The organism is Alteraurantiacibacter palmitatis, assembly GCF_037154115.1.
GTDB lineage: Bacteria > Pseudomonadota > Alphaproteobacteria > Sphingomonadales > Sphingomonadaceae > Alteraurantiacibacter > Alteraurantiacibacter palmitatis.
Window position 1 is genome coordinate 1 of sequence record NZ_JBANRO010000011.1, and the last position, 55903, is coordinate 55903.

A 55903-nucleotide genomic window follows, 5' to 3' on the forward strand; every position below is an offset into this window, starting at 1 on the left:
CCATCACGCCCAGCGATGGGCATCATAACGGCTCAAGGCTCTACTCGTAGCTGGTAGAAACTTCGGGCTCAGACCAAGTTACATGAACTTCCACGATGAGTTGTGTTCCGTTTTCCGTGACGAGGACGACGTCCGGAACTATGCTGCCTAGTCGCTTTTCTAACTTAGCGTGTGCGAACGTGTACACTTTAGCAGGGCTGACAATCTCAGTCTGTCCATGGTGTTCTGCGATGATCGGCGGAATTGTCAGTCGCCTTTCCCGCTCGAGAACTTCTTTCGCCCAAAAATGCGCATTGGTCTCTACAGCGTAGCTGCAAGAGACGGTTTTACTATAGTGCGCGAAATGGTGGAGCTGTTTCGATCCCTTTTTGGCGACGAGAGGACGATCACATGCAGGGCAACGGCAATCACAACGTAGCCCACTCGGTACATCGGACACGTGAACTGTCCGCCCGTCTTGCGCCAGGCCGTAGACGAGTTCGTCCGAGAAACCCGTAAAGGGCCGGTGATCCTTAAATCCAAAAGGATTGCCGTCTTGCATTTGGAATGGCCGCTTCCCTTCTCGTGCAATTCATGCGCGCATTCATATCAGACTGCCGAACCGCTATAAATCTCCACCTGCGGTTATCTTAGCTGATCCGATCTCACTGTGAATCCAACATTGCTAGAGCGCAGATAGAGTAAGAGCCAAGCCTGGAACGGGCGGATCGCCCGGGCTTGAGAGAGAGCGCCTGGGCGCTGTCCGCCCTTCCTGCTCTCCTGAAAGACATCATCAATGGCGAACCATCTTGCCGACGCCGCGCATCGCGCCGCGCCATTTGCACAGCACTGCCCATTCGACGCCCACGCAAAAGCTGTTCTCAGTGTCGCTCACTCGATCCTCCCGCTGATCGAAACCGGAAAGACAGTCGATATCCCCGCTTTGCGGGAGGCGATGGTCTCCGCTTTCGGGAGGTCTGACGCCGAAGGGGCCTGGGACTGGAAGGCCGCCTATGAAGCGTGCGAAGCCGCACAAATCCTGTTCTTGCGTCGCTACGGGACTGCGCTCACGACCCGCGCAGGCTCATCTGCTCACATGCTGGCAATGATCGAACGCGTCGCATCGCTCCTCCCGACCCACACCAGGCGCTCGGAAACGAGCCAGGCTCTCCAGCAATATTCGACCCCCGCTGGCCTTGCCTATGTTGCGGCGGTCGCCGCTTCCTCGGAAGCGCATGACACCGTTCTCGAACCGTCGGCAGGTACGGGAATGCTTGCAGTCCACGCAGAGCTTGCCGGGGCCAGTCTTGTTCTCAACGAATTCGCCGAAGGAAGGATTGCGCTGCTCAGGAGGCTGTTCCCCGGTCCTTTGGTGGGGAACCACGATGCTGCATCGATCGACGATCGTTTGCCTGTTTCAGTGCGCCCCACCGTCATTCTGATGAACCCGCCGTTTTCGGCAGTCGCCCATGTCAACCGAACAATGCGCGATGCGGCGCTAAGGCACATTGCATCTTCACTTGCCCGGCTTGCGCCGGGTGGCCGGTTAGTCGCGATCACAGGAGCCGGCTGTGCGCCAGATGCTCCTGCCTGGCGGGAAGCTTTTGTTCGTCTGCAGACGAGCGGCACAATAGTTTTCTCAGCCGCAATCGATGGCGCGGTCTACCGCAAGCATGGCACGAGCATCGATACCCGCCTGACCGTGATCGACAAGCTGCCCGCGCCAGACCCCAAGATTATCGCGCCTTGCGCCGGAACGGCAGCTGATACCGCGACACTGTTGGAATGGGTTGAAACGCACGTGCCGCTCCGCGGTCCGGTTGCGCCAACGCCGCCACCGCTTGCGCTCAATTCGATCGGCATCAAGCCTTCGGGCTCAGGGCAGGAGGTTCGGCCAACTCACGCACCAAGTCTGGTTGATCCCGATGCCAGCGAAGTTGCGTACGAAACCGTCGACTGGGCGCCGCCTGAGGGCCAGCTGAGTGAAAGCATCTACGAGCCCTATGCACTGCAATCCATCACCATTCGCGGCGCGCTTCCGCATCCGACGCCGCTGGTGCAGTCGGCAGCGATGGCTTCAGCAGCTCCGCCCCGGCCGCACTACCGCCCCCATCTGCCAGAGCGATTGGTATCGGACGGCATCCTGTCGGACGCGCAGATCGAATCCATCATCTATGCTGGCGAAGCCCACTCAGGCCATCTGGCTGGGGCATGGACCGTCGATGATACATGGGACCTCGTCTCGGCGGCAAATGCGGATAACTCACACGCCGTCCACTTCCGTCGTGGCTGGTTTCTGGGAGACGGCACCGGCGCAGGCAAGGGCCGTCAGGTCGCGGGGATTATTCTCGACAACTGGCTCAAGGGACGCCGACGCGCGCTGTGGCTTTCCGTCTCGGATCGCTTGCTTGAAGACGCCCAGCGCGACTGGTCAGCTTTGGGGCAGGAACGGCTGCTAGTGACGCCCTTGTCCCGTTACCGGCAGGGCACACCGATCAAATTGTCGGAAGGCATCTTGTTCACCACCTATGCGACGCTGCGTTCCCAGGAGCGCGGCGGCAAGGTCAGCCGAGTACAGCAGATCGTCGATTGGCTCGGTCGCGATTTCGATGGCGTCATCATCTTTGACGAAGCGCACGCCATGGCCAATGCGGCAGGCGGCAAGGGCGCACGCGGCGAAGTCGCCGCTTCTCAGCAGGGGCGAGCCGGATTGCGCCTGCAGCATGCGCTGCCCGATGCCCGCATCGTCTATGTTTCGGCAACGGGGGCCACCACCGTCCGGAACCTTGCCTATGCCCAGCGCCTCGGGCTGTGGGGCGGCGAAGATTTTCCTTTCGCATCGCGCGCCGATTTCGTCGCAGCGATTGAGGACGGCGGTGTCGCGGCGATGGAAGTGCTGGCCCGTGACCTCAAGGCGCTCGGCCTTTATGCTGCCAGATCGCTATCGTTTGATGGTGTCGAGTATGAGATGCTCGAGCATCATCTCACGCCCGAGCAGGCCCGCATTTATGACGCCTATGCCGGAGCGTTTCAGGTCATTCACGCCCATCTTGATGCGGCACTCGAGGCTTCCGGTGTCACCAGCGCCGCGCACGGGACTTTGAATGCGCAGGCGCGCTCGGCTGCACGATCGGCCTTCGAAAGCGCGAAACAGCGCTTTTTCAATCACCTCATCACTGCGATGCAGACCCCCAGCACGATCCGCTCAATCGAGCATGATCTTGAGGCCGGACATTCCTGCGTTGTCCAAATCGTTTCAACCGGTGAAGCCCTGCAGGAGCGGCGGCTTGCCGAGATCCCCACTGATGAGTGGGATGACGTTTCGGTCGACATCACGCCGCGCGAGTATGTCTTGGATTATCTAGCACATAGCTTCCCGGTGCAGCTCTACGAACCGTTCACCGACAGCGAGGGCAACCTCGCGTCGCGTCCCGCATTTGACGAAAACGGTAACCCCATCCTCAATCGTGAAGCTTGCCGCGCCCGCGACGCGATGCTTGAACGCCTTGCTGCTCTGCCGCCTGTTCCTGGCGCGCTCGACCAGATCGTCCAGCATTTCGGCAGCGAGATGGTAGCCGAGGTCACGGGACGCTCCCGGCGGATCGTGCCCAAAGCGGTACCCGATGGATCAGTCCGCTTTGCTGTCGAGAACCGTCCGGCATCTGCCAACATCGCCGAAACGCATGCGTTCATGGACGATGTGAAGCGCATCCTCGTGTTTTCAGAAGCAGGCGGCACTGGCCGATCCTATCATGCCGACCTTGGCGTTAAGAACCAGCGTCGCCGCGTCCACTACCTTCTCGAAGCAGGCTGGAAGGCGGACACCGCAATCCAGGGATTTGGCCGCACCAATCGGACCAATCAAAGGCAGCCTCCGCTGTTCCGCCCGGTTTCGACCAATGTGAAAGCGCAGAAGCGCTTCATCTCGACGATTGCCCGGAGGCTCGACAGCCTCGGCGCAATCACGCGCGGCCAGCGGCAGACCGGCGGCCAGAACATGTTCAGCGCCAGCGATAATCTGGAGTCGTTTTACGCACGCGATGCGCTACGGCAGCTCTATCAGCTGCTGGTGCGCGGCAAGGTTGAAGGCTGCTCCCTCGTCCAGTTCGAGACCGCGACCGGCCTTTCACTGCTCGACAGCGACGGCGGTTTGAAGGACGAACTTCCGGGTATCACGACATTCCTGAACCGGATGCTGGCGCTCACCATTGCCATGCAGAACATCCTTTTCGAAGCATTCGAAGACCTGCTTACCGCGCGTATCGAAGGCGCGATTGCCAGTGGCACCTATGAAATGGGCCTCGAAACGCTGCGTGCCGAGAGTTTCTCCGTGTCTGGCCGACAGACCATCTACACCCATCCCGGCACGGGGGCCGTGACGCACTTGCTGACGGTCGAACGCAAGGATCGGATAGAACCCGTATCCTTGCCCAGAGCCCTCGCCATCGCCGAAGATGTGCAAGCCGAACTTCTCATCAACAATCGATCCGGACGCGCTGCGGTCAAGTTGCGCACGCGCAGCCTGATTGACGATGAAGGGGTAGTACATCCGCGGGTCCGGCTCGTGCGACCTTTGGAGGCGACCAACATGCTCGCTGAGGTCTTTTCGGCCAGCCACTGGGATCCAGCCGATCACGACCGCTTTGCCGAGGCTTGGGCAACCGAGCTCGCAGAACTGCCAGAGTTCGAAACGTCGACCCTGCACATGGTCTCCGGCCTCCTGCTGCCGATTTGGCGACGCCTTCCGGATGAATCGACCCGCGTGTATCGGCTTCAGACCGATGCTGGCGAACGGATCATTGGTCGCAAAGTCTCGGCAGCTTGGGTCGCAAGCGTGATTGAGCAGGACCATGCACCGATGGAACCTAGCGATGTGTGGTCGATGTTGTGTTCTGGTGATGCCAAGCTGCACTTGGCCGAAGAGCAGACCTTGGCCCGCGTGCGGGCGATGAACGACTGGCGGATCGAACTGACCGGCTTCAACGATCTTGGGGTGGAGCGGCTCAAATCGATGGGCTTGATCTCCGAGATCGTCTCGTGGAAACTGCGCCTCTACATTCCGACAGGGGCTGTCGGCGTGGATGTGCTCGCCAAGCTGCTGGAGCGATTCCCGATCCAGCAGGTCACGGCGCGCAATGCCGCCTGAAGGAGCCCCGCATGGACAGTCCCGCTACCGAAATCGCCCGCCGTCTCGCTGCCTCAGCAGAGGCAGTCTGCCGCCGCTACTTGTCCAATGGCCGCCGCGAAGGCCGCTATTGGTTGGTTGGCGATGTCCGAAATACGCCGGGGCGCAGCCTTTATGTCCGACTGAGCGCAGGCGCTGACAACCGCGGAGACGCAGGCAAATGGACCGACGCGCAAAGCGGCGACCATGGCGACCTGCTCGACATTATTGCTGCGACCTGTGGCCACACCAGATTGCGTGACACGCTCAATGAAGCCCGCCAGTTTCTAAGCCTTCCCCGGCCCACTGTGATCGACGAGCGCCGGAGGCGGCCAAGCAAAGCTCCGACTGGAACGCCGGAAGCCGCGCAGCGTCTTTGGGCGGCCTCAAGGCCAATCGGCCAGAGCATCGTTATCCGCTACCTCGCCAAGCGCGCGATCAACGATCTGCCGGACACAGGGTCGCTGCGCTTTCATCCGCGCTGCTATTACCGTGCTTCCAAGGACGACGCCCCCGATGTGCGCAGCGCCTGGCCCGCCATAATCGCGGCGGTCACAGATGCAAGCCGCACGATCACAGGCGTGCATCGCACTTGGCTTGACCCAGCCACAGCCAGCAAAGCCGATGTCGCCTATCCCCGCCGAGCGATGGGCCATCTGCTAGGATCAGGTGTCTGGTTTGGTGATCCTGGTCCGGTCATGACGGCAGGTGAAGGCATCGAGACCATCTTGTCTCTACGCCAAGTGATGCCAGCCATGCCGATGGTTGCCGGGCTATCAGCAGCGCATCTTGCTGCGCTCAATCTGCCGACGGATGTACGATGCCTCTACGTCGCCTGCGACCAGGATCCCGCCGGTGAGGGGGCTTTGGCAACGCTGACCGATCGCTATGCTCCTCAAGGCGTCCTCGTGTTGCCTCTCCGGCCTCGCCTGGACGATTTCAACAGTGACCTCATTGTCCACGGCGGCTCGCAGTTGGCTGCATATGTGCGGGTGCAGCTCCGTGCAACCGATGCCGTGCGTTTCATGCTTCGGTGACTGGTTGAGGGCCGGGAAGGGAAGTGTCTGGCGGCAGTCTAATGTAAGACCACCTAGGCTCGGCCCAGTGTCACCGCGCTACCGGCCTTCGGGAGGGGGCGACTGCGGCATCCGGCATAGGCGCCGCAATGGCTGCACTCCACTATTTTCCGCCGGGGCATGTTGCCCCTTTGCATCGCGAAGCAAAATAGCCTCGGCTTCGCCATCCTCCGCTGTGCTCCGGCCGCGCGAGGGCGCGCGGTGCAGGCCCATGCCCGCTGCCGCCGGTCGTCGCCACGAAGGCCGCGAGAAGCGCGGCTCAGGGCACGGAGACCATCATGGACAACGCAACCGATCTTCCCTTTGAAGACACCAACCCCCAACCCGGCTCGACCGCTTATCTCCTTCAGGAAATGCAGCTATACGGCCACCGGCCCTTCGAGGATGAACCCGATCCCAGGCCGCTCCCAGATGCGAGGCTGGCCAGTGGCGCCGTCGCTGACATGTTCGACGGGCTGGTCTCGGCGTTGACTGACACCCGCATCGAACCCGATCTTGAGGACCTGCTTTGGAACCTCGTCAACATCTTCCACCGCGCCGGCGAACGCGTCGAACGGGAGCTTGACGACAATGAGCAAGCGCAAAAGCGACTGCAGCGCGAGCAGGATGGCAGTGAAGTGCGCTCGGTCGAACTTGAGCGCCAGATTGCCGAAGGAATCTCACTCATCGAACGCCGCGACACGATGGAATTCTTCCGCGAAGCAGCCGCCGATCAATTCCGCATCCACGCCCGCAAGGCCTGGTCTCCGCGCTCCGGATCCCGCGTCAACCGCAAGGCCATAACCTCAGCCATCATCGACAGCCGTGACTTCCTCGACAAGCGTGCGCGGGAGAATGCTCGTGTGCTATTGCCTGAAGGCACGCGGATCGCGTTTACCGGTGGTCCCGACTGCAACGATCACGCGGCTATCTGGGATGCGCTCGACCGGGTTCATGCCCGACATGCCGATATGGTCCTGCTGCATGGTGCGACACCGACTGGTGCGGAGCGAGCCGCCGCTTGCTGGGCGGACACGCGCCGTGTCCCGCAGGTGGCCTTTCGCCCCGACTGGAATCGCCATAAGAAGGCGGCACCATTCAAGCGCAACGATCGTATGCTCGAAGCCATACCAGTAGGTCTGGTCGTATTTCCGGGTACCGGCATCCAGGACAATCTGGCAGACAAGGCCCGCAAAATGGGCATTCCGCTTTGGGATTTTCGCCACCGTCAGTGATCGCATCCGCTTTGTCCGTCTGGTGATGTGTGGACGCGACCACGGGGTGTGAGCAACGCCGTTGTGAATAGCAGAAATTGAGCCTGTTTTTTCCAGACCGCTTTCGAGTAAACACGGTTGCCAAGCCGATATTGATCGAGCCAGCCAAATTTTGTTCTAATGATATGTGAACATTGCCCATGCTACACAGCATCTCGCCGCTAGGCTTTGATAAGGCGCTACTTGCTTGCCCCGATCATTCAGCTTCGAGGCGTTGCCTAACTTCGGTGACGAAGCGCGATGGGATGGCCTGACCATACATGAGGTGGATCTCGTGGCGCGCGCGCGTGAATCCAACATAGAAAAGTCGTCGTGCTTCCTTCACCTCGGAAGTCGATGCGCCGTTCCTGGGCAATCTGCCTTCCTCAGCGCCGCAGAGAATGACAACGTCAAACTCGCGTCCTTTAGCGCTATGCAGTGAGGACAGGTTGATCCGGTCAAGACCGCTACCGATGCCGGCAAACTCACTAAGTGGAAAATCGTCAATGTCGCCAGTCGAACCTAGACGTTCGATGAAAGAGTCGAGCGTTTCGACCTCGTCTGCCAGCGAGCGCGCCATCCCGATGCGCGGTCGGATCAGTTCAGCACGCAGGGCAACCAACCAGTCATGCAGCCCAAGCGTTCCTTCTCGACGATCCCACAGCGCGGCAATGACAGCTCGCTGGAATTCAAGGTGATCATCATCGCTCCTAATGACCTCATGGAACAGCCGCGCGCCCTCGCTAATAACGCGACTGACGCGCGGATGCCCCGAACGCCAGCCACCGCAACACCACATTGCGCATTGTTCTAGCCAACGCATTAGGCGGCTTCCGCGAGGATATAGGGCGTTTCCATCGGTACGGATGACGGCGTAGCCGTGCTCGGCCGCAGCCGCTGCGACATCGTCGCCGATAAACTTCGCCTGATAAAGAATAGCGATCTCGCCAAGGTGGAGGTCGGGCCGGCGCGCTTGTATTTCGGGGATTAATTCCTTCACCAAATAGCGCGCTTGACCGGAATACCCCCCGGTACAGGGATGGAAGTAAATCGTCCCTTCGTGCGCACCTTCTGGTGCTTGGTACCCACGCTCTTCGCCGAGCGCATATTCGGACGCTGTGACGATCTGTGACCCGCATCGATAGTTCAGGCCAAGACGCACCGTCTCAACGTCTTCGCGCTCGGACAACTTTCGGAGAAGCTCGGGATTTGCGCCCGTAAAGCCATAGATAGATTGGTCGACGTCTCCGACCGCAAACAGTCGTATGCCGGATTTGAAGCACAGACCCATAACCATGGCATGCAGGGCGCGGCCGAGATCCTGATACTCGTCTACGGCAAGAATGGGATATTTTGCGGCGATCGCCTTTCGTAGCCAATTGTTCTCACGAAGCGCCTTGAGTGCGAGGATCGGCATATCGTCGAAATCGATAACCCCCTTGGCGCGCAAATTTGCTTCGTACGCTTCGACGAGTTGGGTTAACTGCGGGTCTGCGTCTTGCCATTCTGGAACTGATCGATTCAGGAAACGGCGGCGGTGTCGTCCAAGCCGGAGGTCCCAATTTTGAGGATTCTCTGACCCGCCGATGACTTTCGAATGTGCAATTTCAAGTGCAGCGCGCGTCTGGCGCGTCGTAGCGACTGTGAAGTCGTCGGGCAGATCAAGACCCGCAACTTTGGCGTAAGGCAGCAATATCTGCGTCAGCGAGAAAGAATGAACTGTGCCAATGAACACGCGTCTGCTTTGCGCGATGCCAAGCGCATCGAGACGGGTTTCCAGCTCGCGAGCGCATTCGTTATTGTAGGTGATGCAGGCGATCCCACGCGGCTCCTCAACGTCTTCGCTCAGCATGCGGGCAAGCTTGACCGTCAGCGTCTTGGTTTTTCCGCTGCCAGGCCCAGCGAGAAGCACACAGTGGCCAGCAGACTCATAGGCCTGCCATTGCCGCTCGTTGGGCCGCAAATCTTCCGCAGCGCGCACGTAGAGCGTGCGATTAGACAAGGTCGATCACGTGTTCGATTGCATCAGAGACGTAGGATGGAACCTCGAGCCCTGATACGCGCGTAGCAAGACGCTGGGCGAAACGTCCTTTGCCCATCTGCTCCGCCATCTTGATCAGTCGCTTGCGGTCGTAGGTGCTGGGGTCCTCTTCCCAGGCATCGAGCATCGCTTTCCGCTCCGAGCTGAAGTTATGCTCGCGCAGTGTGTCAATCATCGCTTGCGCGTAATCCCCTTCGAACAGCTCAGTCTCAAGGGTGTCCTTGTTCACGAAGATCCCGAAAGCCTCACATTCGTCGAACGACTCTCTCCAGGTCGTCAGCTCGTCGATCTTGGCAACCAATGTATCTGTATCGTCGCCACCACGTGCATCGTTGATGGTCCTCACGAGCTTAAGCGCTCTGTTATAGGCGCGTGGTTTCTCATCGACCTCGTCGTAGTCCGTGATGACCGAAAATGGGATGCCGAGCGCGCACAACAATTTCACATAGGGTTGAAAATTTGTGCCAGCGACTGAGCACACGGTGACACCATGTTCGTCGAGCGAGATTTCAAGTTCCGCAGCGAATGCTGGAATGAGGAACCGCTCAGCATCCCCTTCAACGAGGATCACGCCGCGCGCGAACACGAGCTCGGCGCGGGTCACGTCTAGATAACGAGATAAATCCTCTGCCTCACCCTCTGTGAAATCTATCGCAGCGGTCGAATAGCCCTTGGTTCCCGCGCCAGCCTCGGGGCGGAGCAGGACAAGAGAGTTGAGTGGTGCAACGCTGGCGATATGCGGGGAGTGTGTCGTGAGGATCACCGAAAGGGGGGCAGCATCACCCTCTTCATCGGGTTCATCACTCTCAGAATCTTCATGATCCTTATCGGCATCAACGATCGTCTCGAAAAGGTGCTTGTATACCAGCCGCTGGAGATGGGGATGGAGATGCGCCTCGGGTTCCTCGATGCCTAGCAGCGAGTGATCACGCCGGTTATTCTCAATCAACCTTTGGAGATCGAGCAGCTTTAAGGTGAGAAATATAAGGTTGGCTGACCCGAGACTTGCGTCGGCTACGCCGCGACGCCCTTCATCGATCAAGAGCCGGATTTGACGATTGATTCGGGTGGCATCAGTCGCTGAAAAGCCGAGTGAAGGTTTTACGTCCTGCTTTGGCCCCGCCATCGCGAGGAACAGTCCAGCGATGCGACCCTCCAGCGCTTTGACCTCGTCAAACTCAATTGCCGCCGCGCTCGCTGCGGCGATCTTGTCTCCGATGGCCTTCAGTTCTGCAGCATCGATACCGACAAAGGCGTCTTCGACTAGCGGTTTCAGCGGTGACCGGCGCCAGGCTGCTAAATCGCCCTCTGCATCGCGCAATGCCGGCAGCAAATCCATGGTGATGCGGCGACGAAGGTCATGCCCGAAGCGCTTGGCCTCGCTCTCGCCGCCAAAACTGATAAACGTGAAATCATCATCGCTTGCCGGAGCGCCTTCAAGGCCCGGCTCCGCGCGCAGCTGGTAGGTCAATCTGACGGTGTCAGGGTCATCGTCGAGCCGGAAATCTGTAAGGACCGCGAGGATATCGGCGTCGGCCTCAAAATCCTTAATCTCAACCGAAATGGTAATGGTGGTCTCGGTGTCGATAGCGGCAAGTCCGTCCCAAAAGTCGGCGAGTCCAAGTTGCCGACCGCTATCTGGAAGCGAAGGGTCGAAGATCAGCCGCAAGGCAAAAAGCAGATTGCTCTTCCCGACACGGTTCTCACCGACAATGACGATGTTGCCGCCCAATTTGACATCGAGGTCGCTGAAATTGCGAAAGTTCTGAATCTTGATTCGCGATAGGTACATTGAGCCCGCTCCTGATCCCGGCCAGACTATAGATCAAGCCGCTTCGGTCCAGCGGCAACCGAACAAATCGTCGCCCGAGCGAACGTTTAGCCCTGACGTGACATTTAGCAGTGCATTCGCCAGAGGACTGCAAACGCTGTCGCATCCTAAGATCGACCCACCCCTCTTTGTCGCCCGATTGCGGGTCTCGGATCGCCTTAGCCGTCAACCCCGTGCGGGGTTCGCCCTCCGCTGACGCTGCGGTGACGGCGGCTCCCGGCCCCTCCTTTTGGCGCCATCGGGGATGGTCCCCGACCTTTTAGGAGAACCGACATGGCTACCATCGCAAACCTCACCGTGAAGTCCGACGACAGCTTCGAAGGCACCCTGGCCACCCTGACCGTGTCCGCGCCGATCGCGATCATTCCCAACAATCGCAAGACCAAGGACAGCGAACCCGACTATCGCATCGTCAGCCGCAAGAACGGCTTCGAACTCGGCGCTGGCTGGAAGCGCTTCTCGCAGAACACCGGCGCTGAATATGTCTCGGTCTCGCTCTCGGCTCCCGAATTCGGCACGATCTATGGCAACATCGCCAACGCGCCAGGCGATGATCCTTCGAAGAAGGTCATCATCTGGAACCCGCCGAGCTAAGGCCCTGGCATCGGCCCCGCCTCCGGGCGGGGCCATTTCTGCGGTCGGCATTTCTTGGGTGCCAGGCCGAGTATAGTGACGGGCGTGCGCCAAATCCGGCATTTCGGCACACGCCCGTATCCACCATGCGCGAAGAGCACGCATGCGGTCGGTCCATATGACGGCCGACCTGGTGGGCTCCTTGCGGGTTCGCCGCCATTCCCACCACCATGCTCGATCCGCCCCATCGTGCGGCGTCTCCCATGGTCCCCGCGCTTAATGGGTCCGGGTCCCCGTCATTTCATTCCTGCGGCGCAGGCGCGGCAACCGTTCCGATTGTCTCGATTTCCGCGATGCGCTGAAATTCAGACAGGTATTCCTGCCGATGGTTCGACAGCCAACGAACGATGCGCGCGTTGCCAAGCAGCTTCGCGACGTAGCCGCGCGCGAAGGTGAGGTGGAGATTGTCGATGCCGTAGCTGTCTTCTACCGACTTCACCTGCGTCTGGAGAGTGGCAAGCTCCCGTTCCATCCGGGAGATCTGCTGGCTCGTCGGACCTGCGAGATCGTTCTTCCTCGCCTTCTTCGCTGGCGCTGCGAGCTGATCCTCAGGCGTGGCCGCGAGGAGCGCACGCGCGAAGATCAGCGAATAATTGTTCTGCCCAATCATCAGGTCCGCAGCCTCGATCTGGCGCATCGGCGACATGCGGCGCAGCATGTCGAACACCCTCATCGAACAATTGGTGTCCTTGAGCATATCCGCCGTCTCGTCGCAGATACCGTCGAGCAGACGGAATCTCGCGCGGATCGAACCCACCTCCAGGCCGAGCGCGTCGGCGATCACAGCCTCGGTGACGCCGCGCTCTACAGCTCTGACGATCATGCGGTGCTCCTGCACCGGGGGCAGGCGATTGACGCGCTTGTTGTAGGTGTAGGTCTCGTCATCATTGGCGACGAGGCACTCTACCGTATCTACGCCGAGCTGCTTCAGCACCTCGATGCGCAGATGACCATCAAGCAAAAAGTACTGCTCGGCGTTCTTCGGGTTTGGGGCGACGGCGGGGGCTTCGACCAACCCGATAGCTTTGACCGAGCTCACGATCTGGGCGTATTTGCGGCTCTCCCGCACGCCCTCGCGTAATGTTTTCAGTGGCACGAGCTGGTCGATGCGCACTGTTACAGACTGGCGTTCGAAGCCTAGCCGGACACGATTGTCGGCGCCGGGATCTGCGGGCGGACGTTCTGCTTATGGCCAGTCAGTCATCGATTTCCCCCGCGATCCGCATGGCCAGCGCCCGTGGCATCGTTTCGAGCCCTTCGGCTCTGAGCAGGGTCAGAAACCCGTCGTCGGTGAGCAAATCCTTTATCGCCTCGACAACGAAGAGAAGGCGGGTCTGCGTGAAATCAGATTTCTTCACAAGCAGACGCTGCTTTTCTGCCTCGCGCTGGTAGACCTGCATCAGGTCGCCGGCCGTAAGCTTGCGATTAGTGCCTTTCCTGCCAAACTTTCCTGACGTCATGGACTTGCTGCGCCCGCGCATGCGTAGATCGAGAAGTCGGCGAACCGATGCCAGCTTCTTGCCGCGCAGCTTGCCGGTCTCATAGGCATCAAGAAGTAGGTTTTGCGCCTCTTCGCTTTCGGCGCGCGAGATCTCCATCGCAAGGCTGATGGGAATTAGCCCCGTCTCGACCGCCGACAGCAGCCTTTCTTCGCCACGCTCGAGCAGGGTCACGATCATGCTGACCCACCCACTGGTGATGCCGATTTTGCGGGAGATCTCGGCTTCTGTGTAACCGCGTTTCCTCAGTGCCCCGATCTCGTTCATTACATCGATCGGGCGCTGCACCCGTCGGGCAATGTTCTCCACCAGGCTCATGACGAGGCATTCGCTCTCGCTCGCTTCGATCACGACCGCCGGTATCTCGGTCTGACCCAGCATCTGAAAAGCCTCGAGCCGCCCCTCACCGCAGACCAGATCGTAGCGGGTGCCGCCCGGACCATCATGCTTGCTGACAGTGATCGGACGCTTCAGGCCGATGGTCTCGATGTTGTTGACGATCTCGCGGTGCTGACGCTTGTTGCGCGCCCGGGGGTTGAGCACAGTGATCCGCGAAATCGGGATCATCTCGATGGTCTGGGGACGGGTAACGGTCATCAGGCAGCCTCCGCAACTTTGACGGGCGCGGCGATCTCGTAGAAAAAGTCGAGGGCGTCGAAGCGGTACGCATCGAGCAGCAGTTCGTTATCTTCGGCGAGACGCACGCGTTCGGCCGCAACATCGAGCCTCGGGAAAAGATAGTAGTCGAAGGGCTGCCGGTTGCTGGCGTCCATGCGGACCACGAGGGTGATGTCCGGCATCTTGGAGGTGTCGAAGCGGATCTTCCAGCGCAGCAGGCCCGTTGGCGTGGGCGTGCAGCGGACGATGACGACAGACAGGCTGAACTCATCGTTCACGATGACCCGGTCCGTTTCCAGATCCTGCCATGCTTCACTGCCCTGGGCCTTCAGGCCTTCGAGGACCTCGCGAAGAATGTCCGGGTGTAGCCGGCGTAGTGCACGATTGACGGCGAGGTAGCGATAGTCGCGATCCGGCGAATAGCCGACCAAGCTGTAGGCCCGCAGCAAGCTGCCAAACCGCGACGAATAGGCGCTGCTGGAGGGCAGGCCCTCACATTCGTCGATGATGATCCCCGAGAGCAGGCCCTTGCTTTCATAAACCGTGCGCAGCGCGTCGATCATTTCGGCATCTGACAGCCTGAAGGACCGCGCGCCGATGAGCGCCTGCGCCGCATCGAACAGGTCGCGCTCGACGATCGCCTCGAAGGCACCGGGGCTGCGGATCCACATCCCAGGGTCGTTGCGGACCCGCTTCTTCTTCAGCTTGAACGACTGCCGATTCCACACATTGTCGCCGACATACTTGCCGTTGATGAGGAGCTGATGGACCGTGCCGCGCGTCCACGGTCGCCCCAGATCGGTGACGATGCCCCGGCTGTTGAGATCATCGGCGATTTCGCGCTCGCTCAGCCCGTCATGCACGAAGGCTGCATAGACGCTGCGGACAACGGCGATTTCCTCATCGGGGCCGGGCGTCAAAATCACGCGGTCGGTTTGGATACTCTTGTGCTCGCCCCGCGTCAGCACGCCTTTGGTTGTGCCGGTTTCATCGATCAAGGTCCGGCGAAGCCCGAACCCGGCAGGTCCGCCTTGGCGGTATCCTTTTTCGATCAGGCGCCCTTGGCCAGCGAAGACTTTGGTCGACAGCTCCCGGCTGTACTCCCCGGCCATCGCACGCTTGACGCCCTTCACAATGGTCGAGACCGGGCTTCCGTCATTCTCAAATTGCTCCGCGCAATACTGAACCGCGATCCCGGCGCGTTTGCAGATGTACTCGTAGTAGGCGCTTTCGTCGGCGTCCTGGAACCGGCCCCAGCGGCTGATGTCATAGACCAGAACCATGGTGTAATCGGCGGCGCCAGTCTGAACGTCGTCGATCAGTTGCTTGAGTGCGTCGCGTCCCTCGATCTTCAGCCCGCTTTTGCCGGCATCGGCATAGGTTCGCACGATCTCGATCCCGCGTGCGGCGGCATAGTGCCGGATCGCATCAGCCTGGTTCTCGGTCGAGTATTTCTGGTGGTCAGTCGACATGCGAACATATTCGGCCGCGCGCACGAGCCGCGGCGCCTGTTCCCTGCCGTCACTGTCGTCGTAGCCCCAATCCTTCAATTTCCGCCCTTTCGATGACGATGCTGCCGTGGCCAGGGCGACCAACCGCTGCAGCGCGAACCACGGACAGTCCGCCATCCCCGCACTTTCACCAGTGTAGGCCGGAGAGGAGCGGAAGATGTTGCCGAAAAAGGGCAGGAAGTTGCCGAAGTGGAAAGGGGCAATGGCGGGAAGGGAGGCCTATGCCGAAACGATCGCCGAGCTGTTGAAGCGTGAACATGGCGGAACGCACCGCGCCGTCAAACAAGTGATGAGGCTGACTGACGCGAGCGAGAGGACCGTTAAGCATTGGCTGGCCGCTCAACACGGGCCTGATACTGTTTTCTTCCTTCGACTATTGACGAATTCGCCGGTCATCAGAGCGTTTGTGATCGGGCTGATCGAAAGCTCGCAAGCGGCCGTTCAAGATCGACAAGTGAAGGACCGCCAATCCGGGCATCGATCATCAAAGACGCCCGACGCGCAGCCATCGACGCGGGATTTGCCTCGAAATGACCCTATAAATGACCCTATAACTGACCCAATAAATGACCCTATAACCGAGGCGCTGAACGAAAGGCAGCGCTGGTTCCTCGCCCGAGTCGGTGCTGGCGAACGTTGCCGTGCGGAAGACATTTGTGCCTACTGGAAGGTGAGCCCCAAAACTGCGCGTCGCGACATCGCTGCGCTTTGCTCTGCCGGGCTTGTGATGTACACCGGAGCGCGTCGAAATGGACGCTATCGGTTCATCAATTGAGAGCGGGGTGGCCGGAGCATCTTGCGCTGACAGCTCTTGCGCCTTCGCGGGCACCGACCCATTTTCCCGGAGCATGCAGCCGAGATTACGAGGCATCCGGGACTGTATTCCCGCCATATCGGGGCGAGGTTTCCTCACGCACGGGCCGCCTGAATTGATCGCCGCGGATGTCTCTCATTGACAAATCGGCCCGCATGGGTATATCTAGACGCAATATGACCGGCACCCCTGCACAGGAATGTGTACGTGCCGGTTTTCTTTTGTGCGAGCCGCCTATGTCCAAAGCGGCCATACCTCCCAACCTTGCACCAACCCGAAATCGGCGGCCGTAACGGCCTTGTTGGCAGGTTCGGGAAACTCCGCCATCAAAGCCTTAAACCGCTCACCCCAGCTGAAGTTCGGACTGATCCGCGCCAGCAGAAAGCGCATGATGCAGAAGTACATGAAAGGACGCGCGTTAGCGAGCGACTGCCAGTTCTGATCGAACTGTGGCGCCGGCGACAGCTCCAAGACGTTCACATTCCACATGCGGCTATGGTGCGCTGCCACGTTGCGAAGATAGCTCAGACTTCGCAGCCACTGCTCCAGTTCGCGCCCCGTTCCCAGACCGTAGCTGGCCGCAATGGCATCCTGGTCCTTTATGTTCATACCGGCAAACAGCCGCGAAAGGGCACCAAAATCCCAGATCTCGATCGCCACCCAGATCGGCAAGCGCCCGTGCTTGTTCATGTTGTGGGCGACGAAATGCTGTTTGCGGCTACGGTGGATCAGCTTTTCTTGATGACCAAGCCAGAGCTGATGTTCGGTCTTTCCGGCGTTATAACCTTTGCGAATTGCTCGGCGAGCGAAATTGCCATGCAGCAGAGCCGGGTCGTACTGTGCAAAGCAGTCGAGCCTACCCAGAAGGTGAGCCACATCGACGCGGATAGCTCGCTCGATCCGCTCAAGTGCATCAAGGGCAAGGAGGCGGAGCTTGCGATCGAATGCGTAAAGCGCAACAGCGTCCTCAAAAGTCGAGCCGGGCAAAAAATGGTCTTCTCGGAATACGAGACCAACGGGCTGGGCCTTCGGTGCGCGGAACGGGTACCAATAGCCGCTGAGGCAGTAGTACCCGATTTTCTCAAGGTAACCAATCGCGCGGGTATCATCGCCGACGGTAAGGCCGCGATCCTTTAGAATCTGCAGCTGATCAGCGAAACTTTTCCAGTCAGTGCCCGCCACGCAATGCCCCCGATACATCAATCATGAGCGGTAAGTGCCACACTCAACGGCATTTTTATAGTAACTGTCGGCAACGACAGGCGCAGCCATTGAATATCTGCGCCGATAAGGATCACGCCAGTCTGAGGGATCATGGCCTCGACATTTGGGTCAATCGCTTCGCGCCAACGTCGAGCAACCGGGCAATTTCGTCCGACGTCCGCTGTACCGCCAGCTTTAGCGCTTCATCGATATGAATGTAGTCCTGAGTTACGTTCTGTGAGGCATGGCCCAGCATGGCGCGGATCGTAAGTTCCGAAAAACCAAGTTCGCCGGCAATGCTTCCGAACGTATGCCGCAGGGTATGCGGCGTGACGTCTGAAATCCCCGCAAGCCTGCGCACGCGGTCCAGGCAGGAGCTTACAGCGGTGTATGGTCCGGTTCCGGTCTCAGATGGGAAAACATAGGGGTTGCCCCAAATTTCCGACTGACCTTGGATCACCTTTATTGCGGCAGGGCCAATGGCACGCACCTGTGCACCGCCCTTGGTGTCCGGGAAGCTGACGAAACCACCCGGAACGTTGACCCAGGCCCTTTGCATCGCCTGCGCTTCTTCACGGCGATAGCCGGTTAACAGCAGCGTTTTCAACACACCCAGCGCGACAGGATTTTCGCGATTTTGTTCAGCATAGGCAATGGCTTTGCCGAGCATCTCGATCTCAGCAACGCTCAGTCGCCGGGTCCGCTTTTTGCTGGCAAGTTTCTTGGCGCCTTGCGTTGGGTGGGTGGCCAACAACCCTTTATGCTTGGCGTGGCCGATGATCGCCTGAAGCGTGCCAAGGCATCTGGAGGCAACACCGGCCCCACCGGTAGCCTTTCCGCCCCGGCCACCGCTGCGTGCCTTGGCGGTTTTCCCGTTCTTCACATCTGACTGCATTTGCTCGACATCGGCGACGTTCAGCTGGGCCACGACGCGCTTTCCGAGGAGTGGGATTATGTGCGTCTTGATGCGGCTCTCGTCCATATCGAGCGAAGATGCCTTGATTGGTCGGTTCAGTCGTCCCAGGATGTTGCCGGCCCGTGCTTCGGCCAGGTACCATTCGCACATCTCTGCGACCGTCATGCCCTTTCGTGCACGACGCGTTTCATCAGCGGGATCTTCGCCTTTGATCACCGAGGCCAGGAACAGCCTGGCCTGATCGCGCGCCTGATCCACGGTAAGGATACCGTATCGGCCAATGTTGATCCGGCGCTGAATTCCTTCTGGGTTGCGATACTGAAGGATGAACGTCTTCGTGCCCGAAGGAAGGACACGTACGCCATAGCCGCGTACCTCGGTATCCCAGAGAACCGCTTGGCCCTTGGAAGGCGGAAGCAGTCCGTCGACGCTGCGCTTGTTTAGCTTAACCGGAGTCATCGCCCTTCCTCATTTGGTGACAAAACTCTCTGACGCATCATTTGTCACCAAATTGTCAGCAGATGCAAGTCCATTTCAGGCATCCTGATCGCACTTAGGAAAGCTTGAGCATTCTCTATGTCATTGTTTTATAGTAATCAAGCTAAGTCAGGCGCACTTGAGGAAAGCCGGTCGGTCTTCTTGCCAAGGTTGGGGTCGAGGGTTAGAATCCCTTCGCCCGCTCCAGTTTTCGTTTCTAGAAGAACCGTTTTTCGTGCCAAGGCCAAGGGACAATCCCGGCCCTTGCCCGGTCCTTGCGTGGTTGACCCTGTGCCTTCACGCCCTATGCTCAGGCCACGTGACTTTGCCGGCAAACCTTCTCCCCCCGCCTCCCTTGGCGGAGTTGCAGCAGCACGCGCGTATCGGGCTCTTCCTTGATTTCGATGGCACGCTGGTGGAGCTGGCTCCTGGCCCCGATGCCATTGCCGTGCCGGCCGATCTCGCTGTGCGGTTGGAACGGCTGGGGGAAAGGCTGGGCGGTGCGCTGGCGCTGGTCAGCGGGCGCAGCGCGGCGGATCTGCGGCGCCATCTGGGCCCGGGTTTGCTGACGCTCGCTGGCTCGCACGGCGCGCATATCGTTGCGCCCGATGGCAGCGTCCTGCGGCAGGGTTCCCCCCTGCCCGGTGCGGTGAGCGAGCATCTGCGCCTTTTCGCATCGCGGTCTGGCCTCTTGTTCGAGGAAAAGGCGCATGGCGGCGCGCTGCATTACCGCGCCCGGCCCGAGCTCGGCGATCAGGCCACCGATTTTGCCAAGCAGTTGGCGCAGCACCATGGCCTCGCCACAAAGGAGGGCAAATGCGTGATCGAACTGGTCTGGCCGGGGGCGGACAAGGGCGGCGCGGCGCATCTTTTGTGCGGAAATATGCCTTTCGCCGGAACCATCCCGGTTTTCATTGGTGATGACATTACCGACGAAGACGGGTTTGCCGCCTGCATCCGCATGGGCGGCTTTGGCATCAAGGTGGGCGAAGGCGGCGCGACGTGCGCCCGCTATCGCCTTGCAAGTGTGAAAGACGTGTTTGCGTGGCTCAATCTGTAAGCAATGTTCCTGCTGTCACGAGCGATCTGGAATTGTGGCCCATCGGCAATTGCCAGGTCAGCGGCCTGATCGACCGGCGCGGCGGACTTGTCTGGGCCTGTGTCCCGCGGGTCGATGGCGATCCGGTGTTCTGCGCGATGCTGGGCGGTGACAGGCAGGATGACGGGGTCTGGCGATTTGCGCTGGAAGGCCAGACATCGGCCACCCAGCATTACGTGCGCAACACGCCCATACTCGTGACGCGGCTGGAAGCAGACGATGGCAGCGCCGTAGATATCATCGACTTCTGCCCGCGTTTCCAGCGCAGCGGGCGGATGTATCGTCCCGTTGCCTTCGCGCGCATCGTGCGCCCGGTTTCGGGCAATCCGCGCATCCGCATGGCCCTTCACCCGATGCGCGATTACGGCGCCATTCGGGCAGAGACGACCAGCGGCAGCAACCACATCCGCTATCAGACGGGCGCGCACGCCCTGCGCCTCAGCAGCGATGCGCCGATCGGTTACATCCTTGAAGAGCGCAGTTTCCGGGTGGAGCGCGACGTGCATTTCTTCCTTGGCCCGGATGAGCCCTTTGTCGGCAATCTGCGCGAGGAGGTGCGGCGGATGGAGGAAGGCACGGCCGCCTATTGGCAGCAGTGGGTGCGCGGGCTGGCAACGCCTTTCGAATGGCAGGAGCTTGTCATCCGCAGCGCGATCACGCTGAAACTGTGCCAGCATGAGGAAACCGGCGCGATCGTCGCTGCGCTCACCACCTCGATCCCCGAAGCGCCCCATTCGCAGCGCAACTGGGATTACCGCTACTGCTGGATCCGCGATTCCTATTACACGGTGCAGGCGCTCAACCGGCTGGGCGCTCTCGACGTGCTGGAGAAATACCTCGCTTACCTGCGCAATATCGTGGACGGCGCGCGGGGGGGAAATATCCAGCCGCTTTATTCGGTGATGGGCGAAAGCGAGCTGGAGGAGAGCATCGCCACCGATCTGCCCGGTTACCGCGGGATGGGGCCGGTGCGACGCGGCAACGCAGCCTATCTTCAGGTTCAGCACGATTGCTACGGCCAGATCGTGCTGCCTACGGTGCAGGCATTTGTGGACCGCCGCCTGCTGCGAATGGCGGACGAGCATGATTTCGAAAGCCTGGAGCGCGTGGGCGAAATGGCCTGGGCCATGCACGACCAGCCCGATGCGGGGCTGTGGGAGTTCCGTTCGCGGCAGGAAGTGCATACCTATTCCGCGGTGATGAGCTGGGCCGCGTGCGACCGGCTGGCGATGGCGGCGGACTGGCTGGACAAGCCCGATCGCGCTGCCCTGTGGCGCGAGCGGGCGGATGCAATCCGCGCCCGGATCGAGGCGGAGGCCTGGGTCGAGAAGGCGGAGGACGGCGAGGATGGCGGCCATTACGGCGCGAGCTTTCAGGCCGGCTATCTCGATGCCAGCCTGCTGCAGATGGTCGAACTGCGCTTCCTGGCGCCCGACAATCCACGCTTCCGGTCCACCTTTGCCGCGGTGGAGAAGCATTTGCGGCGCGGCGACTTCATGCTGCGATACGCGGCAGAGGACGATTTCGGCGCCCCGGAAACCGCGTTCAATGTCTGCACCTTCTGGCTGATAGAAGCGCTGCATCTGGTGGGCCGCGATGCCGAGGCGCGCCGCCTGTTCACCACGATGATCAGCCACACGACCCGATCGGGCCTGCTGAGCGAGGATCTGGATTACGACACGGGCGAGCTGTGGGGCAATTTCCCGCAAACCTATTCACTTGTCGGGATCATTAACTGCGCTGGCTTGTTATCCAAACCATGGAGCGAAGTGCGATAGGACGTCTGATAGTCATCTCAAACCGCGTTGCGGTTCCTCAAGCGCGCGGCGCGGCCGGTGCGCAGGGCGGCCTTGCGGGCGCGCTCAATTCCGCGCTCAGCGATCAGGGCGGCATATGGTTCGGCTGGTCGGGGCAGGAAAGCGAAGAGGCAAGTGGCACTATCAACCTGCAACGCAGCGACGGCGTAACCACGGCAACGATCGACCTGTCGAGCCGCGATGTGGATGAATATTACAACGGCTACGCCAATTCGACGCTGTGGCCGCTGTTCCATTACCGGCTCGACCTGACCCGTTACGAGCGCGAGACGGGCAAGGGCTATGAACGCGTGAACGAGATGTTTGCCGAATCGGTCAGCCCCCTGATCGAACCGGATGATCTGGTGTGGGTGCATGATTACCATCTCTTGCCGCTGGGAGAACGGCTGCGCGCGCGCGGAATGACCAATCGGATCGGCTTTTTCCTGCACATTCCGTGGCCGCCAACCCGGCTGTTCGTGTCGCTTCCCTATCACGAGCGGCTCGTGGCGGCGATGATGCAATACGACCTGATCGGTTTCCAGACCGATGAATGGCGCGACAGCTTCCTGCAATATTGCCGCAAGGAAATGGGTGCCGAGGTGAACGAGGTCACGGGCGAAATCACGCTGGATGGACGCACGGTAACCGCGCGCACCTATCCGATCGGGATCGACTGGGATACTTTCCAGGCCGAGGGGCGCACCGAGGAGGCGCACCGGGCCGAACAAAGGCTGGTCTCTTCCACCCGCCACCGCGTGGCGATGATCGGCGTCGACCGGCTGGATTATTCAAAGGGGCTGCCCGAGCGGCTGGACGGCATAAGCCGGTTTCTGGAGCAGAATCCCGAGCGCGTGCGCGATTTCGTGTTCATCCAGATCGCCCCGCCCAGCCGCGAGGACGTGCAGAGTTACCAGGACATTCGCCACACGCTCGAACAGAAGACCGGACAACTGAACGGAGCGTATAGCGAAGTCGATCTGCTGCCGATCCGGTATGTGAATCGCGGCTATTCGCACGCCGAACTCTTTGGCTTTTTCCGCGCGTGCAAGATCGGCCTTGTGACCCCCTTGCGCGACGGCATGAACCTGGTGGCGAAGGAATATGTCGCCGCGCAGGACCCCGAAGATCCCGGCGTGCTCATCCTCTCGCGCTTTGCCGGGGCGGCGGAACAATTGGGCAAGGATGACAAGGGGGCCGTGCTGGTCAACCCCTACAGCCCCGACGATCTGAGCCATGCGATCCGCCTGGCGCTCGACATGCCGCTGGAGGAACGCAAAGCGCGCTATCAGGCCATGATCGGGACCATCCGCGAGGACAATATCCAGTGGTGGACCGAGGCATTCCGCCGGGACCTTGCCGGGCATGGTGGCGATCAGGGTTCAAACCAGCCCGCACGCGGCAATTTGCAACTGGTCCCGCTGCCCGGGGCCTAGGGCGCGAGCTATTGGTTGGCGCAGGCGAGAAGCAGCGCGCCTGCCAGAGCTTCGAGCGCCAGCCCCTCCTCGGCGCCGCCTGCGGCGAGGGCCGCCGCCGGAGCTTCGCCCACCGTGGCCGTGGAGGGATCCTGCACCAGTGTCGCCATCCCGGCATCGCGCATTAGCTTCAGGCCGCGCGAACCGTCGCTGCCTGTGCCCGACAGCACCACGCCCGCTGCGGGCATTCCGGCGCGGGCCAGCGTGCCGAACAGCAAAGTGGCTGACGGGCGGGCACCTTCCACCCGCTCCCTGTCCACAAGGCGCAGGCGCATGGCGTCGCTGCTTTCCACGACAACATGGCGCGCCGGGTCAAAGGCGATGGCGATGGTGCCCTGTTGCAGCGCCATGCCATCACTTGCGGCAACCACGTCGCATGGCAATTCGCGGTCGAGTTTGGCGATAAAGGTCTGCACCAGCGCGGGTTCGGCCTGCAGCGCCACCACGGTGGGCGGGCAATTGGCGGGATAGGTGGCGAACAAGCTGGTCAGGGCGTCGATACCGCCCATCGATGCGCCAATGGCGACGATGCGGCCGTTCCAGTCAAAGGGAACAGCTTCGGCGCGTTCTGTGACGAGGCGCGGCTTGTCGCGCACGTTCGAATTGGCCGCCGCCAGCACGATCTTGCCGAGGTCGGCGACGATCTGGTTGAACTGTTCGGGTGTGGCGCGCAGCGGCTTGGGGAAACATTCCACTGCGCCCAGCTCGAACGCTTTCAGCGAGGTTTCGGCCCCGCTCTGCGTCAGGCTGGAGAGCATGACGACCGGCATGGGCTGTTCTTCCATGATTTCGGCCAGGAATTCGATCCCGCTCATGCCCGGCATTTCGACATCGAGGGTGAGCACATTGGGCTTCAGGTCGGGAATCTGCTGGCGCGCATCGGCGGCATCGCGCGCGGTACCCACCACGGTCACCCCGCGCGCCTGATCCAGAATGTCGGAAAACAGCGCCCGCATCGCGGCGGAATCATCGACAACCAGAACCCGTGCATCGCGCATCGTACAACCCTTGTTTTCAGCATTAGCGGCCTGCCGGTGTTAGGCGCGATGGCTGAAGGTTCCCTTGCCCGTCCGCCTAGGGACTAACCCTATGCCCCGCTTAGGGTGACGGTTCACCTTCAAGGTTAACAGCTTTCCTGCTGCAATCGGGAGGCGTCCAGCGCCGTTCCAGTTGCGGGGATATGACTTCCGGACGGGAAACTGGACAATGGCTGAAGACTTGACGCAACGGCTCCAATTTTATGGCCTTGCGGAACATGGCGACGCGCTGAAGCGGCTGGGCCGGAAAATCGGCACCTCGCTCGATGGCGCACTCGAACAGTTTTACGCCGCCATTTCCCGCGTCCCTGCGATTGCGGGGCTGTTTTCCGGCCGCGATCAGATGGACAAGGCGGCCCGCGCGCAGAAGAGCCACTGGACGACGATGTTCGAGCAGGGGGTGAGCGAGAGCTACGTGGCGCGCGCCACAACCATTGGCAATGTCCACGCTGAAATCGGGCTCGACCCGCGCTGGTACATTGGTGGATACGGCCTGATCCTCGACCAGATGATTCACCGACTGGTGGCGTCGGGTATTTGGGGCCTGTTGCCGTGGAAGCGGCGCCAGGCGCGCGAGATTTCGCTGCTGGTGCGCGCGTCCCTGCTCGATATGGACCTTGCGCTGTCGAGCTATTTCGCGGCTGAAGGGCGGGCCCGCGATGCGGCGCTGGACGGCATGGGCGATGCGCTTCAGGCCTTGGCGCAGGGCGATCTGGCCGCCCGGATGAGCGGGCTTCCCGAAGCCTTTGCCCGCGCGGAAGGCGATTTCAACGCGGCGATGGAATCGTTGCAGCAGATGATGGCCGGCATCGTGTCGGGCATCGATTCGATCTCCACCGCCTCCACCGAAATCCGCACCGCGTCCGATGATCTGGCGCTGCGCAACGAACAGCAGGCCGCGCGGCTGGAAGAAACCTCGGCCGCCATGAATCAGGTGACCGGCAGCGTGCGCGGCACGGCGGAAAATGCCCGCGAGATGCAGCAGGCGATTGCCGGCGCGCATCACGATGCGTCCGAAGGCGGCGCGGTGGTGTCGCGTGCGGTGGACGCAATGGCCGCGATCGAGGCATCGGCGCAGCAGATTTCGCAGATCATCAGCGTGATCGACGGGATTGCCTTCCAGACCAATCTTCTGGCGCTTAACGCCGGGGTTGAGGCCGCGCGTGCGGGCGATGCAGGCAAGGGTTTTGCCGTGGTCGCGACCGAAGTGCGCGCGTTGGCCCAGCGCAGCGCCGATGCGGCAAAGGACATCAAGGCGCTGATCACCACCAGTTCAAGCCAGGTTGCCGAAGGCGTGCAGCTTGTCGGGCAGACCGGCGCAGCGCTGGAACGCATCGTGACCAAGGTGGGCGATGTGAACGAGCTGGTAAGCGGCATTGCCGATGCCGCCAGCGCCCAGGCGGAGAACCTGCAACAGGTCAACGCTGCGGTCAGCGAAATGGATCGGATGACACAGCAGAACGCCGCCATGGTCGAACAATCGACCGCTGCCGCGCGCGGGCTGGCCGATGAATCCGCCGGGCTCATGCGGCTGGTGACGCGTTTCCAGCCTGCCTCTGCGGCAGCGGCGACGACCGAGCCGGTGCTCGTCTTTTCTCCGCCTTCGCGCCGCAGGGCCGCCAGTCCGGCGCCGCTGGTGCGAGGCAATCTGGCCCTCAAGCCCGCAACGGGCGCTGAGGACTGGGCCGAATTCTGACGGCTGGAAGAAGGCACGCACATGACCACGATCACCTTGCCCGCCCGGTGCGACCGCGCCGCCGCAATGGCGCTGTTTCCCGAATTTGTCGCGGCCATCGGGGCGGACGTGCTCGACGTCGATGCCCGGCAGGCGGAGCAGGTGGGGCAGGCGATGCTGCAATTGCTGGCCAGCGCGAAGAGCAGCTTTGCCCTGGTCCGCATCGCCCCTTCCGACAAGCTGCGCGAGGCGGCGCGGCTGACGGGTCTTGAGAACGTCCTGCTCGATGAGGTTGCCAAATGACGCCGCAGGAAATTCAGCAGATCTTCTTTGTCGAATGCGAGGAATCACTGGCTGTGGCCGAGGCGGGTCTGGCCGCCTGCCAGGCAGGCACGCAGGATGACGATACAGTCAACAGCGTGTTTCGCGGCGTGCATTCGATCAAGGGCGGCGCGGGCGCGTTCGGTTATGTTGCCTTGCAGGCTTATACCCACACGTTCGAAACGCTGCTGTCCGATGTGCGCGAAGGCGCGGTGGCGCTGGATGAGACATTGTGCAGCCTGCTGCTGCGCGCGCTCGATACTCTGAGCGATCATGTCAACGCGGCGCGCGACGGGGACAATCCGCCGGACGATGCGGCGCTGCTGGCTGAACTCACCGCTGCGCAGGCGGCCAATCGCGACGGGGCTTCTGCTCCTGCGCCGGCTGTTGCCCCTGCACCCCAAACGGCTCCGCCCGCTGCAACAACACAGGACGATTTCGACCTCGACCTGGATTCGCTGCTCGACACGCTTGTCGGCCCTGCAGCGGATCCCGTTCCGGCAAGCGATACTCCGGCCCGCGAATGGCATCTGCATCTGCGCGCGCATGGCGAGGCGATGCAGAACGGGGCCGAGCCGCTGGCCCTGCTGCGTGAACTGGCGGCGATGGGCGCGCGCTGCGTAACCTGCGACCTTTCGCAAGTGCCCGCGCTTGACGCATTTGACCCGGCGCAAGGCTATCTGGGCTGGACATTCGCCCTGCCCGCCAGTGTGGCCGAAGCCGATGCGCTCGACCTGTTCGATTTCGTGCGCGAGGATTGGGGCCTTGCCACCGGCTCCGACGCGGGGATTCCGCCGCTGCGCCTGTCCGCGCCTGCCCCTGCCGCCGCTCCGTCTGCTCACCTTACTCCGCCTCATGGCACCGGTGCGCCTGCCGCGCCGACTGCGCCGTCTGCCGTGCAGGCGTCTGCGGACGAAGCGCCTGCGGCTCCGCCGCCCGGTCCTGCATCGTCCCAGCCTCCCGCGCCGCCAAGTCCCGCTGCCGGCCAATCGATCCGCATCGATCTGGCCAAGCTCGACCGGCTGATCGACACGGTGGGCGAACTGGTGATCGCGCAGGCCATGCTGGCGCAGCGGCTGGCGGGCGATCCCGGATCGAAGGACGAGCTGACCATGCTCGAAGGGCTGACGCGCGAGATCCAGGAAAGCGCCATGGCGATCCGCGCGCAGCCGATCAGCTCGGTCTTCAGCCGCGTGCCGCGCATCCTGCGCGAACTGGCGGCATCCACCGGCAAGCATGTGCGGCTGGAAATCATCGGCGAAAGCGCGGAACTGGACAAGACCGTGCTCGAAAGGCTGGGCGAACCGCTCACCCATCTCATCCGCAATGCGGTGGATCATGGCATCGAAAGCGCCGAGGAACGGCTGGCGGCCGGCAAGCCCGCCGAAGGCACGCTGACGCTTTCGGCAGAGCAGCGTTCGGGCCGCATCCTCATCCGCATTGGCGATGATGGCAAGGGTATCGACCGCGCGCGCGTCTTGCAGAAGGCTATCGAGAAGGGGATCGTTGCTGCCGATGCCCAGCTTTCGCCCGAAGACATCGACAGTCTGATCTTTGCGCCCGGCTTTTCCACCGCGCAGGCGGTCACCAGCGTATCGGGCCGGGGCGTGGGCATGGATGTGGTACGCCAGAACGTGAAGGAACTGGGCGGCCGCATCACCATCGAATCCGAGGCCGGAAAGGGCACAACCTTCACGCTGGCGCTGCCGCTGACGCTGGCGATCTCGGACGGGATGATCGTGAATGTAGGCGATCAGACGCTGGTGGTTCCGTTGACGCATGTGGTGGAAAGCCTGCGCCCGCCTCCGGGCGATGTGCAGGGACTGGGCTCGTCGCGCCAGATGCTCAATGTGCGCGGGCGCTTTGTGCCGATCGTGCCGGTGGCCAACCATACCGGCCATGGCGGTGTGCCCAAGGCGGCGAGCGAGGGCGTGCTGATCATCGTGGATACGCAGGCGCTGGGGCAGGCGGCCTTGCTGGTGGACGAAATCAGCGACCAGCGGCAATTTGTCATCAAGAGCCTGGAATCCAATTTCCGCGCGGTCGAAGGTGTCGCGGGCGCGACCATTCTGGGCGATGGGCGCGTGGCGCTGATCCTCGATGTCGATGGTCTTGTCGCCTCTGCGCTGGGCCAGAATTCAGGTGCAAACCCGGTGCGGGAGGCGGCATGACACTGGCAGCTGCCTTTGCCGAAGAGCGCCTGCCCGGTGTCAGCCCCGGCGTCTATTCCGACGCCGATTTCCGGGCAATTGCCGAGCTGATCTATGCCGAATCGGGTAATGTCCTGCCCGATGGCAAGGCGATGCTGGTCTATTCGCGCATTGCCCCGCTGGTGCGCAGAGCGGGCGTCCAGACCTTTGCCGACTATATCGCGCTGATCCGGCAGGATGCGGCCGAACGCAAATGTGCGGTCGATGCGCTGACCACCAACCACACCTTCTTCTTCCGCGAGGCGCATCACTTCGCGCATTTCGCGCAAGTGACGCGCCCCGCTTTGCTTGACCGGCTGGAACAGGGCGAAGCTGTTCGGCTGTGGTCGGCGGGCTGCTCCAGCGGCGAGGAGACATGGTCGCTGGTGCTGACGCTGCTGGGCGAAGACCGGCGCGAAGGGCAGGCGATCCTGAAACGCGATGTGCGCCTGCTGGCGTCGGACATTGCCGACCAGGTATTGCGCCGGGCCGAGGCCGCGTCCTATTCGGAAGCGGAGGTGAAGGACGTGCCGCCCGCTTTGCGCAAGGCCTGGCTGACGATGCAGGACAGCGAGGTGCGCGTGCGCGAGGAGGCGCGCGCCATTGTGCGGTTCCGCCAGCTCAATCTGATGGGCGAATGGCCCATGGCGCGCAGCTTCGAGGCGATCTTCTGCCGCAATGTGATGATCTATTTCGACCAGCCGACCAAGGAAAAGCTGGTGCTGCGTTTCGCGCAGCGGCTGCGGCCCGGCGCCTTCCTGTATATCGGCCACAGCGAGCGCGTGTCCGGCCCGGCCACCGATCTGCTCGACCAGGTTGGCCCCACCATCTACCGGCGGAGGGCCGCATGACGATCCGCGTGCTGATAGTCGACGATTCCGCCACCATGCGCGCCATCCTGACCGCGCGCCTGTCGCAGGAGCCGGATATTACCGTGGTGGCCGCTGCCGCAACGGCGGCCGAAGGGCGCGAGCTGATCAAGCAGCTCGATCCCGATGTGGTGACGCTGGATATCGAGATGCCGGGCATGAACGGCCTCGACTTCCTCGAAAAGATCATGACGCTGCGCCCCACGCCGGTGATTATCGTGTCGGGCATGACGCAGAAAGGCAACGAGCTGACTGCGCGCGCGCTCGCCCTAGGGGCGGTCGATTGCTATTCGAAATGCGACCGTTCGGGCGGCCTGCCGCTGGATGATGCAGGCGCGCTGGCCGCGCTGGTGCGCCAGGCCAGCCAGATGCGTTACAGCGGCCGGTTTGCGCGGGCCGCCACGCTGGCGCGGCGCGCGGCGCCCAGCCTTCCGTTCGATGTGCGTGCCATTGCCATCGGCTCCTCCACTGGCGGCGTGGAGGCGTTGCAAATCCTGCTGCGCGATTTTCCGCCGGATTGCCCGCCCACGCTGATCGTGCAGCATGTCAACGCCCGCTTTGCCCCGGCAATTGCCCGCTCGCTTGATGAAATCTGTGCGGCGCAGGTCGTGATGGCCGAACCTGATATGCCGATGAAGGCAGGCCATGTCTATTTCGCACCCGGCGGCGACCGGCATATGCGCGTGGGCGGCACCGGCAGCCATTACATCCGCTTGCGGCCGGGGGATCCTGTGTCGGGCCATTTGCCCAGTGTCGATGTGCTGTTCGCCTCGATGGCTGAGATATTCGGCAATGCGGGCGTTGGCATCCTGCTGACCGGCATGGGCAGCGATGGCGCCAACGGCCTGCTGGCGATGGCGCAGGCCGGCGCGCTGACCATTGCCCAGGACGAGGCGACCTGCACCGTGTTCGGTATGCCGCGCGCCGCAATTGCGCTGGGGGCGGCCAGTGTCGTCGCGCCCATCGGCAGCATTGCGCGCCATGTGCTGCGAAAGGCGGCATGACAGCCATGACTGCGCACACCCCAATCGCGTCCAAGCCCCTCACGCGCATTACCATCCTGCAGGGGCAGGCGCGGGTCAGCGCCGGCCCGCGGGTCGAATTTTCGACCGTGCTGGGCAGCTGCGTGGCGACCTGCTTCTATGATCCGGAGGTGGAGCTGGGCGGGATGAACCATTTCCTGCTGGCCGAACCGCCGCAGGGCCATGCGCCTGCTGCCGTGGACGAGCATTACGGCGTCTATCTGATGGAAGTGCTCATCAACGAGATGCTCACCTATGGCGCGGCCAAGCACCGGCTGCGCGCGCATCTGTATGGCGGAGCGAATATGCGCGCCGGCATGGCGCAGATCGGCACGATGAACGCCGATTTCGCCCGCCGCTTCCTGCAACAGGAAAAGATCCCGCTGCTGCGCGAGGATTTGGGCGGCACATCGGCCCGCCGCGTGGAGTTCCGCCCGGCCCACGGGCAGGTGCGCTGCCGCACGGTGGCCAATACGCTTGTTTCCGAAACCACCCCCACCCCCCGCAAGCCCGCAATATCGGGCGATGTCGAATTGTTCTGACGAAAGTGAACCGCGCGATGAGTAACGCCCTGCGAATTCTGACGGTTGATGACAGCGCCAGCATGCGTGCCCTGCTGCTGCACGCGCTTGGTGCGAACGGGTTTGACGTGGCGCAGGCCGATGATGGCCTCGCTGCGCTCGACTGGCTGGCGCTGAACGATGTCGATGTGATCATCACCGATATCAACATGCCGCGCCTCGACGGGTTTGGCCTGATCGAACAGGTGCGATCGGGGCGGCGGCATTGCGACCGGCCGATCCTTGTCCTGTCCACCGAAAGTTCGGACGAGAAGAAGGCGCGGGCGCGGGCGGCGGGGGCGACCGGCTGGATCGTGAAACCGTTCGATGCCGAAAAGCTGGTGGCCGCGGTGCGCCGCGTTGCCCATTGATACACCTGCTGGAAGGACGACGCATATGGAACTGATCACTTTCGAAGTCGCCGGGCAGCTCTTCGGCCTCGATATCATGGCCGTGCGCGAAATCCGCGCCTGGACGCCCGCCACCCGCCTGCCGCAGGTGCCGCGTTATGTCGTGGGGGTGGTGAATCTGCGCGGCACGGTGCTGCCGGTGGTTGATCTTGCCTCGCGCCTTGGCTGGGAACCGACCGAGGCGACGCCGCGCCACGCGATCATCGTGATCCAGCTGGGTGCGCAGACCGTGGGCCTGGTGGTCGATTCGGTAAGCGATATCGTCGCCTTGCAGGAAGATGCCATGCAGCCGCCGCCCAGCACGGGTGGGGACGAGGTGGTTCAGTTCCTGCACGGCCTTGCCGCGCTGGGCGACCGGATGGTGATGGTGCTCGATCTGATGCGGCTGGATACGGGCGACACGCTGGCCGACGCGGCATGAGCCAGCCTTTCGTTCCGATAGATATTGGCCGCGTGGCGCAGGTGCTCGATCTGCTGGGGCAGGAGATCGAGGAACTGGGTCAGGAACTGTGCCGCGACCCTGCCACGGTCGCGCGCCACATGACGCAGTTGCAGGCAATCGACCGCATCGCGCAGCACCAGCACGCGCTGGCCGATCTGCTGCGCGCCGAATGCCTGACCAGCGCGGTGCAGGCGCTGGGGCTGGAAGATCTGGCGGCCCGCCTGCGCGACCATCGCAACTAGCAAGGGGAGGCGTCCCCGCCCGCATGGCGGCGCAGTTGCGCCATCAGCCAGGCTAGGCCGGAATCGTCCTGCCGCGCCTGATTGAACTGCATCATCTGGCGCATCACGGGAAAGGCGAAGGGCATGTCCTGCCAGACAATGGGCAGGCGGCGCGCCATCACCTGCGCCAGCCGGCGGTGCATCACCGCCAGTCTGTCTGTCCCCACCAGCAGGTCGGGCACGCTGGTAAAGGAGGCGGCGGTAATCTCGATCCGCCGCTCTGCCGCCAGCGCGGCCAATTGGCTTTCGGCAAAGCTGGCGCGCGCGCCCTGGCCCACGCGCACCGCCACATGGCCCGCGGCCAGAAATCCGTCGCGCGTCAAGGGCTCGTCCAGCGCCGGATTGCCGCGCCAGCCCGCCACCACATGCGCTTCCTCGAACAGGAGCTGCGTGGGGTGGCCGGGAATGCAATGTTCCTGCGGGGTCAGCAACAGGTCGATCTCGCCGCGCTCCAGCTCGGTCTGCGCGGCTTGCGAAGGCGGCACGATATCCAGCCCGATGGCGGGGGCGAGCCGCGTAAGGTCGGCAATCACCGCCGGGAAAAGCACCGCCACCAGATAATCCGATGCGCAGATGCGGAAGGTGCGCGTGGAGCTTAGCGGATCGAACGCGGTGGATCGCGCAATCAACGCATCCAGCCGGGCGATGACCGGCCCCAGATCGCGGTGCAGCGCCTGCGCCTGCGCGGTGGGGATCATCCGCTTGCCTTGCGCTACCAGCAGCGGATCGCCGAAGAACTGGCGGAGCCGCGCCAGCGCTGCGCTCATCGCCGGTTGCGACAGGTTGAGCCGCTCTGCCGCGCGCGACACGCTGCGTTCCTCCACCAGCGCATCAAGCGCCACCAGCAGGTTGAGATCGAAGCCTTTGAAACGCATGAGGCATCCATAATGATTATCGATCAGGATAAAAACAATCGATTTTCGTTATCCTGAATGTTCCGCCATCATGGCCCGTATGGAGAGATTGAACATTCTTGCCGTGGGCGCCGGAATCGGCGGGCTGACGGCGGCGATTGCCCTGTTGCGGGACGGACACCGGGTGACTCTGGTGGAGCGCGATCCGCAATGGAGCGTCTATGGCGTGGGCATCATCCAGCAGGGCAATGTCCTGCGCGCGATGGACCATCTGGGCCTTCTGGGTGCCTTTCTGGAAGGCTCTGTCGGGTTTGATTTCGTTGCTGTCCACGCGCCCAATGGCATGGAGGTCGCACGCGTTCCCTCACACCGCCTGATCGAAGGCTGCCCTGCCAATGTGGGCATTGGCCGCCGCGCGCTGCAACAACTGCTGGCCGATACCGCCAAAGCCGCCGGGGCCGAGGTGCGGCTGGGCCTGACCGTCGCCACGCTGGCGGATGATGGGGAAGGCGTTGATGTCACCTTCTCTGACGGCACCAGCGAGCGATACGATCTGGTGATCGGTGCCGACGGCGTCCATTCGCAGATGCGCGGCATGATCCTTCCCGACGAAGCCGGGCCGCAATTTACGGGCCAGGCGGTGTGGCGTTACAACCTGCCCCGGCCCGACGGGATGGACGCGCTGCACGTCTATAACGGCCCCATCGGGGCGGGTCTGGTGCCGATCAGCGCCGATCTGATGTATATGTATGTCACCACGCCCGAACCCGACAATCCGTGGTATCCGACAGAAGGGCTGGCGGCGGTGATGCGCGCCAAGGTGCCTGCGCCGCTGGCTGATCTTGCCGCACAGATTACCGAGGACGAGGGCGTGGTCTACCGGCCGCTCGAAGGGCTGATTCTGCGCGGCGACTGGCACCGGGGCCGCGTTGTGCTGCTGGGCGATGCGGTGCACGCCACCACGCCGCATCTGGGGCAGGGTGCAGGCATGGCGATCGAGGATGCGATCGTGCTGGCCGAGGAGATTGCCCGCCACACCACTCCGCAGGAAGCCTTTGCCGCCTACCGCGCGCGCCGGTTCGACCGCTGCGCCTATATCGTCGATGCCAGCCTTGCCATCTGCATGGGGCAATTGGGCAAGGGGCCGCCGGTCGACAACGCCAAGGCCACTGCCGAAATGTTCGCCCGCGTGGCGGAACCGATCTGAAGGAAATGATGTGATGAGCCGCGTTACCGAAATCCGCTATGTGGGCTATGGCGTCACCGACATTGCCGCCGAAAGCGCCTTCTATGCCGAGAACTGGGGCCTGGAACAGGTGCCTGCGGACGACGGCATGGCCTATTTCCGCGCGGTCGGCGCGAAGGAGCATCACGTGGTGCGCCTGCGAGCATCGGATGCGAACCATGTCGATGTGATCGCGCTGGCCGCTGACAGCCGCGCCGATGTGGACGATCTGAAGGCCCGCGTGGAAGCGGCGGGGTGCCGCATCATTCACGCGCCCCGCGATCTGACCTCGCCCGGCGGCGGCTACGGCTTCCGCTTCTTCTCGCCCGATGGCCTGCCGTTCGAGATTTCCAGCGATGTCGCCACTGGCCCTTCGCGCGAAGTGGACCGCTGGGAAGGCATCCCGCTGCGCATCAGCCACATCGTGCTGCATTCGCCCGATCACAAGGCAATGGTGGTCTTCTTCACCGATGTGCTGGGCTTCAAGGTGTCCGACTGGTTGGGCGATTTCATGTGCTTTTTGCGCTGTAATTCGGCGCATCACCGCGTGGCGATTTTGCCGGGGCCGCCCTGCCTCAACCATGTCGCCTATGACATGACCAATGTGGACGGGATGCTGCGCGGTGTCTCGCGCCTCAAACAGCGCGATATCGACATTCGCTGGGGGCCGGGGCGGCACACGGCGGGCGACAACACCTTCAGCTATTTCGTCACCCCCATGGGCTTTGCCGTGGAATACACCGCCGAACTGGAGGAAGTGGATTTCGACACCCACGTGGCCAAGGTGCACGAGCCTGCGCCGCGGATCATGGACCAGTGGGGCATTGGTGTCGGCGGGCCGCAGACCATGCCGCACGCCGCACCCGATGCGCGCCTGTTCCAGCCGGCGGAGGCGTAAGGCGCGTGGCCCTGTTCGAATATTTCCCGAACTATATCTGGAACCTGTCGGTCGCCATGGCGCTGGAAAGCGGCGGGCAGATTGGCGAGATCATCGACATGTGCGCGCCCATCCGCGAGGCGGCGCTGGCGGGCGATGCGGCAACGGGCGATTTCATGGCCGCCTGGGTGGCCAAGGCTGACACGCTGCTGGACCTTGCGGCAGAGGACGAGGCACGCGGGCGGGCGTTTTCCGCCTCGGACAAGCTGGAGCGCGCCTCGCTCTACCTGTTGGTTGCCGAACGGATGCAGGCGCAGGGGTCTGCTGGGCGCAAGGAGACTTACGCGCGCGCTCTGGATGCATTCACCCGTTCCACCGCGCTGGGCAAGTTGCCGCGCGAACGGGTGGAAGTGCCGCTGGCCACAGGCACCATGCCCGCGCTGTTTACCCCCGGTGCTGGCGAGGGGCCGCGCCCGGTGGTGGTCTATTGCAACGGGCTCGACAGCACGAAGGAGCTGCTGTTCTGGTCGCGCCTGCCGCACGCGTTGGCGCGGCGCGGCATTTCCACGCTGTGCGTTGATCAGCCCGGCACGGGCGAGGCGCTGCGGCTGCAAGGTCTGCCGGTTGATCCGCATTCGGAAAACTGGGCAAGCCGCGCGGTGGACTGGCTGGAGGGGCGCAGCGATGTCAATCCGTCACGCATCGGCATGGCGGGTATCTCGCTGGGCGGGCATTTTTCGCCGCGCGCGGTGGCCTATGAACCGCGCTTTGCCAGCGGGGCGGTATGGGGCGCGAACCACAACTGGCGCGAAGTGCAGGACAAGCGCATCCGCCGCGAAGGCGAGAACCCCGTGCCGCATTACTGGGCGCATGTGTTCTGGACTTTCGGTGCCACCGACATGGAGGATTTCCTCGCCAAGTCCGCCGACATGAACCTCAACGGACATATGGACCGCATCCGCGTGCCGTTCCTTGTCACCCATGGCGAGAAGGACCGGCAGATTTCGCTCGAATATGCGCACCAGGCCTATGACCAGTTGGTCAATTCTCCGCGCCGCGAACTCAAGATCTTCACGGCGCGCGAAGGCGGGGTGGAGCATGTGGGGGCGGACAATCTGACCTTCGGGCGCGATTACATTGCCGACTGGTTTGCCGACACGCTGGGAGGGCATACAGCATGAGCGAGAAGCCGATCCGCCGCATCGTCACCGGGCATGATCCGCAAGGGCGCGCGGTGTTTCAGGAAGACGGCCCCGTGCCGCGTGTCCAGCGCATTGGCGGGGACGCCGGGCCGCTGTTCTTTGAGGTATGGAACACGACCGCAAGCCCTGCGCAGATTGACCGGGCATCGGGCGAACCGCCGGAAGAGGGCATCAAGCTGGTGCCGCCCAAGGGAGGCACCCGCATCCGCGTGCTCGACATTCCGCCTGATGGCGAGCGCCTCGACGATGTAACGCCCGAAGAAGCCGCCGCGCATTTCGCCGAAGTGGGCGCGGCCGAGGCATCCTCCTACACGGGCGAAGGCTCGCGCCACGCGCGAATGCACCGCACCGAGACGGTGGATTACGGCATCGTGCTGGAAGGCGAGATCGTCCTGATCCTCGACGAAGGCGAGACCGTGTGCCGCGCGGGCGACATCATCATCCAGCGCGGCACCAATCACGGCTGGGCCAACCGGTCGGACGCGAATTGCCGCATCGCTTTCATCCTCATCGACGGGGAATATGTGGACGGCCTCGCATGAAGCTGGCCAGCCGCGCCAACGGAACGCCTGACGGGGAACTGCTGGTCGTCTCGGCCGATGGCACGCGCGGAATTGCCGCCGGCCCCGGCCTGCCGAATCTGCGCGAGGCGCTGGAACGCTGGGGCGAGGCCGTGCCGCTGTTGGCCGATCTCGCCGCAGGGGTGGAGATGGGCACGGGCGAGCCGCTCGATCCCGCCAGCCTGATGGCCCCCCTGCCGCGCGCGTGGCAATGGCTCGATGCGTCCGCGTTCAAGACCCATGCTGATCTGATGCAGGTCGCCTTTGGCCATGATCCGATCGTGCAGGAAAAGCCGCTGATGTATCAGGGCATGTCGCACCGCTTCTACGGCCCGCGGGACGATGTGCCCTTCCCCGATGCACAAGGCGGGATCGATTTCGAAGGCGAGTTTGCCGTCGTCACCGATTTCGTGCCGATGGGCACATCTGCCGCCGATGCAGCGGGGCGGATCCGGCTGGTTCTACAGGTCAACGACTGGTCGCTGCGCCATCTGGCGGTGCCCGAAATGAAGACCGGCTTTGGCTGGGTGCAGGCAAAGCCCGCCTGCTCCGCCGCGCCCTTTGCAGTCACGCCGCACGCGCTGGGCGATGGTTGGCAGGACGGGCGCGTGTGCCTCGATTTGCAGGTGGACTGGAACGGTGCGCGGTTTGGCGCAGCCAATGGCCGCGAAATGACCTTCGGTTTTCACGACCTCATTGCCCATGCCGCGGCCACGCGCGATCTGGCGGCGGGTACGATCATCGGATCGGGCACGGTGGCCAACAGGGACTATGCCCGCGTCGGCTCCAGCTGCATTTCCGAACGCCGCGCGATCGAGATGATCGCCAGCGGCGGCGCGCCGGTGACGGGCTACATGAAACCGGGCGACCGGGTGCGCATGGCGGCGGTGGATGCCCATGGGGCGCAGCCATTTGGGGAAATCGACCAGCGCGTTATCTGCGCTGATTAATTCTGGTGGAGGAAATGCAATGAAATCGGCAACCCGTTACCTCGCTGCCGCACTGGCGGCCTTGGCTCTGCCGCTGGGCGCAGGGGCAAGTCTGGCGCAACAGGACCAGGCGCAGGAAGCCCGCGAGGCGCGCAATTACTCGGTCGAGACGACCCCGGTGGGCACGCTGCTTGATGATCCGGAAGCTGCCGCCATTCTCCAACGGCTGATCCCGGCGGTCTATGCCAACGAGATGTTCCAGTCGCTGGGCCGGCCCAATACGCTGCGCGGTGTGCAACAGTATGAGCCTGCCACGCTGACCAATGCCAAGCTGGCCGAAATCCAGGCAGAGTTCGACAAGCTGGACGGCTGAGCGGCGATTTAGTCCTGACCGGAGGGGTGCTGATCCAGCTCGTCGCCGGTCAGCCCCACGATATGCAGCAGATTGGTGGCCCCGCTCTTGCCGAAGGGCACGCCGGCCAGCATGGCCACGCGCGCGCCCGCCCCGCCAAAGCCGTGGCGCAACGCCATGCGCTTGCCCTTGGCGATCATCTCCTCGAAACTGCCGATATCGCGCGTGGCCACCGGGTGCGCCCCCCACAACAGCGTCACGCGCCGTGCGACCTTGACCGACGGGGTCAGCACCATCAACGGCACGGCGGGCCGCTCGCGCGCCACGCGCCTGGCGGAGGAGCCGCTGTCGGTGAACACGCAGATCGCGTTCAGATCTATGGTATCGCCGATGGTCATGCAGGCATGGGCCAGCGCATCGGCCACGGTTGCATCGGATGGCGTTTCCAGCATCCGCACCCGCGCCTTGTAGCCTTCGTCGGCCTCCACATGGGCGGCGATCGAATCCATCATCAGCACGGCTTCTTCGGGCCATGCCCCGGCGGCGGTCTCCGCGCTCAGCATCACCACATCGGCCCCGTCATACACCGCGTTCGCCACGTCGGACACTTCGGCGCGGGTCGGGGTGGGGCTTTCGATCATGCTTTCCAGCATCTGCGTCGCCACGATCACCGGCTTGCCGGTAAGGCGGGTGGCGTTGACGATCTTCTTCTGGATCGGCGGCACTTCTTCGGGGAGCATTTCCACCCCCAGATCGCCACGCGCCACCATCACGCCATCGGCGGCGGCGATGATCTCGTCCAGCCGCTTCACCGCCATCGGCTTTTCGATCTTGGCGCACAGGAACGCCTGCCCGCCCATCAGCGCTTTGGCTTCCTCCACATCCTCGGGCCGCTGGACGAAGGAAAGGCCGATCCAGTCCGCCCCCTGTTCCATGGCGAAGGCAAGGTCGGCGCGGTCCTTGTCGGTCAGCGCGGGGATCGGCACTTCGGCATCGGGCACGTTCACGCCCTTGCGGTCGGAGATCACCCCGCCCACTTCGGCCATGCAGGTGATCGAGCCGGTCGTCACCTCCACTACGCGCAGGCGAATCTTGCCATCATTGATCAGCAAGCGTTGCCCTACATCCAGCGCTTTGAACAATTCGGGATGCGGCAGGCACACGCGCGTCGCATCGCCCGGCGCAGGATCGCGATCCAGCGTGAAGCGCGCGCCATGGGCGATCACCGCCTTGCCTTGCGCAAAGGTGCCCACGCGAAGTTTGGGCCCCTGTAGGTCGCACAGAATGGCGATGGGGCGGCCAAATTCCTTTTCCAGCGCGCGCACGCGGCGGAAATTCGCCTCGTGCATGGCGTGGTCGCCGTGGCTCATGTTGAATCGGAAGGCATCGGCTCCGGCGCGAAACAGCGCGCGCAGCACATCGGCATCGCTGCTGGCCGGGCCGAGCGTTGCCAGGATCTTGATCTTGCGGGAACGGCGCGGCAGGCGCGTGGACTTGGCTGTGGTCATGGGCCAAAGCCTATGGCACGCCTGTGCGACAAGACAAGGACGAGAAAATGCTCAATGCCCCCGATGCCCTGGAAAATCTGCCCGATGATGTGGCCGCGGCCGCGTTTCGCCGCCTCGTCAGCCATTTGCAAGCCCGCCACGATGCGCAGAACATCGATTTGATGGGGCTGGCGGGATTCTGCCGAAATTGCCTGGCCGACTGGATTCGCGATGCGGGCTATGATGGCGACAAGGAAGCCGCGCGCGCGCTGATCCACGGAATGCCGAGCGCCGATTGGAAGGCGAAATACCAGACCGAAGCGACGCCGGAACAGCTCGCCCGCATGGAGGAAAGCCTGAAGCGGAACGGCCCCGCGCACTGATTTTCCACAAGGGGCACTTTGCCCGAATCTGCTGCCGCCTCTATCCGGGCCGCCGACTGATTCTCAATTCTGACCGGAGTTTCCCATGGCCGAAGCCACTGACGACCGCCTGCGCCTGCTGATCGAGCGTATCGAACGCCTTGAGGAAGAAAAGAAGGGCATCGCCGATGATATCCGCGACGTTTATGCCGAGGCGAAGGCGGTGGGCTACGATCCCAAAATCATGCGGCAGGTGGTGCGCCTGCGCAAGATGAAGCCCGATGACCGGAACGAGATGGAACTGGTGCTGGAAACCTACAAGAACGCACTGGGCCTTGGCTGAGGCAAAAGCGGCGCAAATCTTGAAACGGGGCCAAGCTGTATTATACTCCTAACACGCCATTCCGGCGGCAGGAGGATTTGCACATGGCCAGCCCGTGGAAGGATGCGCGCGGCATCCTCGTCACCACCACCCACAGCATCGAGGGGCGGCCCATCCAGGATTATCTGGGCGTGGTCACCGGCGAAGTGATCGTGGGCGCCAATATTTTCCGCGATATGTTCGCCAGCGTGCGCGACATCGTGGGCGGGCGTTCGGGCAGTTACGAAAAAGTGCTGGCCGATGCGCGCGAACAGGCGATTGGCGAATTGCAGGCGGCTGCGGCGTCACGCGGCGGCAATGCCGTGGTGGGCGTGGATCTGGATTACGAGGTGCTGGGCAAGACCGGCTCGATGCTGATGGTCAGCGTCAGCGGCACGGCGGTGCGCATCTAGCCGCCTTTCCCCTGCCGCACATTGTTCCTGCCGCGCACGGTTGAAGCAGGCGCACGGCTGCGCTAGGCCGCGCGCACATTCTTTTCACGCATCCGGCAGAAGCGAACCATGGCAGGCCATTCCAAATTCAAGAACATCATGCACCGCAAGGGTGCGCAGGACAAAAAGCGGTCCAATCTGTTTTCCAAGCTTTCCCGCGAAATCACCGTGGCGGCGAAGATGGGCCTGCCCGATCCGGATATGAACCCGCGCCTGCGGCTGGCAGTGAACGCGGCCAAGGCGCAGTCCATGCCCAAGGACAATATCCAGCGCGCGATCGACAAGGCGAGCGCTGCCGGCGGGGAAGATTACGAGGAAGTGCGCTACGAAGGCTATGGCCCCGGCGGCAGCGCGATCATCGTGGAAGCGTTGACCGACAACCGCAACCGCACCGCCACCAATGTGCGCAACGCCTTTGCCAAGAATGGCGGCAATATGGGCGCCTCCGGCTCGGTCGCGCACGGCTTTGAACGGCTTGGCATGATCGAATATCCGGCCGGCGTTGGTGACGAGGACAAGGTGCTCGAAGCCGCGATCGAGGCGGGCGCGGACGATGTCGAATCGGGCGAGGAAGGCCACACGATCTGGACGCAGATGGAAGCCCTGCACGAAGTGGCCAAGGGGCTGGAAGCTGTGCTGGGCGAGGCCGAAACGGTCAAGCTGGCGTGGAAGCCCAACCTCACCGTCTCGCTCGACGAGAAGGACGCCGCGACGCTGCTCAAGATGATCGACATGCTCGATGACGATGACGACGTGCAGACCGTGTGGGGCAATTACGAAATCGCTGACGAGGTGATGGAGAAGCTGGGTTAAGGCCCGGCGCTGCGGTCCGTTCGTGTCGAGCGCAGTCGAGACACGGCCAGCAGGCCTCTCGACTTCGCTCGAGGCGAGCGGCACAAGGCCCAAATGCTGATCCTCGGCCTCGACCCCTCGCTGTCCTCCACCGGTTGGGGCGTGTTGCGTGTGGATGGCGTGCGGATTGCCCATGTGGCGCATGGCCAGATTGCAACCGATGCCAAGGCGCCCATGGCGCAGCGGCTGGCGGCCCTCCACGCCGGGATTGCCGATGTTATCGCGCTGCACCGCCCCCATCGCGCGGCGGCGGAAGAAGTCTTTCTCAACACAAACCCGCAATCCACGCTCAAACTGGCGCAGGCGCGCGGGTGCGTGCTGGCGGCGTGCGGGGCGGCGGGCCTGACGGTGAACGAGCACGCCGCGCGGTTGGTGAAGAAGGCCGTGGTGGGCACCGGCGGGGCGGAAAAGACCCAGGTGCAGGCCATGCTCAAAGTGCTGTTGCCCGGCGTCGCCATCACCGGCGCGGATGCGGCGGATGCGCTGGCGGTGGCGATAGCGGATGCGCATCTTGGCGCGCATCCGGGCAGAAGGGGTTAGGCGCGATGTATCTGGTCGTCTTCCGCAACACCAAACGCGCCGATATGGCCCCGACCGCCTATGCCGCAGCAGCGGAGGAGATGGAGGCTCTCGCCCGCGCGCAGCCCGGTTTCGTGTCGTTCAAAAGCTTTGCAGCCGAAGATGGCGAGGTCGTCGCCCTGTCCGAATGGGCGGATGAAGCCGCCGCGCATAGCTGGGGCCGCATGGCCGCGCACCGTGATGTGCAGGCGCGCGGGCGAGCTGAATGGTATGCGGAATACACCCTCTACGGCTGCGCCAACCCGCGCATCCATCGTTTCACGCACGAGGACTGAGCATGACGATCACACTCTACGGCATCCCCAACTGCGACACGGTGAAGAAGGCGCGTTCATGGCTGGATGCGCGCGGGATCGCGCATGAATTCCATGACTACAAGAAGCACGGTGCCGATCCGGCGCTGGTGGCTGAATGGATGGCGGAAATGGGCGTGGACACCGTGCTGAACCGGCGCGGCACCACGTGGAAGAAGCTGTCGCCCGAAGAACAAGCGAAGGCCGCCAGCCCGGAAGGCGCTGTCACGCTGCTGACGCAACACCCTTCCATGGTCAAGCGGCCGGTGGTGGTCCATCCCGGTGGCCTGCTGGTGGGGTTTGACGAGAAGCAATGGGAATCCGCGCTGCTTTGAATGGGGCCTTGGCCCCGCTGCTGCTGGGGCTTAGCCTGCCCGCCATGGCGCAGGGCTCCGATTTCCTCATCATCGCGCATCGCGGCGCCAGTGGCGAGCGGCCCGAACACACGCTGGCCGCCTATGACCGGGCGATAGATCAGGGCGCCGATTATATTGAGCCCGATCTTGTGGCCACGAAAGACGGCGTGCTGGTCGCCCGGCACGAGAACGAGATTTCGGGCACCACCGATGTGGCAGATCGCCCGGAGTTTGCGGGTCGCCGCACCACCAAGCTGATCGATCGCGAGGAAGTGAGCGGCTGGTTCACCGAGGATTTCACGCTTGCCGAACTGCGCACCCTGCGCGCCCGCGAACGCCTTCCGCAACTGCGCGTCGCCAATACCGCGTTTGATGGCCTCTATCAGGTGCCAACGCTGGCCGAAGTGATCGCGCTGGTGCAGGCGCGCGAGGCGGAGACAGGGCGGCGCATCGGCCTTTATCCCGAAATCAAGCATCCGGCCTACTTCCTTGGGATTGGGCACGATCTGGCCGCCATGCTGGTGGAGGAACTCCACACTGCCGGATACCGCAATGCGGACGATCCGGTGTTCATCCAGAGCTTTGAGGTCATGCCGCTGCAAAGGCTGGATACCATGACCGATCTCAGGCTGGTGCAGCTTGTGTCGGCACAGGGCGGCGCTGCCGATCTGCCCGGCACGACCTATGCCGATATGCTATCCGGCGAGGGGCTGGCGGGCATCGCCGCCTATGCCGATGGGATCGGCGCGGAATTGCGATTGCTGCTGGATGACGAGGGCGCATCCACGGGCCTTGTCGATGCGGCGCATGCAGCAGGGCTGGTGGTGCATGGCTGGACGCTGCGCAAGGAGAATGCGTTCCTTCCGTTTGCAGCAAGAGTGGGCGACGATCCGGCGGGCATTGGCTGTGAGAGCCGCGTGCTGCGCGCACTGGTGGAAGCAGGCACCGACGGCGTATTTACCGACGATCCGGGCCGCAGCGTAACGTGGCGGCAGGGAATGGAAAACCTGCTCTGCACTGTGATTGGCGATTAGCTGAGGAAATAATCCTTCGGTTCCAGCGGCGCCGGCGCCTCTTCGTCCAGATGCGGGGCGAGGCTGATTTCGGCCGCGCGGCAGATTGCGTCCAGCGGCAGGCCGTTGGGCGTCTGGCCGAAGGGGTGGCTCAATTCCTCGGTCACTTCGGCAAGACCAAAAAAGACATAGCCGACAATGCCCACGAACACCGGCGTCAGCCAGCCGGCCGGGCCAACCAGCGCCAGCGGCAGCAGCAGGCAGAACAGCCAGGTGGTGCGGTAGATCAGCAGCGAATAGACATAGGGCAGCGGCGTGGTCGCGATCCGTTCGCACCCGGCCTGTTTCAGCGCCATGCTGCGCAGCCGTTCAGCCAGAGTGCGCTGGCCAAAACTGTCGATCATGCCGCCTAAGGCGCCCTGCTTTACCAGCGCTGCCATCGCATCGAGCGCGGCATCGGGCGGGTGTGGCGCATCGGTCAGCGTGCCTCCGTGGCGCTGTGCCAATTCGTCGCCGCCAAGCCCGCGCAGATTGGCGCGGTGCAGATGCAGAAAGCCGCGCGCGGTGCGCAGCAGCGACAGGCGCAGGGCATCGTCGCGCACGAACACCTCCGCCTCCCGCGCAAGGCTGCGCATATCGGCGAGCAAACCGCCCCACAGCTTGCGCGCTTCCCACCAGCGGTCATAGGCGGCGTTGTTGCGAAAGCCGAGGAACAGCGAGAGCGCGATGCCAAACACGGTGAAGCCCAGTCCCCCGGTTTCGGGCAGCAAATCGGCTCGCCGATCCAGCCAGACCAGCAAGGCGGCAAATCCCATCAGTGCGATCAGGCGCAGCGCAATGCGCGGCAGGATCGACCCCCGGATCGCAAAGATCAGATCAAGCGCGCGCGGAGCGTCGCGGACGATCACCGCCGCGCGCCCCTATCCGGCCCGCGCGGTGACGATGTAATTCAGCGCCAGATCGTCGGAAAGATGCAGGCCTTTGGCCGGCGACCAGGTGATCCCGCGCGGCTCGCCCATGATCAGGCCTGCATCGGCCAGCAGGTCGCGCAGTTCATCAGGGGTAATGAAATCGCCCCAATGGTGTGTGCCCTTTGGCACCGCTCCCAAGGCCTCTGCCGCGCCCACCAGCAGCAGGCGGCTGGCGGTGGTGCGGTTGGGGGTGGAGAGCACCATCAGCCCGCCATCGGCCAGATGCGCGGCCAGTTGGGCGACGAAGGCGGGCTTGTCGGCCACGTGCTCGATCACTTCCATGCTGGTGACCAGATCAAATGGGCCGAGGCCAAGGCTGGCCAGTTCGCCGTGGTGATAGGTGATCGCCAAGCCTCCGCCCGCCGCATGGCGCACGGCCGCCGCGATGTTTTCCGCCGCCGCGTCCACGCCGGTGACATTTGCGCCCAGCCGCGCCAGCGGTTCGCACAGCAGGCCCGCGCCGCAGCCCACATCCAGCGCGGTTTTGCCCGCCAGCGGGCGGATGGAGCGGACATCGCCGCCCCAGTGCAGGTCCACCGCCTCGCGCAGGAAAGTGAGCCGCACCGGGTTCAGCCGGTGGAGCATGGCGGAGGAGCCGGCAGGGTTCCACCAGTCCGCTGCCAGCGCCCCGAAATGCGCCGCCTCGTCTGCGCGGATGGTTTCATTTGCCAAGGTGTCAGGAGCGCTTGCATCAGCCATGCTGCATCCCTAACAGCGCGCGAAGTCTTAAGCCAGTATGCAGCAGGGGATGAACCCGTGGCCCGTATTGTGATGAAGTTTGGCGGCACCTCGATGGCGGGGACGGAGCGTATTCGCCGTGTGGCCAATATCGTGCGCGCGCAGGCCGCCAAGGGCGATGAAGTGGCGGTGGTCGTATCCGCCATGGCGGGCGAGACGGACCGGCTGGTCAATTTCTGCCGCGAAGCGAACGCGCTGTACGATCCGGCCGAATACGATGTGGTTGTGGCATCGGGCGAACAGGTGACCAGTGGCCTGTTGGCCCTTACCCTGCAGGCCATGGGCTGCCGCGCGCGCAGCTGGCTGGGCTGGCAGGTGCCGATCAAGACCGACGACGCCCACGCCAAGGCCCGGATCGAGGAGATCGACGCCCCCGCATTGATCGCCGCGATGCAAAGCGGCCAGATCGCGGTGATTCCCGGCTTTCAGGGCGTGACGCCCGATGGCCGCGTCACCACGTTGGGCCGCGGCGGTTCGGATACCTCTGCCGTGGCGGTGGCTGCGGCGGTGAAGGCCGATCGCTGCGACATCTACACCGATGTCGATGGCGTCTACACCACCGATCCGCGGATTGTGGCCAAGGCCCGCAAGCTGAAGAATGTGACGTACGAGGAAATGCTCGAACTCGCCTCGGTCGGCTCGAAAGTGTTGCAGACGCGTTCGGTCAGCCTGGCGATGAAGGAGAAGGTGCGCGTGCAGGTCCTCTCCTCCTTTGTGGACGAGAACGCGCCCGATGCCGACAGCCTGCCGGGCACGATGATCGTGTCGGACGAGGAACTTGCCAAAATCAGCCAAGAGGGACTGGACATGGAACGCCAACTCATCACCGGTATCGCCGCCGACAAGAACGAGGCCAAGATCACCCTGACCCGCGTGGCCGACCGGCCCGGCGCTGTCGCCGCGATCTTCGGTCCACTGGCGGCCGCCAGCATCAATGTGGACATGATTATCCAGAACATCGCCAAGGACAAGGGCGAGACCGATGTCACCTTCACCGTGCCCAAGGCCGATTTGCTGCGCGCGCAGACGCTGCTGGAAGAACGCAAGGAAGCCATCGGCTATTTCCGCCTGATCGCGGATGACAAGGTGGCGAAGATTTCGGTCGTGGGCGTGGGTATGCGCAGCCATGCGGGCGTGGCGGCCACCATGTTCAAGGCGCTGGCCGATCGCGGCATCAATGTGCAGGCAATTTCCACCAGTGAAATCAAGATCAGCGTGCTGATCGACGCGGACGAGACCGAACTGGCCGTGCGCGTGCTGCATTCAGCTTACGAGCTGGACGCCGCTGCCTGATCCTGGTGTGCCTTACCGGGCACGAAAAAGCGGGCCGCCATTGCTGGCAGGCCCGCTTTTCTTATGGGCGTCCAGTTAATCCAGATTGCACGTCAATCCAGATTTATCGTGTAGGTGCTGCACACATCCACATTGTTGCGCAGGATCTCGCGCCCGCCGCGTGTCACCGCACGGATGTTGAATCGGCACGCGCCCGACCCGTCATCAATCGTGGTTTGCCAGCTGTCGCCTGCGATAATGACGTTGGAGCCCAACTGATCCGGCCCCCAGTCGCGGTTGGCGACATTGGCCCAGTAGATATACCAGACTGATTCCTTGCCGTTGTTGGCGAAGGAGACCGCGCGGTTGCGCCCGTCGTTCGTTGTGCCCGAATTGCTGGCGGCATCCGCGCGGATCGTTTCCATATCCACGCTGAAACGGTTCCAGACATTGCCGAGATTGCTTACGTCCATCTGGTAGGTTTCGCACCCTGATCGCGCCTGACGGTAGAGCGTGAAGAAGGTGATGTCGGTGTAATCGTAATCCGAATGCACCGTCTGCCCGCTGGGGCTGCGCACGGTGAAATCGAGATCGGTATCGCCGTCCCCGCGCACCGAGACATAGACTTCCGGATTGCAGATCGTCAGATCGACCGAATAGGTGTCATTCGCCTCCACCCGGTAGCTGTCCGATTGAGCCAGCGCCGGGGTGGCGGACAAGGCGGTGCCGAGGGCCGAGAAGGCGGCCAGCAGCGTGGCGGCAAGTGGCAAGCGTTTCATGTTGTCCCCCACAAGAAAACTCCAGGATGCCCGCGGGCAGGGGGAGGGCGGGATGACGCGATCCGGCGGCCCTGCGATTGCATCCGAGGCCCTGTTTATGCCCGCCATTGCAGCATGGCAATTGAATGGTGCGCAACCGCCGCGCGAATGACAGGATTTGTATGAATTGGCGCGATCTGCGCGGAGGGATGGACCGCTCGTCTTGTCGCCCGCGCCGATCCGGCCTAGAGGCGGCGCCGGCAACAGAACAGGCACCGGCATGACACGCTTTCCCAAGACCCAGGCGCTGATGCAGCGCGGCGCAGAATTTCTCGGCAGCGAAACCGCAATTCTGTGCGGCGCGATGAGCTGGGTTTCCGAACGCAATCTGGTAGCCGCGATCAGCAATGGCGGCGGCTTTGGCGTGATTGCCTGCGGGGCGATGACGCCCGAACTGCTCGATACCGAAATCGCCGCGACACGCGCGCTCACCGCCAAGCCCTTCGGCGTCAACCTCATCACCATGCACCCCGATCTGTTCGACCTGATCGCGGTGTGCGCCCGGCACAAGGTCAGCCATGTGGTGCTGGCCGGCGGCCTGCCGCCCAAGGGCAGCGTGGAAGCGATCAAGCAAACCGGGGCCAAGGTCATCTGTTTTGCTCCCACGCTGGCGCTGGGCAGGAAGCTGCTGCGATCGGGCGCAGATGCGCTGGTGATCGAGGGGAGCGAGGCGGGCGGGCATATCGGCCCGGTGTCCACATCCGTGCTGGCGCAGGAAATCCTGCCCGAACTGAGCGCGGACAATCTGGTGTTCGTGGCGGGTGGTATCGGCAATGGCGCGATGATTGCCGCTTATCTGGAAATGGGCGCAGCCGGCGTGCAATTGGGCACGCGCTTTGCCTGTGCCACTGAAAGCATCGCGCATCCCGATTTCAAGAAGGCCTTCTTCCGCGCTTCGGCCCGCAACGCGGTGGCATCGGTGCAGCTCGATCCGCGCCTGCCGGTGATCCCGGTGCGCGCATTGGAGAACGAAGGCACCGCCGAATTCACCGCCAAGCAGCGCGAGGTGGCGCTGCTGCTCGATCAGGGCAGCATCGACATGGAAGAAGCGCAGCTGCGGATCGAGCGCTTCTGGGCCGGCGCGCTGCGGCGTGCGGTGATTGATGGCGATGTGAAAAGCGGAAGCGTGATGGCGGGCCAATCGGTCGGCATGGTAACCAAGGAAGAACCCGCCGCCGAAATCATCGCCACGCTGATGGCCGAGTGCGAGGCGGCTTTGACAGGCCGCCGCGCCTGACCACCTAACCGGCAAGCCCCAGCAGCACCCGCGTGGTGGTATCAGGGTCGTTCTGCATCACGAAGTGATCGGTCGCCGCCTCGTGATAGTCCCATCCGGCGGCTTTGGCCTTCTCGGCAAAGCGCGGGAAGGGCGTGGGGTTATACTGGGTGGCGAAGATATAGCTCTTCTTCGGGATCGCGGCTTCTGCGCCGGTCAGCTTCACCGCCTCCACCAGGGTGAGCAGCGGGTGGTAACCCACGATGCCGGGCACGGGCTGCCAGTCATCCGGCGTCATCAGCGGGCGGATCAGGCCGGGCGTGTGCTTTTGCGCTTCCATGTACCAGTTGTGCTCGAAATCGCCGGTAATGTGCCACAGGCTTTCCCCGTCATCGGGCAGGAAGGCATCGACATAGCACAGCGCGTCAATCTGCCGGCCCAGCCGCGCGGCAACCCCCGTGATCACCATGCCGCCATAGGAATGGCCCGCCAAGACGAAGCGGTCGATGCCCGCATCGGCGATCTGCTGGCACACCGCGTCCACGTGATCGGAGAGCGTGATGCCCGGATGCAGTTCGGCCTGCCGCGCGCCAAGGCCGGGCAGCGTGGCGGTGAGCGCCTGATGCCCCGCTGCCTCCAGCCGCGCGGGCACTTCGCCCCAGCTGTGATGCCCGCCCCATGCGCCGTGAACCAGAACGTAATCGGCCATGTCTGTCCCCTCTCCCGAAAAGCAAAAGCCCCGCGAAGCTGTGACGCTTCGCGGGGCTTGTATCAAGCGGCCTTCAAGGCAGGCTTGGCTCAGCCCTTGCGGGTCGAACGCCAGCCCTGCGCATAGGTGTCGCCAGCCATGGCCGAATACGGCACGGGCGACACACGCACGCGCACGTTAAGCTGCTTGTGCGGCTCGACGGTGGTCTTTCTGGTGCCGCCGTTTTCTTCGCCCCACACCACGTGCAGGTCGGTGCCCAGCGGGATTTCGTGGTCAACAGTCGCAAGGCTCAGAGCCTTCTTCTCGTTATACGAGTAGCCGGTGAACAGCGACAGGCCCACGGTGCGGCCGTTCGCGTCAATGACCTTGTCGTAATTGCTGTTGGCATAGTTGGCCAGCGGCAGGTCGAAGAACTTGTACTGTTCGCCTTCGGGATCGAACAGCGAGCCGACGATCTTCTTCATGTCGTCGGCGTGCCATTCGAGCGTGACCTTCTTGCGCTGAACCGACGGATCGATCTTTTCCAGCGCGGCGCGGCCGATGAAGTCGTGGTCGAACTTCACGAACGGGCCATAGCCCAGCTCCCACGGGTTCAGGTAATAGTCTTCGATGTTGTCGGACACGAAGGAACCGCCGATCGCGCCGGTGGCTTCGTAGCTGTCCGCACCCAGCCATTCGCGGTAATCGGCCAGCTCGTCGCCGGTGTAGATCGCGGGCAGGGGGCTCGGGATCCAGCCCGATTCCAGCGTGTTCGACGGATAGGCGCGCGAACCCACGGCGATCAGGCCGAATTCTTCGCCAGCCTTCAGGATTTCGTCGCGGATGTAGTCCTGCTCTTCATACGGACCCCAGATTTCGAGGCCCGGCGAGCCGGCCATGCCGTGACGCAGAGTGCGAACGGTCTTGTTGCCGATCTTCATCGACGACATATGGAAGAACTTCAGCTTGTCCAGCGGTTCGCCGTTCAGCTTTTCGATCACGTCCCATGCGCGCGGGCCCTGGATCTGGAAGCGCCAGGAAATGCGGTGCACCGGCTTGCCCATCGGGCGGCTGGGCGAACGCGGATCGTTGATGATGTTGACGTTGTACTTGCCCTTTTCCGCCTGGAAACGGAGCCAGTTGGCGGCGGGCGCGCGGCCCACATACACGAATTCGTCTTCTTCCAGCCAGAAGATGATGCCGTCACCGATCACATGGCCATAAGGCGTGGTGGGGACATACTGCTTGGCCTTGTTGACCGTCCAGCCCTTGGGGCTGTTGATCATGGTGTCGGTCAGCAGCTTGAGCGCGTCCGGACCCTTGATGTACAGGTCGAACATATGGTGCGACTGATCGAACAGCACGGCCGAGTGCTGCCAGGCCCACTGTTCCGAACGCCAGTTGGAAAATTCCGGCGCGACGACCGGATACACATAGGCACCGATCTGCGAATTGCGGAGCTTGCCGACGATGTCGGTCGTGCCCTGCAGGATCTGTTCAAGATTCTCAGCCATTGCTTCACCTCTCCATGCTTGTGAAGGAATCACATACGCGAAATTGTATGCGTCACATACAATGTTGCGCTAGGGGTGCAAGCGATAAGGCGCATATTGCGCGGCAAAAGCGCCAAAGAATCGGTGGAGGGAGATTGGCCAAGGATGAGGGGAGAGATGGGAATGAAAGTCGAAGCGCTCGATCATGTGAACATCATTACCGATGATCTGGACGGGACGGCCCGGTTCTATGCGGAATTGCTGGGGCTGGAACGGCGCGACGCCCCCCCGCCGCTGACGCCTGAAACCGCACAATGGATGTATGACGATGCGGGCCGCGCCATCATCCATATCAACTCGCTCGATTGCGTGCGCGCCTATGACCGCGAGATCACGCCGGGCGATCTGACCGGCGCGCTGCACCATGTGGCGCTGCGGCTGACCGGATACGAGGAAACGCTGGAGCGGCTGAAAGCGCGCGGGGCGGATTTTCAGGAGAATATCGTCGCCGCGATTGGTCTGCGGCAGATTTTCACCGCCGATCCGAACAATGTGCTGCTGGAACTGAACTTCTTCGGGGAGTGATGCTTCGACCTTTCGACAAGCTCAGGATGAGCGGGCTGATTTGCACCGTTCATTCACTCCGCTCACCCTGAGCTTGTCGAAGGGTATGTAAGCAGCTTATGTCCAAGCGCATGGATTTCCATGCCTATCTTCTGCGCTGCACCGATGATTCCTACTACGCAGGCCACACGGATAATCTGGATCAGCGCCTTGCGCAGCATCAGTCGGGCAGCTTTGGCGGCTACACCGCAGTCCGTAGGCCGGTGACTTTGGTGTGGTCGGATCGGTTCGGTACACGCGACGAAGCCTTCGCTGCCGAACGCCAGATCAAGGGTTGGAGCCGGGCCAAGAAGGAAGCGCTGATTGCTGGCGATTGGGAGCGGGTGAAAGTTCTGGCGCGCAATCGGCAGGATGATCCTTCGACAAACTCAGGATGAGCGGCCTTCGACAGGCTCAGGATGAGCGGGGTTGCGATTACCGCGGCACCGTGCCCGCAATCGTCGTGCGATACATTTCGCGGCGGAAGCCGTCGTAATCGTTGGGCGCAAGGTGCATCGTGGCCGCATTGTCCCACAGACATACCATGCCCGGTTTCCAGCGCAGGCGGCAGGTAAAGGCGTGCTGCGTGGTATGCCAGACGAGGAAATCGATCAGCGGCTTGGCCTCGTGCGTGGTCATCCCCTCGATGCCGGCGGCGTAGGTATCGCAGATATACAGCGCCTCCTCTCCCGTGACCGGATGCTTGCGCACAAGAGGGTGATAGGAACCGCGCATCCCCTGTTCGTGCTTTTGCGCATCGCCAAAGCTGATCGCGGCGCCGCGCAGGAACTCCTGCGTCGCGTAATTGTTGCGCGCACTCATCCACACTTTCAGCGGCCGCAACATGGCCTGATAAGTGGGTGAGAGGTGGCGGAAGGCGAGTGCGGTATTCGCCCACACCGTGTCGCCGCCCCAAGGCGGGCCGTCTACCTGCCGCAGAAAGGTGATGCTGGGCGGTTCGGGCAGGAAGGGGCTGTCGGTATGCCAGCCGCCGCCGAACAGGCTGGGCGTCACCTCGTCGGCTTCCTTGATGATCGGGTGCACATCGCGGTGGCCGGGCACGCCCTGCGTATAGGCATCGACCGCGAAATCTCCCAGCCGCAGCGAAAACGCCTCGTGCTCGGCATGGGTCAGGTTCTGGTCGCGCACGAAGATCATCTTGTGCTTCCACAGCGCCTGCTTCAGGCTTTCGACGCCTTCGTCCGACAAGTCGGGCAGGCGCACGCCGGTGATCTCCGCCCCCATCGAGGAGGCGAGCGGCTCCACGCCGAAATGGTTCGATTGGAACGGGCGGTTATCGAAATCCCCGCACGGCGCCACGCGCACTTGCCACATCGCATCTCTCCCCTGTGCCTTGCATCACGCGAGGCGGCGGCATTCTTGTGCGATACCGTCCGCCCCGCAATGACCGATGTCAATTAAAGCGCGATCACTGTCTTGCCGAAGCTGTCCGGCCCCCAGGCATGGGCATAGGCCTTGCCCGCGTCCTCGAACGTGAAGGTCGCGCCGATGGGCGGTTTGATGCCGTGCTGATCGACAAAGGCGTTGAGGCGGTTTGCCATCGCCACGCTGCCCACAAAGATGCCCCGGATGCTGCCGCCGGTCATCATGAGTTGGCGCGGATGCGGCGGATCGCCATCGGCCAGCACGCCGATCAGCGCAATCTCGCCTTCGGAGGCGAGCGCGTTCATGCTCTGCTGCAAGGTGCCCACACCGCCGACTTCGACCACCTTGTGCGCGCCGCCAAATTCCCTGGCGATATGCGCCCCCCATTCAGGCACCGCCTTGTAATTGACCCCGTGCGCCGCGCCCAGCGCCATCACGCGGGCGAGCTTCTCATCGGAAGAGGAGGTGGCGATCACCTCGGCCCCGGCGGCTTTCGCCAGTTGCAGCGCAATCATCGAAACGCCGCCCGAACCCAGCACCAGCACGCGGCTCCCCGCCTTGATGGGGCGCCCGCCTTCGAACAGCGCATTCCACGCGGTGACGCCTGCGCAGGGCATACAGGCGGCCTCGGCATAGGAGAGGCTGTCCGCCATCTTCACCACGCCATGCGCGGGCAGCACGACCTTTTCGGCCAGCATGCCCGGTGCCTTGCCGTCACCCAGCGCGCGGCCCATTACCTGCGGGCCGTCCACCCAGTCCATGAAGAAGCTGCCCTGCACCCGGTCACCCGGCTTGAACGCGGTCACGCCTTCGCCCACCGCCAGCACATCGCCCGCGCCATCGGACAGCGGCACCGAAGGCTGCGTGATCGGGCCGCCGAAATACTTGCCCGCCGCCACCGCGAAATCGCGGTAATTGATCGACCATGCCTTGGGCGCGATCAGCACTTCGCCGGGGCCGGCGACCGGATCGGGCAATTCGCCCAGATAGAGCTGGCCGAAACTTTCGCAGCCCTCAGGCAGCAACCATGCACGCATTCATGTTCTCCCGAAAATGTCTCAGACTTCGATGGATTCCAGCACGCCGCCATCCACGGCCCAGTCCTGCCCGGTCACGTGGGCAGCCGCATCGGACAAAAGGAAACAGGCGACCTCGACCAGTTCCTCGCAAGAGCCCATTCGGCGCTGCGGCACGCGCGCGGCAATACGGCCTTTCTGCTCGTCCGGAATGCGGGCCAGCGCCTCGGTCTCGATAAAGCCGGGGATGATGCAATTGGCGCGGATGCCGTGCGGGGCCATCTCCACCGCGATCGCGCGGGTGAGGCCCAGCACGCCGTGCTTGGAGGAGACATAGGCCGGGTTCATCGCCATGCCACGCTTGGATGCCATCGATCCAGTCACAAGGATCGACCCCTTGCCAGCCTCGATCATGGGCGGCAGCACCTTTTGCGCGGCCCAAAAAACGGAGGAGAGGTTCACCCGCAAGGTTTCCTCGAACACCGCCGGATCAAATGCGGTGAAGGGGGTGAAGCCGCCGGTCAGGCCCGCATTGGCGAACAGCGCCTCGACGGGGCCGAAATGCGCGGCGGCGGCATCCAGCGCGCTCTCCAGCGCCGCCTTGTTGCCCACATCGGCGGCAAAACCCGCCGCGTTGGCCCCGATGCCCGCGACCACTTCATCCAGCACGTCCTTGCGCCGCGCGATCAGCGAGACGCGCGCCCCGCGTGCTGCGAGCATTTGCGCGGCGACAAGGCCAATGCCGCTGGATGCGCCGGTGATGCAGATATGCTTGGCATTGAAATTCACGCCCTCTCTCCCCTCAGGCCCTCACCTCTCACGAAGGCGGCCCATTTGTCCGCCCCCGGATAATCGCTTGCGTCCGGATCCCACACCTGCCGCATGATCGCGTGCGCCGTGGCTTCGTCCATCCCGTTTTCGATATGATAGCGGCAGAAGAAGGCCGAGACACGCCAGTTCATGATGCAATGCACATGGACGGGCCGATCATCCGCGTCCAGCGCGGCGGCAAAGGCGCGGTAATGCGCCTCTGCCGGCGCATCGAAGGGCACGGGGATATGGACATAATCCAGCCCTGCCGCCGCCATCTCTGCCTCCGCTTCGGGCAAGGCTTCAGAATGTGTCGCCAGCGCCAGATTGATGACGCGCCGCGCGCCCATCGCGGCCAGCCGCGCCGGATCGCCCGGCTGCAACCGGCCCGATGTGGTCACCCGGTCCGACAGGCGCAGAAAGGCGCGGATGTCGGCGGGATCGGTCATTCCTGCGCTCAGACCAGCCCCAGAACCCTGGCGGCGTTGTCCTTCATGATGCCGGGCATCACGTCGTCACGGAAGCCGACTTCGGCCGCCGCCGCCATCCACTTGTCCGGGTGAATCAGCGGGAAATCGGTGCCGAACAGCATTTTGTGTTTCAGCTGCGTGTTCGCATACTGGATCAGCTGCTTGGGGAAATATTTCGGGCTCCATCCCGACAGGTCGATGAACACATTGGTCTTGTGCAGCGCCATGCTCAGGCTTTCATCCACCCAGGGCCAGCTGGGATGGGCCAGGATGATCTTCATGTCGGGGAAATCCACCGCCACATCGTCGATCAGGATCGGCTGGCCGTATTTCAGCCGCATCCCGCCGCCGCCGCGCATACCGGTGCCCATGCCACTGTGGCCGGTGTGGAAGATCGCGGGCAGCTTGTATTCGTTGATCACCTCGTAAATCGGGTAACCCATGGGGTCGGCCGGATGCGCGTTCTGCGCAATGCCGTGGAATTTGAAGCCCTTGACG

The 55903-nt window shown here is 62.9% G+C and carries 56 protein-coding genes (1 of these 56 cut by a window edge); 35 read left to right on the plus strand and 21 right to left on the minus strand.

All coding sequences use genetic code 11. From position 1 onward, the window contains the following. Window positions 1-40: 40 nt before the first annotated feature. The gene (locus tag WFP44_RS15855; RefSeq protein ID WP_377922788.1) at window positions 41-541 is read right to left on the minus strand and encodes a competence protein CoiA family protein; all 501 of its coding nucleotides are present in this window, start codon (window positions 539-541) and stop codon (window positions 41-43) included. 234 nt (window positions 542-775) lie between these two features. Here WFP44_RS15855 and WFP44_RS13075 point away from each other — a divergent pair, with 234 nt between their 5' ends. The 3 genes from WFP44_RS13075 (at window position 776) to WFP44_RS13085 (ending at window position 7433) form a co-directional block, all read left to right on the plus strand. Then, entirely contained in the window at window positions 776-5125 is a 4350-nt protein-coding gene (locus WFP44_RS13075; protein ID WP_336927005.1) for a strawberry notch-like NTP hydrolase domain-containing protein, read from the plus strand. 11 nt (window positions 5126-5136) lie between these two features. Then, a complete protein-coding gene (locus WFP44_RS13080; RefSeq protein WP_336927006.1) occupies window positions 5137-6180 on the plus strand; it encodes a DUF7146 domain-containing protein in 1044 nt (347 codons plus the stop codon). A 317-nt stretch (window positions 6181-6497) separates the two neighbouring features. Further along, on the plus strand, window positions 6498-7433 hold the full coding sequence (locus WFP44_RS13085; RefSeq protein ID WP_336927007.1) for a DUF2493 domain-containing protein: 936 nt from the start codon (window positions 6498-6500) through the stop codon (window positions 7431-7433). Between the two features lie 235 nt (window positions 7434-7668). Here the strand turns inward: WFP44_RS13085 and WFP44_RS13090 are convergent, their stop codons facing one another. Further along, the gene (locus WFP44_RS13090) at window positions 7669-9453 is read right to left on the minus strand and encodes an ATP-dependent helicase (protein WP_336927008.1); all 1785 of its coding nucleotides are present in this window, start codon (window positions 9451-9453) and stop codon (window positions 7669-7671) included. Next, entirely contained in the window at window positions 9446-11284 is a 1839-nt protein-coding gene (locus tag WFP44_RS13095) for an ATP-dependent nuclease (protein WP_336927009.1), read from the minus strand. The genes WFP44_RS13090 and WFP44_RS13095 overlap by 8 nt, the downstream gene beginning before the upstream one ends. Window positions 11285-11596: 312 nt before the next feature. Here WFP44_RS13095 and WFP44_RS13100 point away from each other — a divergent pair, with 312 nt between their 5' ends. After that, complete coding sequence (locus WFP44_RS13100) at window positions 11597-11917, plus strand: DUF736 domain-containing protein (RefSeq protein ID WP_336927010.1); 321 nt, start codon at window positions 11597-11599, stop codon at window positions 11915-11917. Window positions 11918-12197: 280 nt separating this feature from the next. Here WFP44_RS13100 and WFP44_RS13105 read toward each other — a convergent pair whose 3' ends face one another. The 3 genes from WFP44_RS13105 to WFP44_RS13115 all read right to left on the minus strand — a co-directional run bounded on the left by WFP44_RS13105 (window position 12198) and on the right by WFP44_RS13115 (window position 15701). After that, window positions 12198-13070 carry a plasmid partitioning protein RepB C-terminal domain-containing protein gene (locus tag WFP44_RS13105; RefSeq protein ID WP_336927011.1) on the minus strand — a complete coding sequence of 291 codons (873 nt, stop codon included), beginning with the start codon at window positions 13068-13070 and terminating at the stop codon, window positions 12198-12200. 82 nt (window positions 13071-13152) lie between these two features. After that, entirely contained in the window at window positions 13153-14052 is a 900-nt protein-coding gene (locus WFP44_RS13110; RefSeq protein WP_336927012.1) for a plasmid partitioning protein RepB C-terminal domain-containing protein, read from the minus strand. After that, window positions 14052-15701, minus strand: coding sequence for a recombinase family protein (locus WFP44_RS13115; RefSeq protein WP_336927013.1), 1650 nt, complete (start codon window positions 15699-15701; stop codon window positions 14052-14054). The genes WFP44_RS13110 and WFP44_RS13115 overlap by 1 nt, the downstream gene beginning before the upstream one ends. A gap of 40 nt (window positions 15702-15741) precedes the next feature. Here WFP44_RS13115 and WFP44_RS13120 point away from each other — a divergent pair, with 40 nt between their 5' ends. Continuing rightward, the gene (locus WFP44_RS13120) at window positions 15742-16359 is read left to right on the plus strand and encodes a DeoR family transcriptional regulator (RefSeq protein ID WP_336927014.1); all 618 of its coding nucleotides are present in this window, start codon (window positions 15742-15744) and stop codon (window positions 16357-16359) included. 273 nt (window positions 16360-16632) lie between these two features. Here the strand turns inward: WFP44_RS13120 and WFP44_RS13125 are convergent, their stop codons facing one another. Beyond that, window positions 16633-17580 (minus strand): Abi family protein, encoded by a 948-nt coding sequence (locus WFP44_RS13125; protein WP_336927015.1) that lies wholly within the window; start codon window positions 17578-17580, stop codon window positions 16633-16635. Window positions 17581-17710: 130 nt separating this feature from the next. Next, window positions 17711-18976 carry a tyrosine-type recombinase/integrase gene (locus WFP44_RS13130; protein WP_336927016.1) on the minus strand — a complete coding sequence of 422 codons (1266 nt, stop codon included), beginning with the start codon at window positions 18974-18976 and terminating at the stop codon, window positions 17711-17713. 382 nt (window positions 18977-19358) lie between these two features. Here WFP44_RS13130 and otsB point away from each other — a divergent pair, with 382 nt between their 5' ends. From otsB to WFP44_RS13145, 3 genes are read left to right on the plus strand one after another with little or no spacing between them, the layout of a single operon-like run. After that, the gene (gene otsB / locus WFP44_RS13135; protein WP_336927017.1) at window positions 19359-20054 is read left to right on the plus strand and encodes a trehalose-phosphatase; all 696 of its coding nucleotides are present in this window, start codon (window positions 19359-19361) and stop codon (window positions 20052-20054) included. Further along, window positions 20039-21871 carry a glycoside hydrolase family 15 protein gene (locus WFP44_RS13140; RefSeq protein WP_336927018.1) on the plus strand — a complete coding sequence of 611 codons (1833 nt, stop codon included), beginning with the start codon at window positions 20039-20041 and terminating at the stop codon, window positions 21869-21871. Before otsB ends, WFP44_RS13140 begins: the two co-directional genes overlap by 16 nt. Beyond that, window positions 21853-23325: an alpha,alpha-trehalose-phosphate synthase (UDP-forming) gene (locus WFP44_RS13145; protein ID WP_336927019.1), complete on the plus strand. Its 1473-nt coding sequence runs from the start codon at window positions 21853-21855 to the stop codon at window positions 23323-23325. The genes WFP44_RS13140 and WFP44_RS13145 overlap by 19 nt, the downstream gene beginning before the upstream one ends. 8 nt (window positions 23326-23333) lie before the next feature. Here WFP44_RS13145 and WFP44_RS13150 read toward each other — a convergent pair whose 3' ends face one another. Beyond that, window positions 23334-24362, minus strand: a complete 1029-nt coding sequence (locus WFP44_RS13150; RefSeq protein ID WP_336927020.1) for a chemotaxis protein CheB — start codon at window positions 24360-24362, stop codon at window positions 23334-23336. A 208-nt stretch (window positions 24363-24570) separates the two neighbouring features. On the opposite strand from WFP44_RS13150, the gene WFP44_RS13155 reads away from it, so the two are divergent. From WFP44_RS13155 to WFP44_RS13195, 9 genes are read left to right on the plus strand one after another with little or no spacing between them, the layout of a single operon-like run. Further along, window positions 24571-26097: a methyl-accepting chemotaxis protein gene (locus WFP44_RS13155; RefSeq protein ID WP_336927021.1), complete on the plus strand. Its 1527-nt coding sequence runs from the start codon at window positions 24571-24573 to the stop codon at window positions 26095-26097. Window positions 26098-26118: 21 nt separating this feature from the next. After that, window positions 26119-26379, plus strand: a complete 261-nt coding sequence (locus tag WFP44_RS13160; RefSeq protein WP_336927022.1) for a chemotaxis protein CheX — start codon at window positions 26119-26121, stop codon at window positions 26377-26379. Beyond that, on the plus strand, window positions 26376-28568 hold the full coding sequence (locus WFP44_RS13165) for a chemotaxis protein CheA (protein WP_336927023.1): 2193 nt from the start codon (window positions 26376-26378) through the stop codon (window positions 28566-28568). The genes WFP44_RS13160 and WFP44_RS13165 overlap by 4 nt, the downstream gene beginning before the upstream one ends. After that, window positions 28565-29437 (plus strand): CheR family methyltransferase, encoded by an 873-nt coding sequence (locus tag WFP44_RS13170; protein ID WP_336927024.1) that lies wholly within the window; start codon window positions 28565-28567, stop codon window positions 29435-29437. The genes WFP44_RS13165 and WFP44_RS13170 overlap by 4 nt, the downstream gene beginning before the upstream one ends. After that, window positions 29434-30459 carry a protein-glutamate methylesterase/protein-glutamine glutaminase gene (locus WFP44_RS13175; RefSeq protein ID WP_336927025.1) on the plus strand — a complete coding sequence of 342 codons (1026 nt, stop codon included), beginning with the start codon at window positions 29434-29436 and terminating at the stop codon, window positions 30457-30459. The genes WFP44_RS13170 and WFP44_RS13175 overlap by 4 nt, the downstream gene beginning before the upstream one ends. A gap of 5 nt (window positions 30460-30464) precedes the next feature. After that, entirely contained in the window at window positions 30465-31019 is a 555-nt protein-coding gene (locus tag WFP44_RS13180; protein WP_336927026.1) for a chemotaxis protein CheD, read from the plus strand. Window positions 31020-31036: 17 nt separating this feature from the next. Further along, window positions 31037-31408 carry a response regulator gene (locus WFP44_RS13185; RefSeq protein WP_336927027.1) on the plus strand — a complete coding sequence of 124 codons (372 nt, stop codon included), beginning with the start codon at window positions 31037-31039 and terminating at the stop codon, window positions 31406-31408. A gap of 25 nt (window positions 31409-31433) precedes the next feature. Continuing rightward, entirely contained in the window at window positions 31434-31868 is a 435-nt protein-coding gene (locus WFP44_RS13190) for a chemotaxis protein CheW (protein WP_336927028.1), read from the plus strand. Then, complete coding sequence (locus tag WFP44_RS13195; RefSeq protein WP_336927029.1) at window positions 31865-32131, plus strand: hypothetical protein; 267 nt, start codon at window positions 31865-31867, stop codon at window positions 32129-32131. The genes WFP44_RS13190 and WFP44_RS13195 overlap by 4 nt, the downstream gene beginning before the upstream one ends. Here WFP44_RS13195 and WFP44_RS13200 read toward each other — a convergent pair. Continuing rightward, window positions 32128-33045, minus strand: coding sequence for a LysR family transcriptional regulator (locus tag WFP44_RS13200; protein ID WP_336927030.1), 918 nt, complete (start codon window positions 33043-33045; stop codon window positions 32128-32130). The genes WFP44_RS13195 and WFP44_RS13200 overlap by 4 nt on opposite strands. Window positions 33046-33124: 79 nt before the next feature. On the opposite strand from WFP44_RS13200, the gene WFP44_RS13205 reads away from it, so the two are divergent. The 6 genes from WFP44_RS13205 to WFP44_RS13230 are packed head-to-tail and all read left to right on the plus strand — an operon-like array spanning window position 33125 to window position 38190. Continuing rightward, on the plus strand, window positions 33125-34231 hold the full coding sequence (locus WFP44_RS13205; RefSeq protein WP_336927031.1) for an FAD-dependent oxidoreductase: 1107 nt from the start codon (window positions 33125-33127) through the stop codon (window positions 34229-34231). 13 nt (window positions 34232-34244) lie between these two features. Then, window positions 34245-35147 (plus strand): VOC family protein, encoded by a 903-nt coding sequence (locus tag WFP44_RS13210; RefSeq protein WP_336927032.1) that lies wholly within the window; start codon window positions 34245-34247, stop codon window positions 35145-35147. A gap of 5 nt (window positions 35148-35152) precedes the next feature. Further along, window positions 35153-36307 carry an alpha/beta hydrolase family protein gene (locus WFP44_RS13215; protein ID WP_336927033.1) on the plus strand — a complete coding sequence of 385 codons (1155 nt, stop codon included), beginning with the start codon at window positions 35153-35155 and terminating at the stop codon, window positions 36305-36307. Continuing rightward, window positions 36304-36870, plus strand: coding sequence for a cupin domain-containing protein (locus WFP44_RS13220; protein ID WP_336927034.1), 567 nt, complete (start codon window positions 36304-36306; stop codon window positions 36868-36870). Before WFP44_RS13215 ends, WFP44_RS13220 begins: the two co-directional genes overlap by 4 nt. Then, window positions 36867-37838, plus strand: coding sequence for a fumarylacetoacetate hydrolase family protein (locus WFP44_RS13225; RefSeq protein WP_336927035.1), 972 nt, complete (start codon window positions 36867-36869; stop codon window positions 37836-37838). Before WFP44_RS13220 ends, WFP44_RS13225 begins: the two co-directional genes overlap by 4 nt. A gap of 19 nt (window positions 37839-37857) precedes the next feature. Further along, window positions 37858-38190 (plus strand): hypothetical protein, encoded by a 333-nt coding sequence (locus WFP44_RS13230; protein WP_336927036.1) that lies wholly within the window; start codon window positions 37858-37860, stop codon window positions 38188-38190. 8 nt (window positions 38191-38198) lie between these two features. Here WFP44_RS13230 and pyk read toward each other — a convergent pair whose 3' ends face one another. After that, entirely contained in the window at window positions 38199-39677 is a 1479-nt protein-coding gene (gene pyk / locus WFP44_RS13235) for a pyruvate kinase (RefSeq protein ID WP_336927037.1), read from the minus strand. Between the two features lie 47 nt (window positions 39678-39724). Between pyk and WFP44_RS13240 the strand changes: the two genes are divergently transcribed. The 8 genes from WFP44_RS13240 to WFP44_RS13275 all read left to right on the plus strand — a co-directional run bounded on the left by WFP44_RS13240 (window position 39725) and on the right by WFP44_RS13275 (window position 43945). Then, window positions 39725-40039 carry a DUF1244 domain-containing protein gene (locus WFP44_RS13240; RefSeq protein WP_336927038.1) on the plus strand — a complete coding sequence of 105 codons (315 nt, stop codon included), beginning with the start codon at window positions 39725-39727 and terminating at the stop codon, window positions 40037-40039. 85 nt (window positions 40040-40124) lie between these two features. Beyond that, window positions 40125-40361 (plus strand): DUF2312 domain-containing protein, encoded by a 237-nt coding sequence (locus WFP44_RS13245; RefSeq protein ID WP_336927039.1) that lies wholly within the window; start codon window positions 40125-40127, stop codon window positions 40359-40361. Between the two features lie 83 nt (window positions 40362-40444). Then, window positions 40445-40792 carry a heavy metal-binding domain-containing protein gene (locus WFP44_RS13250; protein WP_336927040.1) on the plus strand — a complete coding sequence of 116 codons (348 nt, stop codon included), beginning with the start codon at window positions 40445-40447 and terminating at the stop codon, window positions 40790-40792. A 108-nt stretch (window positions 40793-40900) separates the two neighbouring features. Further along, a complete protein-coding gene (locus tag WFP44_RS13255) occupies window positions 40901-41644 on the plus strand; it encodes a YebC/PmpR family DNA-binding transcriptional regulator (protein WP_336927041.1) in 744 nt (247 codons plus the stop codon). A gap of 93 nt (window positions 41645-41737) precedes the next feature. Further along, a complete protein-coding gene (gene ruvC, locus WFP44_RS13260) occupies window positions 41738-42223 on the plus strand; it encodes a crossover junction endodeoxyribonuclease RuvC (RefSeq protein WP_336927042.1) in 486 nt (161 codons plus the stop codon). A 5-nt stretch (window positions 42224-42228) separates the two neighbouring features. Continuing rightward, window positions 42229-42537: an antibiotic biosynthesis monooxygenase family protein gene (locus WFP44_RS13265; RefSeq protein ID WP_336927043.1), complete on the plus strand. Its 309-nt coding sequence runs from the start codon at window positions 42229-42231 to the stop codon at window positions 42535-42537. Between the two features lie 2 nt (window positions 42538-42539). After that, window positions 42540-42890, plus strand: a complete 351-nt coding sequence (locus WFP44_RS13270; RefSeq protein WP_336927044.1) for an arsenate reductase — start codon at window positions 42540-42542, stop codon at window positions 42888-42890. After that, a complete protein-coding gene (locus WFP44_RS13275; RefSeq protein ID WP_377922777.1) occupies window positions 42869-43945 on the plus strand; it encodes a glycerophosphodiester phosphodiesterase in 1077 nt (358 codons plus the stop codon). The genes WFP44_RS13270 and WFP44_RS13275 overlap by 22 nt, the downstream gene beginning before the upstream one ends. On the opposite strand, the gene WFP44_RS13280 is transcribed toward WFP44_RS13275, so the two are convergent. Continuing rightward, window positions 43942-44832 (minus strand): bestrophin family protein, encoded by an 891-nt coding sequence (locus WFP44_RS13280; RefSeq protein WP_336927045.1) that lies wholly within the window; start codon window positions 44830-44832, stop codon window positions 43942-43944. The genes WFP44_RS13275 and WFP44_RS13280 overlap by 4 nt on opposite strands. Window positions 44833-44844: 12 nt before the next feature. Beyond that, window positions 44845-45594 (minus strand): bifunctional 2-polyprenyl-6-hydroxyphenol methylase/3-demethylubiquinol 3-O-methyltransferase UbiG, encoded by a 750-nt coding sequence (gene ubiG, locus WFP44_RS13285; RefSeq protein ID WP_336927046.1) that lies wholly within the window; start codon window positions 45592-45594, stop codon window positions 44845-44847. 57 nt (window positions 45595-45651) lie between these two features. Between ubiG and WFP44_RS13290 the strand changes: the two genes are divergently transcribed. Next, window positions 45652-46926, plus strand: a complete 1275-nt coding sequence (locus WFP44_RS13290; RefSeq protein ID WP_419716506.1) for an aspartate kinase — start codon at window positions 45652-45654, stop codon at window positions 46924-46926. A gap of 92 nt (window positions 46927-47018) precedes the next feature. Here WFP44_RS13290 and WFP44_RS13295 read toward each other — a convergent pair whose 3' ends face one another. Further along, on the minus strand, window positions 47019-47684 hold the full coding sequence (locus WFP44_RS13295; protein ID WP_336927047.1) for a hypothetical protein: 666 nt from the start codon (window positions 47682-47684) through the stop codon (window positions 47019-47021). 259 nt (window positions 47685-47943) lie between these two features. Between WFP44_RS13295 and WFP44_RS13300 the strand changes: the two genes are divergently transcribed. After that, the gene (locus WFP44_RS13300) at window positions 47944-48960 is read left to right on the plus strand and encodes an NAD(P)H-dependent flavin oxidoreductase (RefSeq protein ID WP_336927048.1); all 1017 of its coding nucleotides are present in this window, start codon (window positions 47944-47946) and stop codon (window positions 48958-48960) included. Between the two features lie 4 nt (window positions 48961-48964). Here the strand turns inward: WFP44_RS13300 and WFP44_RS13305 are convergent, their stop codons facing one another. Both WFP44_RS13305 and ligM read right to left on the minus strand, forming a co-directional pair. Beyond that, window positions 48965-49648, minus strand: coding sequence for an alpha/beta fold hydrolase (locus WFP44_RS13305; protein WP_336927049.1), 684 nt, complete (start codon window positions 49646-49648; stop codon window positions 48965-48967). 89 nt (window positions 49649-49737) lie between these two features. Next, window positions 49738-51141, minus strand: coding sequence for a vanillate/3-O-methylgallate O-demethylase (gene ligM, locus WFP44_RS13310; RefSeq protein WP_336927050.1), 1404 nt, complete (start codon window positions 51139-51141; stop codon window positions 49738-49740). A gap of 162 nt (window positions 51142-51303) precedes the next feature. Here ligM and WFP44_RS13315 point away from each other — a divergent pair, with 162 nt between their 5' ends. Continuing rightward, a complete protein-coding gene (locus tag WFP44_RS13315; RefSeq protein WP_336927051.1) occupies window positions 51304-51705 on the plus strand; it encodes a VOC family protein in 402 nt (133 codons plus the stop codon). Between the two features lie 98 nt (window positions 51706-51803). Continuing rightward, window positions 51804-52121, plus strand: a complete 318-nt coding sequence (locus tag WFP44_RS13320) for a GIY-YIG nuclease family protein (protein WP_336927052.1) — start codon at window positions 51804-51806, stop codon at window positions 52119-52121. Between the two features lie 37 nt (window positions 52122-52158). Here the strand turns inward: WFP44_RS13320 and WFP44_RS13325 are convergent, their stop codons facing one another. The 5 genes from WFP44_RS13325 to WFP44_RS13345 all read right to left on the minus strand — a co-directional run. Next, window positions 52159-53058: a TauD/TfdA dioxygenase family protein gene (locus tag WFP44_RS13325; RefSeq protein WP_336927053.1), complete on the minus strand. Its 900-nt coding sequence runs from the start codon at window positions 53056-53058 to the stop codon at window positions 52159-52161. Between the two features lie 83 nt (window positions 53059-53141). Further along, window positions 53142-54146, minus strand: a complete 1005-nt coding sequence (locus tag WFP44_RS13330; RefSeq protein WP_336927054.1) for a zinc-dependent alcohol dehydrogenase family protein — start codon at window positions 54144-54146, stop codon at window positions 53142-53144. A gap of 21 nt (window positions 54147-54167) precedes the next feature. Next, window positions 54168-54914 (minus strand): SDR family NAD(P)-dependent oxidoreductase, encoded by a 747-nt coding sequence (locus WFP44_RS13335; RefSeq protein WP_336927055.1) that lies wholly within the window; start codon window positions 54912-54914, stop codon window positions 54168-54170. Further along, window positions 54911-55384 (minus strand): beta-lactamase hydrolase domain-containing protein, encoded by a 474-nt coding sequence (locus tag WFP44_RS13340; RefSeq protein ID WP_336927056.1) that lies wholly within the window; start codon window positions 55382-55384, stop codon window positions 54911-54913. Before WFP44_RS13340 ends, WFP44_RS13335 begins: the two co-directional genes overlap by 4 nt. A gap of 8 nt (window positions 55385-55392) precedes the next feature. After that, window positions 55393-55903, minus strand: the 3' portion of a protein-coding gene (locus WFP44_RS13345) for an amidohydrolase family protein (protein ID WP_336927057.1). Its footprint extends 362 nt past the window's final position; only the last 511 of its 873 coding nucleotides appear in the window; the start codon falls outside the window, past its right edge; its stop codon occupies window positions 55393-55395.

What these genes read in the sequence shown, in the direction of transcription:
- WFP44_RS15855 (WP_377922788.1), bottom strand. Translation starts at nt 541, where the DNA reads ATGCAAGACGGCAATCCTTTTGGATTTAAGGATCACCGGCCCTTTACG.
- WFP44_RS13075 (WP_336927005.1), top strand. Translation starts at nt 776, where the DNA reads ATGGCGAACCATCTTGCCGACGCCGCGCATCGCGCCGCGCCATTTGCA.
- WFP44_RS13080 (WP_336927006.1), top strand. Translation starts at nt 5,137, where the DNA reads ATGGACAGTCCCGCTACCGAAATCGCCCGCCGTCTCGCTGCCTCAGCA.
- WFP44_RS13085 (WP_336927007.1), top strand. Translation starts at nt 6,498, where the DNA reads ATGGACAACGCAACCGATCTTCCCTTTGAAGACACCAACCCCCAACCC.
- WFP44_RS13095 (WP_336927009.1), bottom strand. Translation starts at nt 11,284, where the DNA reads ATGTACCTATCGCGAATCAAGATTCAGAACTTTCGCAATTTCAGCGAC.
- WFP44_RS13100 (WP_336927010.1), top strand. Translation starts at nt 11,597, where the DNA reads ATGGCTACCATCGCAAACCTCACCGTGAAGTCCGACGACAGCTTCGAA.
- WFP44_RS13110 (WP_336927012.1), bottom strand. Translation starts at nt 14,052, where the DNA reads ATGACCGTTACCCGTCCCCAGACCATCGAGATGATCCCGATTTCGCGG.
- WFP44_RS13115 (WP_336927013.1), bottom strand. Translation starts at nt 15,701, where the DNA reads ATGGCGGACTGTCCGTGGTTCGCGCTGCAGCGGTTGGTCGCCCTGGCC.
- WFP44_RS13120 (WP_336927014.1), top strand. Translation starts at nt 15,742, where the DNA reads ATGTTGCCGAAAAAGGGCAGGAAGTTGCCGAAGTGGAAAGGGGCAATG.
- WFP44_RS13130 (WP_336927016.1), bottom strand. Translation starts at nt 18,976, where the DNA reads ATGACTCCGGTTAAGCTAAACAAGCGCAGCGTCGACGGACTGCTTCCG.
- WFP44_RS13145 (WP_336927019.1), top strand. Translation starts at nt 21,853, where the DNA reads ATGGAGCGAAGTGCGATAGGACGTCTGATAGTCATCTCAAACCGCGTT.
- WFP44_RS13150 (WP_336927020.1), bottom strand. Translation starts at nt 24,362, where the DNA reads ATGCGCGATGCACGGGTTCTGGTTGTCGATGATTCCGCCGCGATGCGG.
- WFP44_RS13155 (WP_336927021.1), top strand. Translation starts at nt 24,571, where the DNA reads ATGGCTGAAGACTTGACGCAACGGCTCCAATTTTATGGCCTTGCGGAA.
- WFP44_RS13160 (WP_336927022.1), top strand. Translation starts at nt 26,119, where the DNA reads ATGACCACGATCACCTTGCCCGCCCGGTGCGACCGCGCCGCCGCAATG.
- WFP44_RS13165 (WP_336927023.1), top strand. Translation starts at nt 26,376, where the DNA reads ATGACGCCGCAGGAAATTCAGCAGATCTTCTTTGTCGAATGCGAGGAA.
- WFP44_RS13170 (WP_336927024.1), top strand. Translation starts at nt 28,565, where the DNA reads ATGACACTGGCAGCTGCCTTTGCCGAAGAGCGCCTGCCCGGTGTCAGC.
- WFP44_RS13175 (WP_336927025.1), top strand. Translation starts at nt 29,434, where the DNA reads ATGACGATCCGCGTGCTGATAGTCGACGATTCCGCCACCATGCGCGCC.
- WFP44_RS13180 (WP_336927026.1), top strand. Translation starts at nt 30,465, where the DNA reads ATGACTGCGCACACCCCAATCGCGTCCAAGCCCCTCACGCGCATTACC.
- WFP44_RS13185 (WP_336927027.1), top strand. Translation starts at nt 31,037, where the DNA reads ATGAGTAACGCCCTGCGAATTCTGACGGTTGATGACAGCGCCAGCATG.
- WFP44_RS13190 (WP_336927028.1), top strand. Translation starts at nt 31,434, where the DNA reads ATGGAACTGATCACTTTCGAAGTCGCCGGGCAGCTCTTCGGCCTCGAT.
- WFP44_RS13195 (WP_336927029.1), top strand. Translation starts at nt 31,865, where the DNA reads ATGAGCCAGCCTTTCGTTCCGATAGATATTGGCCGCGTGGCGCAGGTG.
- WFP44_RS13200 (WP_336927030.1), bottom strand. Translation starts at nt 33,045, where the DNA reads ATGCGTTTCAAAGGCTTCGATCTCAACCTGCTGGTGGCGCTTGATGCG.
- WFP44_RS13205 (WP_336927031.1), top strand. Translation starts at nt 33,125, where the DNA reads ATGGAGAGATTGAACATTCTTGCCGTGGGCGCCGGAATCGGCGGGCTG.
- WFP44_RS13210 (WP_336927032.1), top strand. Translation starts at nt 34,245, where the DNA reads ATGAGCCGCGTTACCGAAATCCGCTATGTGGGCTATGGCGTCACCGAC.
- WFP44_RS13220 (WP_336927034.1), top strand. Translation starts at nt 36,304, where the DNA reads ATGAGCGAGAAGCCGATCCGCCGCATCGTCACCGGGCATGATCCGCAA.
- WFP44_RS13225 (WP_336927035.1), top strand. Translation starts at nt 36,867, where the DNA reads ATGAAGCTGGCCAGCCGCGCCAACGGAACGCCTGACGGGGAACTGCTG.
- WFP44_RS13230 (WP_336927036.1), top strand. Translation starts at nt 37,858, where the DNA reads ATGAAATCGGCAACCCGTTACCTCGCTGCCGCACTGGCGGCCTTGGCT.
- pyk (WP_336927037.1), bottom strand. Translation starts at nt 39,677, where the DNA reads ATGACCACAGCCAAGTCCACGCGCCTGCCGCGCCGTTCCCGCAAGATC.
- WFP44_RS13240 (WP_336927038.1), top strand. Translation starts at nt 39,725, where the DNA reads ATGCTCAATGCCCCCGATGCCCTGGAAAATCTGCCCGATGATGTGGCC.
- WFP44_RS13245 (WP_336927039.1), top strand. Translation starts at nt 40,125, where the DNA reads ATGGCCGAAGCCACTGACGACCGCCTGCGCCTGCTGATCGAGCGTATC.
- WFP44_RS13250 (WP_336927040.1), top strand. Translation starts at nt 40,445, where the DNA reads ATGGCCAGCCCGTGGAAGGATGCGCGCGGCATCCTCGTCACCACCACC.
- WFP44_RS13255 (WP_336927041.1), top strand. Translation starts at nt 40,901, where the DNA reads ATGGCAGGCCATTCCAAATTCAAGAACATCATGCACCGCAAGGGTGCG.
- ruvC (WP_336927042.1), top strand. Translation starts at nt 41,738, where the DNA reads ATGCTGATCCTCGGCCTCGACCCCTCGCTGTCCTCCACCGGTTGGGGC.
- WFP44_RS13265 (WP_336927043.1), top strand. Translation starts at nt 42,229, where the DNA reads ATGTATCTGGTCGTCTTCCGCAACACCAAACGCGCCGATATGGCCCCG.
- WFP44_RS13270 (WP_336927044.1), top strand. Translation starts at nt 42,540, where the DNA reads ATGACGATCACACTCTACGGCATCCCCAACTGCGACACGGTGAAGAAG.
- WFP44_RS13275 (WP_377922777.1), top strand. Translation starts at nt 42,869, where the DNA reads ATGGGAATCCGCGCTGCTTTGAATGGGGCCTTGGCCCCGCTGCTGCTG.
- ubiG (WP_336927046.1), bottom strand. Translation starts at nt 45,594, where the DNA reads ATGGCTGATGCAAGCGCTCCTGACACCTTGGCAAATGAAACCATCCGC.
- WFP44_RS13295 (WP_336927047.1), bottom strand. Translation starts at nt 47,684, where the DNA reads ATGAAACGCTTGCCACTTGCCGCCACGCTGCTGGCCGCCTTCTCGGCC.
- WFP44_RS13300 (WP_336927048.1), top strand. Translation starts at nt 47,944, where the DNA reads ATGACACGCTTTCCCAAGACCCAGGCGCTGATGCAGCGCGGCGCAGAA.
- WFP44_RS13305 (WP_336927049.1), bottom strand. Translation starts at nt 49,648, where the DNA reads ATGGCCGATTACGTTCTGGTTCACGGCGCATGGGGCGGGCATCACAGC.
- ligM (WP_336927050.1), bottom strand. Translation starts at nt 51,141, where the DNA reads ATGGCTGAGAATCTTGAACAGATCCTGCAGGGCACGACCGACATCGTC.
- WFP44_RS13315 (WP_336927051.1), top strand. Translation starts at nt 51,304, where the DNA reads ATGAAAGTCGAAGCGCTCGATCATGTGAACATCATTACCGATGATCTG.
- WFP44_RS13320 (WP_336927052.1), top strand. Translation starts at nt 51,804, where the DNA reads ATGTCCAAGCGCATGGATTTCCATGCCTATCTTCTGCGCTGCACCGAT.
- WFP44_RS13325 (WP_336927053.1), bottom strand. Translation starts at nt 53,058, where the DNA reads ATGTGGCAAGTGCGCGTGGCGCCGTGCGGGGATTTCGATAACCGCCCG.
- WFP44_RS13330 (WP_336927054.1), bottom strand. Translation starts at nt 54,146, where the DNA reads ATGCGTGCATGGTTGCTGCCTGAGGGCTGCGAAAGTTTCGGCCAGCTC.
- WFP44_RS13340 (WP_336927056.1), bottom strand. Translation starts at nt 55,384, where the DNA reads ATGACCGATCCCGCCGACATCCGCGCCTTTCTGCGCCTGTCGGACCGG.